Raw genomic sequence first — 57,671 nt, 5'->3', positions numbered from 1 at the left:
AGCATTGAATGACAGTACAACTGTTGAGTGGCCGAATGGTTGAGATTAATTTATTTTAATCTCCTTGTAATCAGCCATTTCCCCTCCTCTCACTATCTAAACTCCGTTAATTCTTGCATATAGGAGATCATAAAAAGCCCCCGGGCACAAAAAAAGCCAGACGCTCTCACGTCTGGCTTTTTTTGTGCCCGGGGGGCTTTTCTACAACCTACAGGCTGCTGTCATAATCAGATGAGCTGGCTGAGCTGCTGCCCATGCCACCCCGATAGCCCGACTGGTTGCCGGAAGACGAACCGTAGTCGCTGCCACTGCTGCTACCTGAGCGGTAGCTGCTGCCACTGCTTGGGGCCGGACGGTAGCCGGAATTAGATTTGTCAGAATCAGAGCTGTAGCTGCCGCTCGAACCGTAGCTGCTGCCGGAACCAGAGCCGTAGCTACCGCCTGAGCCGTAGTTGCTGGAGCCGTAGCTACCCTTAGAGCCATATTTGGCCGACTCGGAGCTAACTGAGCCGCGGTATCCTGATTTATCTTTTTTGCCACTCTTGCCTTTGTACGACTTGTAGCCTTTGTCGCTGCTCTTAGAGCGCAACGCCAGCCAGCTTAAGCCACCAATGAGCAGGGCACCACCCACAATCTGCTGGGTAGTGGTCAGCTTGCCGAACTGGCTGGTAGCTTTGCTGCTCAGGTCTTTTACCGACTGGGGAAGTTGGTTGAGCGTGTCATTCAGGCCCAACTGATCAACCCAGTTTTTTACAGCACCAGTGGCACCGCCTTGCTCGCGGTTTTGGTCCTGATTGTAGCTGTCGTTCTGACGATTAGCATCATTAGAGCTACCACTGGCAGTGCTAGCTGAGCCCGCAGCACCCGATGCTTTGGCCGTTGAGCCTGGAGTTGAAGAAGATTTCTGAGAAGAAGCACCAGCGTTTGCGCCAGTAGAAGAGGAAGCAGATCCGGGGTTGGGTTGATTTGGCTTGTTTTCCATAATAGTGGTGAGGGTGATAGAGCGAATAATTACGTGTGACCGGCGGGTCGCACTAGGGTCTATATCGTATTTACTTGAAGCCGGGTTGCGAATAAGCTATACTTTTTCTAGAAGCAGGGTCGCAGCTTTCACTCGTATCCATCAATACGTTAGCTCACCACCGCGTACTCTAACCAGCCTAAAAAACGGACTTCTATAGCTCGTCATTACTAATTTGGGTGTGAGCTTTAGTACAGGGCGGCTAGCGGCGTTGAGGACTAACTGACTCAGCTATTTGCGATAGATCAGGACCTGGGTGGCCGGCAGCATTAACTCAGACATCGGCCACCTCGAGCCGACTCGTAGGATGGTTACGGGGCAGATAGCGCGTGGGCTCGTAGCAGCTTGAGCTGAACAATTAGGGGATGTCGTGGCTTTTCCTTCGCGAAAGGCATCAGCCTCTTTCGGTTTTCTCTTCTAAAAAAGCCCCCAGCGCACCTTCTATGTCCAAACGGTTCGAAAACAAAGTATGCATCGTTACCGGAGCCACCTCGGGTATTGGTCGGGCGGTGGCTGTGCAACTTGGGCGCGAGGGCGGCTGCGTGGTAGTGCTGGGGCGCACCACCGAGGAGGGGCGCGAAGTGGTAAGCCAAATCAAAGCGGCCGGTGGCGAGGCACTTTTTATTCGGACGGATGTGGGCAAAGACGCTCACCTTCAAGCTGCCGTTCGCAAAACCCTGGCGCGCTGGCACAGAGTAGATGTACTCATTAATAATGCCGCCGAAATGACCTATGTGCCTTTGGTAGATTTGCCCCCCAAGGACTGGGATGACCTCATGAATGTAAATATGCGGGCCCTGTTTCGGCTTTGTCAGCTCTGTCTGCCTCACATGAAGCACGGTAGCATTGTGACAGTCAGCTCCGTGCATGCTCACCAGACAACGGCTAATGTAGTGCCTTATGCTACCAGCAAGGGCGCTATGGAAGCATTTGTACGCGGCCTCAGTCAGGAAATTAAGCATACCCAAGCCCGCATCAATGCCGTAGCGCCTGGCGCAGTAGATACTCCCATGCTCTGGGACAACCCGAATGTGAAAAGTGGCCGCGAGAAGATAACCGGCCAGGTAGGTAGCCCCGAAGAGTTGGCAGCGGCCATCTGCTTTCTGGCTGCCGCTGAGTCCAGCTTCATCAATGGTACGACCTTGGTGGCGGACGGCGGCCGACTTGCTGCGCTATAAAGTTTAGCCGGTCATAACGAAATAAAGGCTGGGGGCTTTTTCATCTGAAAAAGCCCCCCAGCCTTTATGTATATACTGGAGCTTTATCCGCGGGCGCCCTTGTGCATCTGCTCAGGATCGGGAAGAGGCTTGTTGCCGGCGTAGAGGTGGGCATCGAGGCGACCGGCGAGGCGGGCTTCGGCCTCAAAACGGTTATTAAAGTATCCTACCCGCGCCGATTCGACCAAGTACTTCCATAAGAACTTGGCAGGCCCGTGCTCCCGAAATTGGCGGATGTGGCACATCTCGTGGGCCACCCAATACGGGTCCTGCAAAAACTCGTCGCGAGTAGCTCCGCTGAGGTGAATGCTGTTGCCTAAAACCATGGCCACACTCCGCGACTGCAGCACGATGCGAGCAATGCGAGCAAGAGGAGAATTCTCAATAATTCGAGGCGGCTTCATGGGCAAGAATTTGGGCGGCGTAGTATACGCCAAACGCTGAGCTTTGAGCCATGGTTTAGCTATAATTTTACGTTTATAAATTTATACTATTAAAAGTTTTTTCAGCTGATTAGGGGGTAAAACTTGGATACCCAATTTTTTATGGCTTAGCTTTAACCTATAGGGCTGGTTATAATCGGTCGGTTTTGCCCCCTATACAACCGCTTTTTCACCCCTTTTTTCTTGGACAATCAGTCCACCCTTTTCGCTCATACGACCCACCTTTTCGCCGCTTGCGGCTACGCCCGAAAATCGATTTTGCTCCCCTACGACGGACAATGAAACATAGCCTTCTCTATTGCCTCGCCGCTGCCTCGCTGACCCTCTCCTTCTTCTACGAACGCACCCTCCCTACTGATACCAGTGCCGCTCCGGTTCCCGTTTTAGCCGAAGCCTCCCTTTTCCCCTCCTGGACACCGGATATGCCGGTTCCGCCCGCCGACGACCATACCGCTGCTAGTTCACGCGATTCGCTGGCTTATAACTACTACGCCCAGACCCTCGGTCTGAAGCTTGATTTCGACGAGAATAAAGCGCTGCTGCGCACCGTCACCGACTGGCTCGGTACTCCTTATCGCTACGGCAGCAGTACCCGCCGCGGCACCGATTGCTCTGGCTTTGTGAGCCGCGTTTTTCAGGAAGTTTACGGCATTACTCTCCAACGCAGCTCGCGCTCCATGTTTCAGAGCGTAAAGCGCATCAGCAAGGCTGAGATGGAGGAAGGCGACTTGGTATTCTTCCGTCGCGGCCCCGGCCAGCCTATTTATCATGTTGGTATTTATCTGAAAGATGGCAAGTTTGCCCATTCAGCTACCAGCGGCGGCGTCATGATAAGTTCCTTACGCCAAGCGTATTACAATCGCAACTTCTACGCGGCTGGTCGCGTTGAAACCAATTAACTGGCCGCCAACCGCTTTCCCGACATCAAGCCCTGCTCTCCGGAACAGGGCTTTTTTTGTAGCCTACAGGGGAGCCGCCGCGCCAAAACCATTTTAAGCGGTTGCAGTATAGAACAGGCGAGCGCCAGCCCAACGCGGGCTGGAAGCATTGTACTCACAACTTCGTTTTCTTATGAATACTCCAAACCCCAAGGGCGAGAATATTGCCTCTTCTCCCTCTTCAAAACCTTCCTTGGCAAGGCTGAAGAATACATAAAAAAGCCTCTCCGCATCAAGCAGCTCCTGAATGATGCCTATCAAAAAGCCAGCGAGAAAAACGACTTAGGTACGCTGGCCCAAGAGGCTTGGGAAAGTTTACAGGTGCTGTTTCGGTTGGTGCGCACGTCCGTATCGGGCGAGTATACCGGTGTACCTACGCCTACTATCGTAGCGGCGGTAGCGGTGCTCATCTACTTCCTGAGCCCTATCGACCTGATTCCAGATTTTATTCCGGTTATTGGCTTGCTCGATGATGTGGCCCTACTGGCCTGGTTTACCACTAAGTTAAAGGAAGAAATGGACCACTTCGTAGCCTGGGAGCACTCTCGGCCAACTGTGGTTAACACCAGCAGTGCAATGGCTACCACGAATGGTCCGGTAGACAGCCCTTCCGGCGCTGCCGTATCCTTAACCTCCACGGATGGCACCACGTCCGAATCGGGTCCTAAGCCGCAAAATGCCCCCCAGACGTCGCCCGACCACACACTAGATCGGGGCGTGGAGGCGCCGGAGTCGGCAAAGCGTATGGGAACGGTTGACTTGAATCATCCGGCGGCTGGCTCTAGCCCCGCACAGTCTCGCACCGATTCGGGTATCTCTTCGCCCGACAGTAGCAACCCTAACCCTAGCCTGACAGGCCCGAACGATACGATGCCCAAAACAGGTGTGCAGCCCCACGCCGACGACACCTATAACACCGACGGCAGCCGCACCCGCAACGATAGCTCCAACGATACGGGCGGAAACGTGCGCTAAACGTAGTATCCAGACACAAAAAAGCCCCCAGCCTAGGCTGGGGGCTTTTTTGTGTCTGAATGAGCTCTCTACCTATGCTACCTGCCGAACTTCGGGGGTGTGCGAGGCTACGTAGCTTACAAAATCACCCACCGTGCTCAAAGGCACTTCATCGGGGATGGTGATTTTGAAGCTGCGCTCGAGTTCAAGAATAATGTCTACTACATCAACCGTGTCGAACCCAAGCTCGCGGCTCAGGTTGCTGCCGATACGCAGGCGCGTGGGCTTGATGGCTTTACGCTTGCTGATGATGCGCAGCACTTGCTGCTCGATGGTAGAAGGGACAGAGGTAGAAGAGGAAATCATAAAAGGGGAAGTATACAGAAAGAAGACTGTAGACCTGAGAAGTGAGATTTAGTTTACCAGGGCGGCTACTCTAACGTCTCACTTCTCAGTTCTCGTGTCTGAAAGTTTAAGCTTCAGCTAAAACAGGTGGGCGAGTGGCGCGGATTTCTTCCGCGTCGGCGGGGGGCGTTACTGGGGCATCAGGATCGTTTCCGGTGATCTTCGCCCGGAGCCGTTCGTTGATCAAATACATAACAGGGACTACTACAAGGGTGATAATGGTTGCAAAGCTAAGACCGAAAATAATGGTCCAGGCTAGTGGTCCCCAGAACACCACTGACTCGCCTCCAATGAAGAAGTGTGGCTGGAAAGAGTTGAACATCTCATAGAAATCAATATTCAAGCCAATTGCAAGTGGGATAAGTCCTAGAATAGCCGCAGTGGCCGTCAAGATCACCGGATTCAGACGCGTCCGACCTGCCAACACAATGGCTTCCCGTAGCGGCATGCCCTGAGAACGAAGCATATCCGTGAATTCAACGAGCAGAATACCGTTTTTCACTACGATACCCGCCAAGGCAATAATTCCTACGCCGGTCATTACAATACTTACGTTCATGCCCGTAATAGCCAAGCCCAGCATTACCCCGATGATAGAGAAGATTACCTCCGTCAGAATGATGATCGGCTTGCTCACCGAGTTGAACTGCGTTACCAGGATAATGAAGATCAGGGCTAACGCACCTACCGCAGCTATGCCGAGGAAGTCGCTGGTCTCCTGCTGATCTTCCTGCGCACCGCCCATGCTAATAGTATAGCCAGAGGGCGTTGGGAAAGCTTTCAGCGCCGTTTCAATTTCACGAACCACATCGGGACCGGTAAAACCGTTGAGCACGTTCGACGAGATGGTAATAACCCGCTTCACGTCTTTGCGCTTGATACCACCATAGGTAGTACCGTACTCCACACCAGCAACCGAGGAAATCGGCACTTGGCGAATCTGGCCAGTCGCGTCGCGGAAAGTCAATGGCGAGTTCAGGATAGCGTTTACATCTTCGCGGTAAGGCTTAGCGTAGCGCACCTGAATCGGGTAGTCGTCGTCAGCCGTTTTGAACTTACTGGCTTCGTACCCATAGATGGCCGTGCGCACTTCTACCCCAATCTGCGCGGTGCTGATGCCTTCACGGTTAGCCCGCACCCGGTCAATGTTGACGGCAATTTCAGGATTACGGTCTTCCAGATTGGAGCGCAGATCTTCGATGCCACCGATGTTCAGCGAGTCGATATAGCGCTCTACCTTTTTGGAGAGGGCGGCCAACTGCTGGTAATCGTCGCCGGCTACTTCAATGGCAATAGGCTTACCTGTGGGTGGGCCGCTAGCTTCCTGGTCAACCGAAATTTCGGCTCCCGGAATGCCTTTTACCACTTCCCGGATATCATCCATGTAGGTAGAGGTCTTGGGGCCAGTCCGCTCGCTTAGCTCCTTGAAAGCAACACCAATCTTCGCCAAGTGCGACTGCGAAACGCCCGTAGCCGTAGCTTCGCCGGGGTCACCGGCACCAATGGCCACGTTGGAAATGACCGATTCTACGTCGGGGTTATTTTTGCCAATAACGCCATAAATACGCTTCTCTAGCTCCCGTGCTACCGAATCGGTCACCGCTACGCGCGTGCCGACTGGCATTTTCAGATACGTGTAAATGAAGTTTGGATCTCCCTTGGGGAAGAAGTCCACCTTAGGGCCGCGCGCAGCAACGGCGAAGATGGAGCCAAAGAATAGCAGCACCATAGTGACCATCACGAGGGCTGGATGACCAATAGCCCAGCTTACCAATCGCGCATAGCCGTTTTGGAAGCGGGGCAACACTTTAGTCTGGAAACCAGCAATCATGTGCACAAACACGAACTTGTTCAGGAAGCACAGAATGATGACGGTAATCGTCAGGTTGCCTACGAAGGGCGAGCCCGCTACATAGCCAATCATGGCCACGAGTAGCAGCAAGCCCATCGCAATGAGGAAGTTCTTCGTCAGCTTGGGCTTTTCACCGCTGTGATGATCCTCACGCTCCATGAACGACACGGCAAACACCGGGTTCATAACGAAGGCCACAATGAGCGAAGCCATCAGCGTAAGAATGAGGGTAACAGGTAGGTAGAACATGAAGCTACCCACAATACCCGGCCAGAACATCAGCGGCACGAAAGGAGCTACAGTAGTCAATGTACCCGCTAGTACAGGCACGAATACCTCACCAGCCGCGTACTTAGCAGCTTGCTTCGTGGTCAACTCCGGATGCTCATGCAGCAAGCGGTGCGTGTTCTCGATAACCACAATGGCATCATCCACCACAATACCCAACGCGAGCAGGAAGGCGAACAGCACAATCATGTTCAGCGTGAAGTCGAAGGTAGGCAGCAGGATGAAGGCCAGGAACATGGAAAGCGGCACCGACAGGCCCACGAACAAGGCGTTGGTGGTGCCCATGAAAAACATCAGAATCACCGTTACCAGCAGGAAGCCGATAATAATGGTGTTGATCAGGTCGTGCAGGGTTACGCGGGTGTCGTTAGAGGTATCACCCGTGATAGTGATTTCCAACTCCTTGGGCAAGGAACTCTTCGAGTCTTCAATGATCTGCTTGATCTTGTCAGATGCGTTGATCAGGTTTTCACCCTGGCGTTTTACCACGTTCAGCGTAACTGAAGGCTTACCGTCGAGACGGGCGTAGCTTTCGCGGTCTTTAAAAGCATCTTCCACCGTAGCAATATCGCCGAGGCGCACGGCCGAGCCATTCAGGTTCTTAATCTGAATGTCGGCAATGTCGGACGCGCGAGCATACTGGCCAGCCACGCGCACGGCGCGCTTCTGGTTACCAACGTCGATGGAACCACCCGAAACGGTGATGTTTTCGCTGGCAATGGCACGCTCAATGTCGGAGAAGCCTAGGCGCGAAGCCCGCAGCTTATTAAGGTCAACGTCTACGTTTACCTGTTGCTCCAAGGCACCCACAATATCAACCCGTGTGATTTCGGGTAGTGCCTCAATCTTATCCTGAAAGTCATCAGCGAACTTCTTCAACTGAATCACCGACAGGTTACCCGCCAAGTTGACGTTCATAATCGGCAACTCCGACAAGTTCACTTCCTGCACCGTGGGCGGCGTAGGCAAGTCGTTGGGCAGCTCGGAAGAAGCCTTGTCGACGGCGTCCTTGATGAGCTGCTTGGCATACTGCACATCCACATCGGAGCTAAACTCGACGTCTACGATGGCGTAGTCTTGGTTAGAAGTAGAGTTGATCTTCTTCACCCCGTTCACCGACTTGATTTCCTTCTCGAGCTGACGCGTTACCAAGTTCTCGATGTCGGTGGGCGAGGTACCTGGGTAGATCGTGGCCACGATAATGCGCGGAATCACGATATCAGGAAAGTTTTCCTTGCCCAGCCGGATGTAGGTGAAGATACCCGCTACGCAGAGTAGCAGAGTGATAATATAAATGCTGGTCTTATTATCAATAGACCAACTGGTTGGCTTAAATTCTTTCTCGACGTCCTGCATGGTATAATCGTTTGTGCGGATATGGACGAACTACCTCTTCTCAGGGGAAAAGGGGAACGATGGTTATCGTCTTTACAGACTAACAACCTGTCCTTCATTAATATTCTGATAGCCAGCGGAAATAACTTTGTCATCAGCCGCCAATCCTTTCGTTACTTCTACCTCGCCGTTGTAAGTGGCACCGGTCTGGATGACGCGCTTGCGGGCTACGGCCTGATTGCCTTTCTGCTCCACCACGTACACATAGCTATTCTGTTCGTCGCGCTGCACCAGGTCTACGGGTACTACCGTCGCGTTCTGGCGGGTGTAGTTCTCGATACGAACGGTGGCTACCATATTGGGTCGCAACTGTATGTTCGCCTTACTGTTGAGGCGAAGCTCAACCGTGAACGTGCGGCTGGTCGGGTTGATGGAGCTGCTCACCACGCGCACGGTAGCCGGGAACTCTTGGTTGCCCATATCCGGAATCGTGACGATGGCTTTGTCGCCGGCTTTAATACCGCCCGAGTAGCTCTCGGATACGTCGGCCAAAATTTTGCCCCCCGTACCGCTTACCAAGCGCACGATGGGTGTGCCCGGCGCAACCACCTCACCCAGCTTCGGCAAGACCTCATCGGCAGTGCCGGCGAATGGAGCCGTTACGTTGAACAGCTCGCGCTGACGACCGAGTGTGCTCAGGTTGCGTTGCAGAGCGTCGTAGTTGTTTTTGGCTTGCAGAAACTGGATTTCAGTACCAATCTGCTGATCCCACAGACGCTTTTGCTTTTCATATACTACCCGAGCCAGATCCAAGCGAGTGCGCAGTTCGGCAATATTAGACTCGAGCACGCCCGCGTCAATAGTAGCGAGCACCTGCCCCTTGCGGACCCGATCGCCACGCTGCACGCGCAAGCTGGTAAGCGAGCCACCCGAACGGGCCGACACAGTGGCATTCTGATCGAAGTCGACGCGACCTTGTACTTCTAAGTAGCTGCGAAAATCAGCAGGCTTTACGTTTAGTACTGATACAGGCACTGCCGTAGCAGCGGCACCTGTGGCAGCAGCACCAGAAGCACCGGCCGCAGGCACTGCCTTAGCTTCAAGGGCGGCAATCTTAGCCTGATTTTCGGCCTGTTCTTTTTTCAGCGCGGCCAACTCAGCCTGCGGGTCCTTCTGCCCGCAGGCAGCTAGCAGCGTTAGGGCAAGAATGGCGGGAGTGATGCTGTATTTCATGGAGGAGAAGCGGTTCACTAACTGAAAGGATGAAAAAGGTGCGACTGGGGGGCATTTTTCGCGCATTAGTGGAGCAAAAAGCCCCCCAGCCACCGCTATGTTTATTTATTGCTCTGATACAATGTGCCGGCGGCCTTATCGAAATCGACCTTAGCTACTAGCGCATCGTAGAGCGAAGTGTAGTAATTGGTTTGGGCCTGGCGCAAATCGGTTTCAGCCGTAATTACTTCCAGATTGGAGCCTACGCCCTCCTGAAACTTGATTTTGGCTACCCGTGCTACTTCCGTGGCCAGCTCAAGGTTTGCCTTCTGGTTTGCCAACACGTCGAGCGTGTTTTGCAGGCTGGTTTCGCTCTGACGACGCTCCAAGTCAATGCCTTGCTGCAGCGTAGTGAAGCCCTTTTGCACTTGCTCCAAAGCCAGTTTGCCCTGCTGAATAGAGGCGCGCTTGCGGAAACCATCGAACACTGGAATCTGCAACGCCAGGCCGTAGTTGCCGAAGCCAAACCAGTTCTGATTCAGAACTTGCCGCCCACTAGGCGTGGTAGCTCTGGAGTTAGGTCCGCGGAAATCCAGCAGCCCACCCAAGCGTGGATCGGAACCGATAAAACCGTAGTTGGCGGTCAGGTTGAGCGAAGGCAGGTAGCCCGCCCGACGGTTGCGCACATCAAGCGCCGCTAGGTCACGCTGGGATTCCAGCACCTGATACTCGATGCGGCGGCTATAGTCGAACTCGTTGCCGGCACTTTGTAGGCGGTTACGCTCAGCTTCCACCACGGCCGCGTCGAGGCGGTCAGTAAGGTTCACCACTTGGCGCTGGTCGAGGCCCATTTGAAACTTAAGCAAGGCTACGCTCAGATCAATCAGGCGAGTAGCGTTTTGCTGCTCAATGCGCAGATTATTGAGTTGAACCTGCAAGCGCTGCACGTCTAGCTTTTCAACAAAGCCTTCCTTAAACGTCTGCTCCGTTTGGTAGAGCAAGGTATCGAGGCGCTGCACGTTACGGGCGAGCAGTTGGAGCCGCTCACCAGCCACCAAGGTGCTGTAGTAGGCTTTTGATACCTGCTCCACCACCTCAACTTCCGTCTGCTGGGTTTGACGCACCGACAGCTTCTCGTATACTTTGGCTGCTTTCAGCCCCAGAAAAACAGAGGCGTTGAAGAGCGGCTGCGTGAGCTGCGCCGAGGCGTTGCCCTGGTAGCGCAAGCCAAACGCAAGCGGTTGAGGACCAGCAGATTCTACTTGTGTATAAGCGGGCTCCAACACCACACTCTGACCGCTTTGCACGTTGCGCAGCTGATCAGGTGTGAGGGTGGTCCCATTGAGAGTACCAGCCCCGCCAGCAAAGGCGCTAAAATCAACGAGTTGGCGCTGAAGCTTGAAATTGTCCGTCACGCCGCCCCCAATGTTGATTTGAGGTAAGCCGCTGGCCGTTACTTCATTCACCCGAGCCGAGGCAATCTGCTCATTGAGACGCTGAGATTGGAGTGTCGACTTGTTTTGCAAGGCGTAGTCAATGGCCTGCTGTAAGCTCAGCGCCATGGGCGCGCTAGCAGCCGGCGACTGGCCCGTGGAGGGCGTTTGGGCGAGTAATTGGTGCAGCCCCAGAAAGCTCAGCACCAAAGCGAGCATTAGAAGGCGAAGCGAGTTTTTCATAATAAGCGGGAAGCAGTAAGCGAATCGTTGTTCTTATTCCTGTTCCGTCACCTGACGGTATTTATTAATTAGCTTGTGACCTCGGAGGGTGGCCGCCCCAATCATAAAGTGCTCGAGGCAAATGCTTTGTACCCGGCTTGGGTCAAACTGGCGGGGTGGGTAGAGGTCGGCGTTGAAGGCTAGTTCAATTTGGGCCAACCGAAGGCGGGAAATCACTTCTATATCGAGGTCGGCGCGGTAAAGGCCCTCAGTGATACCACGGCGAAGGTTATCGGTAATCATTTCGAGGATAAACTGGTTTTTGTGGTCGACCCACACTTGCCAGGCTTGCGGATGATATTTCTGGAGGTCGTAGAAGATGCTAGGGTGAATGTTGGTCATGAGGTGCTTGCTCCATTCCATCATCTGAAACAACTCTTCCAGCGCATTGCCTGCTGTAGCTGCCATGCCGGCGCAGTCAGCTTCCTCGTGCGCTAGAAAGTGAACCATCACAGCATGCACGATCTGATCTTTATTCTCAAACCATTTATAAAGTGTCTTTTTTGACATGGCCAAGTTTGTAGCAATGTCGTCCATCGATACACTCTTGATACCGTTGCGCATGAATAGCGCTTTAGCTGATAGTAAGATGCGGTCTTTGATTTCCATAATTCCGGTACAAAGATACACAGGAAACTTTTATTGAATCCAAAGTTTCCATTAATTTTTTGAAATCTTTTGCCCGGCTATTCATTAGCTAGGAAGACGCTGGGGGGCAATTCTTACTTTACACTTTGCCAACTTTATTTTTCGGGGCCGCAAATTTGCCCCCCACACGTTGCTTTGGGGCTTCCTCTCTACTTTACCGTACCTTAGGCTCGTCATTCCTTCCTCCGCCCCAATTTCTGCTTCCATGAAAATTCGTACCGGCTTCGGCTACGACGTACACCAACTTCGGGAGGGCCTCCCCTTCTGGCTCGGTGGCATTCAGGTGCCGCACACCCACGGCGCCTTAGGCCACTCAGATGCCGACGTGCTCATCCACGTCATCTGTGATGCGCTGCTGGGCGCAGCTAACCTACGCGACATTGGCTTTCACTTCCCCGACACCGATCCGCAGTACAAAGGCATCGACAGCAAGCGTTTACTAGCTGAGGTAGTGCGCCTGCTCCGTGAGCGCGGCTACACCATCAGCAACGTCGACTCCACCATTTGCCTGGAAAAGCCGAAGGTCAATCCGCATATCCCGGAAATGCAGCGCGTGCTGGCCGAGGTGATGGGCCTTGAGGCTGATGACATCTCAATAAAAGCCACTACCACCGAAAAACTCGGCTTTGTGGGCCGCCAAGAGGGTGTGGCTGCTTATGCTTCCGTGCTTATTAGTAAAGCAGAAGGCTAGACTTTTCGGTAAAAGCAATTTTTTCGCGCTTCCTGCGTCATTCCCCTTCCTGATTCATTCACTTTTTCCACCCCATGCAGAAAAACACGTTCTACGCCCTGCTGTTGGCGGCCTGCTGCGCTACCTCCGCCGTAGCCCAGGATGCGCCCACCAAGCGTAAAGTCAAAGTAAAGCGCAAGCAGAAAACGGAGGCGCCAACCAAAGAAGGCGCTGAGCCCAACGTAAGTGCCGCCACGGCTGCCACCACCGATTGGGCTGCTACCTACGGTCCCACCATCACACAGGCCGATTTGCGCCAGCACCTCACCATTCTGGCCTCCGACGCTTATGAAGGCCGCGAAACCGGGGAGAAAGGTCAGAAAATGGCCGCTGAGTACATCAGCAAGCAGTTCAAAGACTTAGGCCTGACTGGTCCAGTGCAAGGCTCCGACAATCCATATCTTCAGCACTTTACCATGGTGCGCTCCACCTGGGCCGATGGCGCTACGCTGAAAGTAGGCGGCCAGACTTACAAGTGGCTGACCGATTTCTACGCGGCTGGTGCTTCGCCTTTCCAGCAGGAAACGGCTATTCGACCGGTATTTGCTGGCTATGGCATTGAGCAGGATGGTTACTCTGACTACGCTAGCCTAGGCGATGTGAAGGGCAAAGATCTGATCATTCTCTTGGGCGAGCCCATGAACGCCCAGAAGCAGCCGGTGCTCGGTAAAGATGGTTCTCCGAGCAAATGGGGCACCGACTACCGCGCCAAATCGGCTATGGCCACGCAAAAGGGTGCCCGCAGTGTCTTCTTTGTTGATACCGACCCGAACGGCAACTTCTCGAAACTGGCCGCGCGCATGGCGCCGTACATCAGCCGGCCCAGCATTACATTTAAAGAAGCCCCTGCTTCAGCAAATCCGCGGGCAGCTACTTTCTTTGTTTCGCCGGCCGTGGGGGGCAAAATGCTAGGCACGACTGCCGCTGCGCTTACCCAATATCAAACGTCAGTAGGCAAAGCTGGCAAGCCCGTAGCCGCTACGTTCAAGCCAGCCAAGGTGAGCATCAACGCTGCCAAGAAGCTGGAAGACTTCACGACGGAAAATGTGTTGGGCTACCTGGAAGGAACCGATAAGAAGGACGAGTTGCTGGTAGTATCAGCGCACTACGACCACATTGGCATCGTTGATGGCGAGGTAAACAACGGCGCCGACGACGACGGCTCGGGCACGGTTTCGGTTATCGAGATGGCGCAGGCCTTTACCCAAGCCAAGAAAGACGGCCACGGCCCGCGCCGCAGCATCCTGTTCCTGACCGTAACGGGCGAGGAAAAAGGTTTGCTAGGCTCGGAGTACTACACCGATCATCCAGTATTTCCGCTGGAGAAAACCATTGCTGACCTGAACATCGACATGGTCGGCCGCACCGATAAGGAGCACGAAGGCAAAGGCGACTACGTGTACGTTATTGGCTCGGACAAACTTTCGTCGGAGCTGCACGCCATTAACGAGGCGGCCAATAAGAAGTACACGAACATCGACATGGACTACCGCTTCAACGATCCGGAAGATCCTAATCGCTTCTACTACCGCTCCGACCACTATAACTTCGCCAAGCACAAGATTCCGGTGGCCTTCTACTTCAACGGCGTCCACGACGACTACCACGCCGCTGGCGACGAAGTAGAGAAAATCGAGTTTCCGAAGATGGAAAAGCGCGCTCAGTTAGTGTTTTACACTGCCTGGGAGTTAGCGAACCGCGACAATCGGATTGTTGTTGATTCGAGCAAACCATAAGTTTTTAGTTGGTGAAAAAGCCCCCCGGAGTTTCTCTGGGGGCTTTTTTTGTGCTCGTTCAGCGTACTTGCTGCGCTTAACTGAGCATATGCAAGAAACCATTTACTGCTTGAATAGCGGGCGTATGGCGTAACTTTAAGGTAGAATTCAGAGTTACCAGTCGCTTCTCCTGTTGGCCTCGGCCGACTGCCTTACCCTTTTGCCGCCATGACTAAAGTCATTCAATTTCTCGCCGATTCAGAGTCCAAAGCCTTTGATTTAGAGCACCGGCGCAAGATTCGCTTCAACATTGGCAAGTACAACGCGGCCGTGCAAACTGGCCTTACTTGGTACTACGACCACGAGCTGGCGCGGGAGCGGGCGTCGTACTTGAAGGCGAAGGTCATTAATAACCTCGACCAGTATTTGCTGGAGTTTGAGCGCAACTTCACCGAGCGGGGCGGCAAGGTTATCTGGGCCCAGAATGCGGAAGAAGCCTTGTATGAGATTGGCAAAATCATGGCTCGCCGCCACGCCCGTACGGTGGTGAAAGCCAAGAGTATGACCACCGAAGAGATTCACCTGAACAAGTTTCTGGAGAAAAACGGCATCGAGTCGGTGGAAACGGACCTGGGCGAATACATTGTGCAGCTCAACGGCGAGCGGCCTTACCACATCGTGACGCCGGCCATGCACCTGAGCAAGGCCGACATTGCTGCCATCTTCGTCAAGCACCTTGGCATTGAGCACACCGATGACGCCCAGAAACTGGTTCTCACCGCCCGCCATTTGCTGCGCGATAAGTACACCTCGGCCGAAGTAGGCATCACGGGGGGCAATTTTCTGATTGCTGATACTGGCGCCGTGGCGGTAACTGAGAATGAGGGTAACGCCCGCTTGTCGGCCACGTTTCCGCGCACGCACATTGCCATTGTGGGCATTGAGAAGGTGATTCCGACCATGCAGGACCTGAACCTGTTTTGGCCCCTGCTCAGCACCAGCGGCACCGGCCAGCAAGTAACGGTGTACAACACTATCTACACTGGACCGCGCCAGCCGCTGGAAAAAGACGGCCCCGATGAGATGTTCGTGGTCTTACTGGATAACGGTCGCACCAACCTGCTGGCCCAGCCCGACAAGCGCGAAGCGCTGCACTGCATTCGGTGCGGCGCCTGCCTGAACGTGTGCCCAGTGTACAAAAACATCGGCGGGCACACCTACGAGGCTACGTATTCCGGCCCCATTGGCTCCGTGATTACGCCTCACTTATCGGGCATGGCGGAGAATAAGCACCTGAGTTATGCTTCCAGCTTGTGTGGAGCCTGCTCATCGGTGTGTCCGGTGAAGATTAACATTCACAATATTCTGCTCAAAAATCGGCAGCAGAGCGTAGCCGAAGGCCACACGGACAAAGAAGAGCGTATTGCTATTCAGTTGTGGATGCGCACCATGAAGAGTCGGCGCCTGCTGAACTTACTGCCTGCCAAAGCTAAAAACTGGGTGCTGATGCGTATGCTGAGCCAAGTGGGCTGGAACAAGCGTCGCGACGCGCTGGAGGTGGCCCCGAAGTCATTCAACAAAATGTGGAAGGAGCGGAAATAGGCTTTCTTCGCGCTGACTGGCAATCTTTTATCGTTAAAACCAACCCTCGGAGCTGAACTAGAGTAGAGAAGCGGCATACCCGTGCGCTATTCTTAGTTCTTATGCTCGATTTGTTATTGCGAGTTCTGGCTTTTGCGGCCGGAGCTGCCCTGGTTATTTATACCGTAATGGGAGCCATTCGCTCCTTCGTATTGCCGCGCAACGACTTGGTAATCACCAACAAGTGGACTTACCTAATTATTCGGCGCCTGTTTAGCAGCCTTACTTCGCTGTTTAACACCTTCGCCCAGCGCGACCGCATAATGGCTATGTACGCTCCTACCAGCCTGATTATGTTGGAGATAAGCTGGCTTCTGATGGTGGCCGTGGGCTACACAGGTATTTATTGGGGAATTGGCGAAGGCTCGTTAATTGAGTGCTTTAAAATCAGTAATAGTGCCTTGCTTACCTTGGGTTCTGATGATGCTAAATCCATAGCGGGCAGCATTTTAACCTACTCCGAAGCAACCTTTGGGCTGCTGTTGCTTACCCTACTCATCTCCTATTTACCGACTATCTACCAAGCCTATTCGCGGCGCGAGCTAGTGGTAGCTCGCCTGGAGCGCCGGGCTGGCACACCAATGTCGGCCCCCGTCCTGCTGATATGGCTTAATCGTACGGGCTCCCTGCTCGACGACGGACCACAATGGGAAGCCTGGGAAGAATGGTTTGTAGAGTTGGAGGAGAACCACACGTCACTCCCCGTATTAGTTTATTTCCGCTCGCCTCAATCGGGCCGCTCGTGGATAACGGCGATGGGCACGCTCCTCGACGCGGCCGCCCTCATCATGAGCACCGTCGATCAGCGCCGCGACCCGAAGATCGAGCTATGCTTTAAAGCCGGCTGCGTTGCGCTCAACCGGGTATCGCGCTACTTTCAGGAACGTATTCGCTCGACACCGGAAAAGTATGGCGGGGAAAATGATCCTATGAAAGACCCGCAACGTGACGAGTTTATGCGGACTTATGACCTTCTGGCCGACACCAGCATTCCACTGGTTGCGGATAAAGAAGCAGCTTGGGAAAAGTATCATCTGCTGCGTAGGCATTACTCGCACGCAGTGGAGTATCTGGCTAAGCTTACGATGGCACCGGACCTGAAACCGATTACGCCCCAGGCCGATGACACCAAAGAAGCTGACAAGTGAATTACGCGACGTAAAAAAGCCCCCAGAAACTTCTGGGGGGCTTTTTTATTCATAAAACTTAACTCAATAATTGTTTTCCTCGTCGGGCAAAATGTTGATGTCTTGCACCAATACCCGCTGCTCTATTTCGCGGCCACGGGGCGTGTTGGCAAGGCCACCCAGGGCGGTTTCCTTATAGCGGGTTTCCATGCTCTGCCCTACTTCCCCCAGCGCCATCACGCACTGATCGACGGGAATAACCGGATTGACGCCGGCAATGGCAATCTGGGCGGAGGAGAAAGCAATAGCTGCCGCTGAGGCATTGCGCACTACGCACGGCACTTCCACTAGGCCCGCCACCGGGTCGCAGATAAGGCCCAGCATACACTGAATGGTAATGGCTACGGCCGCGAAGGTTTGCTCCACGTCGCCTCCCAGGCAGTAGACGATAGCGCCGGCGCCCATAGCGGCCGCACTGCCGGTTTCGGCTTGGCAGCCGCCCACAGCTCCGGCCAATGAAGCATTCTGCTCGATAATGAGCGCAATGCCGGCCGCCACCAGTAAGCCTTCATGAATTTTATGATCGTCGAGTTTATGCAAATCCTGAAGCGTGACCAGCACGCCAGGCAGAATACCAGAGGCTCCAGCTGTGGGCGCGGCTACTACCCGGCCCATGCAGGAATTTACTTCCTTTGCTCCCAACGCTCTAGTAATAAGCTGCTTAAACTCGGGCGACAGCACCGTAACTGGCGAGGCCGCAATCTTCTTGGCACCGTTGTTTACCATACCAGAGCGGGAAGTCATATCCTCGGTGAGGCCGGTATGTACGGCTTCGCGCATCACGTCATAGGCCCGCTGCACGCCCGTCCAGATTTCCTCGTCGGTGCGGCCTTTCTGCTCGATCTCGTAGGCTAATACGGGCTGATACAACGCCTCACCGGTACGGGTGCAATGCGCTTCCCAGCTAGCAAAATCATTGAATAATAAGGACATGGTGGGTGGGAGCAAAAGTGGGTGGAAACTCTTTATTTCAACGCGAAACAGAAGAGAGGGGTGCAAAAATCGCGATAATTTCGGCAGTAGCCGTGCCGCCTGCTGCACAAAAAAGCAGCTACCTGATCAAGATAGCTGCTTTTACACTTGGGCTGAATAAGGAAGAGTGCCTCTGTTACTTTGTCTATGCTTTTTGCGGCTCTTGCACTAGTTGAACAGAAGCCGAATTGATGCACAAACGCAAGCCACTGGGGGGCGGACCGTCGGGGAACACGTGACCCTGGTGGGCGTCGCATACGTTGCACAGCACTTCCACGCGGGTCATGCCATAGCTGGTGTCCTTCTTGTACTTGATGGCGTTTTCTTGCACTGGCTGGGTAAAGCTCGGCCAGCCCGTACCCGATTCAAACTTAGTGCGCGAGTCGTAGAGCGGGGTACCGCAGCATACGCAAGCATATAAGCCAGCTTCATGGGCTTCGCAGTATTCGCCACTAAAAGCGCGCTCCGTGCCATGCTCGCGCGTGACGTGGTATTGCTCGGGGGTAAGTTGGGCCTTCCACTCGGCATCGGTTTTTACCACGCGGCGCTCGGGGGGCATATTTCCATTATTGGCAAGGCGAATGACGTCGTTCCAGGTTTGCATAGTCTTGCGGTTGGGTCAGGTTAGAGTAAGAGTAACGATAGCAAAACGCAACAACTGATCAAGAAGTTTGCAGGCCCGTACCATTCAAGCCAAACTACTTATCAAGCTTTGGGGGCTAATTCTTGATAGTCCAGGTTTGACTATTTTCCCCTTTGCCTTTAGCTACTAAGGTGAAGTCTCCCTTGTTCAGAGATAATGACTTATTGTCCTGTGGCCCCTGCAACTCCACAATATCAACCGGGATGGCTTGGGCCAGGTTTTCGGAGGTAGCATAGGCCAGTATCAAACAAGGGTAGCCCACACGAATGGGTTCGACAATGGGCACGGGCTTATAGGCCACGTTGAAGACCCATTTTGGCCGACCAGCCCGGTATTTGGTGCGTGGATGATAAACATTTACATCAACCGACATTGTATGGTTGGCTTGGGCAAACGGCTTTTCGTCCTGAGCATTCAGGAATACAGAACTGTTGGTTGCCTTCGCCAGGCGATACACGGCTTCTTCTCCTCCAATGGTACCCGCTTCCGTAAGGGCCGTCTGGTCGATGGTGAAAGGATTAATGCCAGTTAGTGCCCGGAGGCGAGCGGCCATTGCCGGCTGCCCAACCATTCCATCTGGTCCTTCATTTACATGACTGAAGCCGCAGTGAACGACAATTTTCGCTTCAGGATCGGCTTGCAGAATACGTTGAATATTGCGTGCCTGCGCGGTTTCTCGAGATTTAATCTGTGCATCCATTGGGCCGCTATGGTCAGCACCGTAATCATAGAGTACCATTGTATAGCCGCTCTGAGCGGCAGTACGCAATAACCGTCCAAACTGTGGCTCTTTAGTATAATAGCCAGTTTCGGTTATCGGATAGCCACGCTCATTCAGCAACGAATCACGCTCACTGAGTCCCTCAACCGCCAAATACCGAAACCCTAGCTTAGCTAAGCCGGGAAGCAGCGAAGCAGTGAACGCTCGATGTAGAGGATTGTGATGAGCCTCATTAATGATAATAATTCGTTCGGTACGAGCCCGCGCCAGTATGTAGCTCAGCGCATCCACTGGCTGTAGGGCGACGAAGGCCAGGCTATCAGAAGCGGACAAACGACGCGGCGGGCCGGCTACATCATCCCAAGCCAGCAAGGCCGCCTGGTATTCGCCAATAGAAGCGTATTCCCAAGCGGCAAATTGATTAGCACCTGGTTTTCCACTCTTTATCTCTTCCTTAATGGTAGAAGAAAACTTATAACTGATGCTATCAGGCGGCAGTGTACGCAGCTTACCCTCAGTCTTTAAGGTAAAAAAGGCTATTACGCTTGCTACAAGCAACAAAAAGCATAGGACGAGTAAATATTTTTTCATGTAGTTAAACTACTCTATACACGTAAGTGACCAAGCTTATAACATTCATTTTCTACTGTAAGATTAGCGTATGATTTATGGATCAACAAACAGGAAATCAGACCGCAGCGCAACGCACTGCTGATTTTCACGCTACACCCTCTCATGAAGATTCTTACCGCCGCCCAAACCCGCGCCGCCGATCAGGCTACCATTCAAGCTGAAGGCATCAGCTCTGAAGCTCTCATGGAGCGCGCTGCTACCATGTTTACCGATTGGCTCACCGCGCGGCAGTCGCCCCAGGAAGCGGGTGAAATACTCATCCTCTGTGGCCCCGGCAACAACGGCGGCGACGGGTTGGTGGTAGCCCGCCGGTTATACGGCCGCGACTATAAGGTAAGGGTTGCCGTGCTGCCTTCTGAAAAGCAGTCGGCCGATTTTCAGAAGAACTTCCAAAAATTGCCCCCCGAGGTAATAGTTACTGAGCTATCAGCTACAGATTTGCCCCCCATCCCGGCGGGCACCATCGTAATTGACGCGCTGTTTGGTACTGGTCTGACGCGGCCTCTGGAAGGGTTGGCAGCCACCGTCGTGCAGCACCTGAACGCCGCCCAGGCGCGCGTAGTCGCCGTGGATATTCCGTCCGGGCTGTTCTCCGATGCGCCCCAACCCGCTGATAGCGCCATCGTGCGGGCCCGGCACACGGTCAGCTTTGAGCTGCCGAAACTGGCGTTCATGTTGCCTCACAATGCGGCCTATGTTGGCCAATGGCATGTGCTACCTATCGATTTGGACCAGACGTTCATTGAGGAAACCCAAACCAAGCTTCACTTTCTTGACGCCAACCTAGTAGCCGGACGGCTTCAAAAGCGGGCACGCTTTGCGCATAAAGGCACGTATGGCCACGCCTTGTTGCTAGCGGGCAGCAAGGGCAAGATAGGTGCCGCCGTACTAGCCGCTCAGGCTTGCCTGCGGAGCGGCGTGGGTCTGCTTACCGTGCGCGTGCCGTCTGTAGGCTACAATGTGGTGCAAACGGCGGTGCCGGAGGCCATGTGCCTCACCGACCCTTCTACCGATTTCCTGTCTGAGCTGCCCGATCTTGCGCCTTACTCTAGTATCGGAATCGGGCCCGGCCTGGGCAAAGAAAAAGCCCCCCAGCAGGTGCTGGCGCAACTTCTGCGCGAAGCGAAAGTACCGCTCGTGCTGGACGCCGATGCCTTGAATATACTGGCCGAAAACCGGGAGTTGTTGGCCACTCTCCCCGCTGATTCGCTGCTCACGCCTCACCCCAAGGAATTTGAACGCCTCGCCGGACCGGCCCGCGACGACTATCATCGGCTCGATTTGCTACGCGAATTTTGTCAACAGCACAACTGCTACACCGTTCTGAAGGGCGCGAACACGTGCCTGGGCACGCCCGATGGCACTCTTTATTTCAACAGCACCGGCAACCCTGGCATGGCTACGGGCGGTTCCGGCGACGTGCTTACGGGCATTCTTACGGCATTGCGGGCCCAGCCGCTCTCCCCCCTCGACGCCGCCTTGGTCGGTATTTATGCGCATGGCCACGCCGGCGATTTAGCAGCTCAAGCAACTGGTGAAGCAGGCTTAATAGCGGGCGATATCACACGTTTCATCGGACCAGCTTTGGCGGAACTAACGACCCAAGAGCCGTTTTGAGGGTGTTAGTTGATTTGGCGCTAAAAGCAGTTCAGGATACCCAGTATACTGCGAGAAACTGCACCAACATGACCCCATCGGCCAACACTGCGAAGTAGTAATCGGGGCGCATTTCATCTGCGTACCACACGATTACTGCGGCCAAGGCAATTGGGATGGTAAGTACTAGCAAATAAAGCGGCGTTACGCCCTGAGGGATGAGGACGCCCGCGACGGCTAACGATAGTAAGGCTAATAATTTGGTGGCTTTTACTCCAAAAAGACCCGGAAACGTGTGGGTGCCGCTCAACAGGTCTTTGGTATAGTCGCGGATATCAAATACGAAAGCCAACGCCAGAATAAAGAAAAAGCGACGTGCGAAAAGCACGAGTACTACGGGCGCGGTCAGGGTTTTGTGCAGGTAAAGAGCCGGAATCCAGACGGTAACGGCCGCCCAGACATAAGCAATCAGGAACACTTTGAGCAGCGGCAAATCGCGCAGGGCCCGCCAGCGGCCACGAATACGCACAACGGGCAATGAATACAATAATGATATAGCGGCCAGATGAGCCAGAAAACCAATCATCGGTTTCCAACCATCCAGCCAAAAAAGCCCCCCAGCAACCGCTAATGCGGCTAAGGCCAACATAAACAGCTCACGGCGGTGCTGAATCATCCAGAGCTTGCGGCTCGACAGCACAAGTTGCTGGCGGTGCTTATAGGGCAGCACACTATCGATATTGTACAGGAATAGCGTGGCGGCAAAAATCATTATTCCCAGCCTAGCCGGAATATGCACGCGCCAGAACAGAAATGTAGCCCAGGTAAGCCCCGCCGCCGCCGCCGATACGAGCATGCTGCTATACAGCACAGCATCGGTCCACCGCTTCAGGCCCGCAAAGGCAGAAACAGGAGCCGGCGATTTTTCGATACTATCGTGCATGGCAGCGGGTAGGCAAGCGGGGGGCAAAAAAGGCAACGCGCAGCTCCAAAGATACAGTTCCGCTATTTGCCCGTTTCGGCGTAGCTCGCATCCACCGGCTTCGATTCGGGCGAGCCTTTCTGACGCAGAAAGATGGATAAGACTACAATGGAAACAATGGACAGGAACTCGCTCTGCCAGTTTTGTAGCGATTCAAACCAAAACCGGGAGGTTTGCATATACCCCCACACGCTTACCTGAGCTTCGCCTTCATGTACCTGCTCAATGTTATAGACTTCTGCTCCGCCCAAAGCATGCAGGTATAAGGCGCCCAGAAATAGCAGGAAAAAGGTTAAGCTAAGTGAGTTTTGATACAGCTTCAATACCCAGCCACCGCGCTTTACAGCACTTGGCGCATCCTTCTTATTGGGGTCAGGATCTTGGTCAACTTCTTCTTCCTCGTATAGCTTTTTGGATTCGGAGGAGCCTCGCTGCCGCAGCCAGACGGTGAGCAGCACATATAAGCCCATTTGCAGAAACTCGCTTTCCCAGTTCTCAAACGTGGCTTCTATAAAGTGGCCCGATTGAAAATATTGCCCCAACGAAAGTGGCGCGAGCTGCATCTGCTTCAGTTCATCGTTGTAATCGTACCACCCCGTAAAGAGCTGACCCACAAGCGTAAGCACGACCAAAGTAGTTACGACAAGCGAAAGGCTGTTCTCATAGAGCCAGCGCCATACGGGTGATGCAGGTGGGTGGGTAGGCATACACCGCCTTACGACAGAGCCCCAAAAAAGATAAGCGGTCTGCCAGTGAACCACCAGCAGACCGCTTTAAAGCACAGAAATATCCTTTTTACAACTCAACGCCCGCCGGGCGAGGCTTCACGGGCGGCGTGGCGCCACCTAGCGGAAATGTATCGTTGTAGAGCTTAATGCTGTCGGCGATGATGCGGTAAGCATCTTCGCGGCCCATGAAGCGCTCTACCGACACTTGCTTGTTTTCCAAAGCTTTATAGTCCTCAAAGAAGCGTCGCATCTCGCGTAAGGTATGGGGGGGCAAATCGGCGATGTCGTTGAAGTGGTTCACCGAAATATCGTTGGCCGCCACAGCAATAATCTTGTCGTCCTCCTCATTCTGGTCAATCATCTGCATTACGCCAATGACTTTCGCCTCAATGATACACATAGGCACCACATCAACGGAGCAGATAACCAAGATATCGAGGGGGTCTTTATCGTCGCAGTAGGTTTGGGGAATAAAGCCGTAAGCGGCAGGATAATGCACTGCTGAGAATAGCACGCGGTCCAGTTTGAGCAGGCCGCTGGCCTTATCCAACTCGTATTTGCCTTTCGAACCCTTCGGGATTTCGATGATGCCATTTACAACGTTTGGAGCGTTATCACCGCGCTCTACATCGTGCCAGGGGTTAAAGTGAGTCATTATTGTGAAAGAGAAAGTAAAATCTTGAAATCAGAAGTAAAACTCAGCCACCGCTACGTGCGCGAGTTTGAAATAGGCAAAAGATTATCAGGCCGCAGGTGCGTACGGATTAGCTGGCGTGAAGATGCCGTGAGATGATAAAAAGCTGCGTGTACCTAATTAATCCAGCCTCTAATTAAAGCTAACGCAACACCTCTACCAACGGCTTCCCCGTGCAGCCATCCGGTTCCTGAATGTGGAGCCAGCTGGCAATTGTGGGTGCAATATCGGTAATAGCAGCCGGAGCGCGCGATTCGCCGTGGCGCACGTGCCAGCCCCAGAACACTAACGGCACATGAGTATCGTAGTTGCCCGATGAGCCGTGGGTGGTGCCCCGATTTACCGGATAAGCATACGATTCCAGCCAACCGGGCTCCAGCACGACCAGCACGTCGCCGCTGCGCTTGGGGAAAAAACCGTTTTCCAAGAACATCAGCATGCCGCTTTCCCAGTGTGACTTCTGCAAATCGTCGGAGGTAATGGCACGCGTCACGCCCGCAAACCTCAACACAATATCAGCTACCTCGTCCTGAAACTGCCGTAGGTTTTGTTTGCGCTCAGCAATAAGCGGACGGTTGAGATATACCTGTTGATTGTCATAAGCCAACACCCAGTTACCGGCCCCATGGCGGCGCACCAGTTCGCGCTGCACCGAGTCACGCATGATGCGCGGCCCCACTGAGCCCGCCGGGATGCGGTGGCTGCGCAGAAAGTCGGGCGAGTGTGCCGCACCATGGTCAGCCGACAGGAAAATCAGGGCGTTGCCCTTGCCAACTGTTTTATCCAGATAATCGAGCAACCGTTTTATTTCCAAGTCCAGCCGCAGATAGGTGTCTTCCGCCTCGATGGAATTAGGCCCAAACTGGTGCCCCACGTAATCAGTCGAGGAAAAGCTCAGAGCCAGAAAATCGGTTATGCCCCGCTGGCCCAGTTTCTCTGCCCGAATTGCTTCCATGGCAAAATCAAGGGACAAGGTGTTGCCAAATGGCGTGGAGCGAATCAGGTCAAGGTTACGAGCCGACGCTACGGGGGGCTTTTCGCCAGCGGTTTGCAGGGTGGTCTTCGTCTGCGTGGTCGGAGCAGCACTTAGCGTCGGCAAGTCATGCGGAAATACCGGCTTGGCTTCTCCTCTGAACGGTCCTTCCCAAGGCACATCATCGGCGGTGCTCTCCGTGTATTGCCCGATGGGCAGCAACGTATTCCAAGGCTTATCGAGGTATTGAGCCGGCAGATTTCGTTCGTTAAACTTAGTCACCCACTCAGGCAAGCTGGTTTGGTAAAAGGTACTGGTAATAAAGGCGCCATTCACCCCATCATACCAATACGCACCGGTAGCAGAATGACCAGCTGGCAGAATGGAGCCCCGATCTTTCATGGAGACCCCAATTACTTTTGCCTGAAAATTGGTGGCTAGCCGCAGCTCGTCGGTGATGGTGCTGGTAAGCATGTGGCGCGGCGACTGTTGCCCCGCCTCCGCTGTTCCGCCCACCGACTGCACCGTCTTGTCCTCGGTTACATACGTGGCGCGCCCAGCCTCACGTACAAACCAATTGTTGCCCACAATACCGTGAACGGAGGGCGTAGTGCCTGTATAAATGCTGGCGTGGCCGGGTCCAGTGTAGGTAGGCACATAGTTGTAATGCGTGTTCTCGTAGCTGAATCCTTCGCCAAGCAGCCGTCTAAAGCCTCCTGTTCCATATTTATCCCAATAGCGATAGAGGTAATCGTAGCGCATTTGGTCGACCACAATGCCAACTACCAGCTTCGGGCGGTCAAGGGATTTTCCCTTTTTCTGGGCAAAAGTCGGCGCGGCCAAGACGGCGGCTAGCAACAGGAATAGGCTCTTTTTCAAAACAGTAGCGTGTGTAACCGCCTGGCTTCTTGCGGTTGGCGACAAAAGCCAGCGTTTGCGGCCGCAAAGATAGCCGCCCGCGTCCGTAATCTTTGACCTCACAGCCGAAATAGCCCGCTTGCCGTAAACTGGCAGATTACTGTTTTATTAAATCAATGCCTTCCTGTATGGCTACCGCTTCCGACTATGCCCTCATCTTTGATATGGATGGGGTTTTAATTGATAATACTGCTTACCAAGCTCGCGCCTTTCAGCTCCTATTTCGCGAACATGACTTGACAACCAATGCACGCCGGCTGCTGGAGCGCCTAAATGGTATGCCAGCCACCAACATTTTGAAAACTGTTTTTCGGCATACGGTACCCGAAAAAGACCTCAAGAAGTACGCTGACCAACGTGAGTTTCTGTACCGGGTACTCTATTGGAATAAGCGCCGCGAAGCGGCCGGCCTCACCAACTTTCTGACAGCAGCGCGGTTAGCAGGCTTCAAAATAGGTCTTGGAACAGCTTCACCACCCGAAACGATTGAATACATCATCGACCATTTAAACCTCCGCCACTTGTTCGATACCATTACGGGCAAGGCCGATGTAGAGCGGGGCAAGCCCCATGCCGACACGTTCACCGTTGCCGCCAAGCAGCTTAAGGTAGCGCCGGAGCGGTGTATTGTATTTGAAGATGCCGTACTGGGTGAGCAATCAGCCTACAAGGCGGGCATGCGCTGCGTTTGCCTTAGCACGAGCGTGAAAGCGAGCAAATTTCAAAACCCCATGAAAGTCATAAAGGACTTCACCGAAATTACCCCCAGGATGTGCTGGATCTTGTAGAGCAATTCCCTAATGCACCGAAGCCTGATAAGCAATTGGCACAACGTCAGTATGCAAAGCTTTAGATCACGTCTTCCATAAAAAAGCCCCCAGAATGTTTCTGGGGGCTTTTTTATGGAAGTAAATTTTTCTAGCGACTCGCTGCTAGTGCTTCAGCACCACCCACAATTTCAAGAATCTCAGTGGTAATTGCCGCTTGGCGCGTACGGTTGTACGTGAGCTTCAGGGACTTCAACAACTCACCAGCATTTTCAGTGGCCTTATCCATGGCCGTCATGCGGGCACCGTGCTCTGAGGCGTTGCTTTCCAGCACAGCCTTATATAGCTGCACCTTCAACGACTGCGGAATAAGGGTTTGCACGATTTCCTCTTTCGAGGGCTCAAAAATGTAGTCAACATTCGCAGTAGGCGTTGCCGTAACGGGTGCCTCAACGGCTACGAGCGGCAACAACTGCTCCGCGCGTACTATTTGCGTCGCTACGTTTTTGAACTCGTTGTATACCATGGTCACCTCATCGAACTGACCGGAACGGAAACCTTCCATTGCTTCCTCAGCCGCCACGCGCACTGTATCGAATGATAAAGAGCCAAAAACGTGGTTGTAATTGCCTAGCATCGGTAGGCGGCGACGCACGAAATATTCGTGAGCACGCTTACCAATAGCCAATACAGTTACATTGCCAGCTGCCGCTTGAGCGTTATAACGGCTTGTTAGCAGTTGGTTTACTCCTTTGAAAATGTTGCTATTGAAGGCACCAGCCAAGCCACGATCAGAAGTGATAGCTATGACAAGCACACGACGCACTTCGCGCTGCGCGCTGTATTCACTTTCTACTCCGCTTTCGGCTGAGCTAGTCAGATTGCTCAGAATGCTGTTTAGCCGCTGGGCATAGGGGCGCATGCGCAGGATGTTATCCTGTGCGCGGCGCAGCTTCGCCGCCGCCACCATTTTCATGGCTTTGGTGATTTGCTGCGTGCTCTGCACCGATATGATGCGGCTGCGAACTTCTTTTAAACTAGCCATTCTAGATTATCAACTTGTTGAACACCTGATAACTGAATGATTAGCTCCAGGAGCAGCCTCATTCAGTTATCAGGTATCTAACTATTTATTTTGCGTAAGACGCCGACAAGTCCTTCGCTACCTGACGGATAGCGTTCGTGATACTGTCGTCGAGCTTACCTGCTTTCAGCGCTTGTAGCGCCTCCGGATGACGGGTTTGCATAACTTGGCGGAACTCAATCTCGAAGGCGCGCACCTTCTCAACGGGCACATTGTCCAGCAAGCCATTGGTAGCAGCATAGATAATAGCTACCTGATCTTCCACCTTGACAGGCGAGAACTGAGGTTGCTTCAGAATCTCCAAGTTGCGACGGCCACGCTCAATAGTGAGCTTAGTAGAAGCATCGAGGTCGGAACCGAACTTGGCGAAAGCCTCTAGTTCACGGAACTGGGCTTGGTCCAGCTTCAGCGTACCGGCAACTTTCTTCATCGACTTGATCTGAGCGTTACCTCCTACGCGCGACACCGAGATACCTACGTTAATAGCAGGACGCACACCGGAGTTGAACAAGTTGGTTTCCAAGAAGATCTGGCCGTCTGTAATTGAGATTACGTTGGTCGGGATATAGGCTGATACGTCACCAGCTTGGGTCTCGATCAGGGGAAGAGCTGTCAGTGAACCACCGCCTTTTACTAAGTGCTTAATGCTCTCAGGCAAGTCGTTCATGTCGCGGGCGATAGTGTCGGAAGCATTAATCTTCGCGGCACGCTCCAGCAAACGGCTATGCAGATAGAACACGTCACCAGGATATGCCTCGCGGCCTGGAGGACGACGTAGCAACAATGACACCTCACGGTAAGCCACTGCTTGCTTCGATAAGTCATCATACACAACCAGTGCTGGGCGACCAGTATCGCGGAAGAACTCACCGATAGCAGCACCTGTGAAGGGAGCAAAGAACTGCATCGGAGCTGGATCAGAAGCCGAAGCCGCAACAACCACTGTGTAGTCCATAGCGCCACCGCGCTGCAGAGCGTTTACTACTTGGGCCACCGTAGAAGCCTTCTGACCTACGGCTACATAAATACAGAATACAGGCTCACCACGCTCGAAGAACTCACGCTGATTCAGAATAGCGTCAAGAGCAACGGTAGACTTCCCCGTCTGACGGTCACCGATGATTAATTCACGCTGGCCACGGCCAATCGGAATCATGGCGTCGATAGCCTTGATACCTGTTTGCAGTGGCTCGTTCACTGGCTGACGGTAGATAACACCGGGAGCTTTGCGCTCTAAGGGCATTTCATACAGTTCACCAGCAATTGGACCACGACCGTCGATGGGCTGACCGAGTGTGTTTACCACGCGGCCAATAATGCCTTCACCTACTTTGATGGAGGCGATTTTATTTGTGCGGCGTACCGTAGCTCCCTCGCGAATATCGCTGTAGTCGCCGAGCATTACGGCACCTACGTTGTCTTCTTCAAGGTTAAGAACTAGGGCTTGCAGGCCGTTTTCAAATTCTAGCAATTCCCCCGACTGGGCATTGCCCAGTCCGTAGATGCGGGCTACACCGTCGCCCACCTGCAGCACCGTGCCGACTTCTTCAAGTTCGGCTGCGGTCTTGAAATTGGACAACTGCTCCCGCAGGATGGCGGATACTTCATCCGGACGTACTTCTGCCATGATGCTGAGTTATAGTTGGGGTTGGTAGGGGTTCTGAGAGAACTCGCCGCGCAGCTTGCGCAAGCGGTTGCGCACCGAGTCATCAATTTGCTGATCACCCACGCGCAGCACGAAACCGCCAATGAGTGATTCGTCAACTTTCTCGGTAAGCGTAATGCTCTGGAGGCCGGTCTGACGGCGTACCAGTTGGGTTACTTCCTCGCGCAATGCGGGAGTCAGGGGCTGAGCCGTTGTGACTTGGGCCACCTGAATACCGCGGAGGGTTTCGTATTGACTCTGAAACTCAGTAGCTACCCATTCCAAGGCACTTTCGCGGTTGTGCTGCGTGATGATGGTGAAAAACTTCTCCGTCACCTCCGACACTTTGCCACCGAAAATGGCGCGCAGAATAGCTAACTTCTTGTCGTGCTTCACAATAGGGTTACGCAGCAAGAGACGCAAGTCACGGTTCTGCTCCAAAGTTTTGGCAAACAGATCCATATCTTCCTTTACCTGCGGCAGATTGCCCCGCTCCTGGGCCAAGTCTAGCATAGACTTAGCATAGCGGGAAGCAGCTCGTTGTTCAGACATTTTTTGTAAGAGTTTGAAACTGGCATTTTAGAGCCTGAAGCAAGATTACCATTTGGTACAATCCCTTCTAACTCTTCGTTACCCGCTTCTTTAGTTAAGCTTTACGTCTTTCAGGTACGAGTCTACGAGTTGCTGCTGGGAGCTACTGTCGGCTAGTTCGCGACGCAAAATGCGCTCAGCAATATCAATAGAAAGCTGAGCAGCCGTGTTTTTCACTTCAGCCAGTGCAGCATTTTTCTCGTTCTGAATGGCTTCGCGGGCCTGCACGATCATGCGGCCGCCTTCTTCATTCGCCTTCGTCTTGGCTTGCTCGATCAACTGGTTAGCCATTTGAGTGGCTTCCTGCATGATCTTGTCACGCTCTTGGCGAGCTTCAGTCAGCAGCTTTTCGTTGCCGGCTTTCAACTGTTGCATCTCTAGCTTGGCTTGGTCAGCCATACGTAGGGCGCTTTCAATAGAATCTTCCCGCTCTTTAAGGGAGGCAAGAATGGGACGCCAAGCAAACTTGGCCAGCAAAAGCAGCACCAAGCCAAAAATCACCAACTGCCAGAAGATCAGGCCTAATTCGGGGGTTACTAAGGGAGGCATAAAGCGGTAGTTAGTATGGGGTAATCAGTATGTAATTGGTAGTTAGTGCTGCTCAATAGATACTGGCAGCACCTCAGATGCAGTAGGTGGATTCTATATTCAGTGCCAACTACCAGCTACTAAATACTCACTACTAAAAAGCCAAGTCAGCCCGCCGCGCCGTGCGCCGAAGCGACGCGCAGCGGGCTGCTTAGGCGGGTGCCCCTATCTCTAGAGGTTGAAGGAAATCAGCAAGCAGACTACAACTGCGAACAGACCCAGACCTTCGATCAGAGCCGCTACAATCAGCATAGCAGTTTGGATGCGACCTGCAGCTTCGGGCTGACGGCCAATGGCTTCCATGGCGCTACCACCGATGCGGCCGATACCCAGACCAACACCAAGAGCAACCAGACCGGCACCGATACCGGCACCCATTACGGCTAGACCAACCGAATTGGAAACGTCACTGACAGCCTGCAAAAACAGAGAAAGAAGCATAAAACAGAAATTAGAGGGAAGTGAAAAACGAAAAAATCAGGGTGAGAAATATATACTGAATGACTTAGTGACCGTGCGCTGGAGTAGCGGAATTGTCGCCACCAATCTGCAGATCAGCATCGTGGTGATGCTCCTCTACGGCACCGCCGATATACATGGCAGTTAGTAGCGTGAAGATGTAGGCTTGCAGAATAGCGACTAGCAGTTCCAGCATATTGATAAACAAGCCAAAAGCCAAGGTAACGGGGCTAATCAATACGCTTTGAAAGATGAAAATCAAGCTAATAAAGCTCAGAATCACGATGTGGCCGGCTGTGATGTTGGCAAACAGACGAACCATAAGCGAAAATGGTTTTACCACCACACCGATAAGCTCTACTGGAATCATGATGGGCAGCAAAGCCTTTGGTACACCAGGGGTAGCAAAAATATGAGCCCAGTAATTCTTGTTTGAGCTAAATAAGGTGATAAGCAGCGTCAGTACTGCCAAGGTCAAGGTGACGGCGATGTTGCCGGTGAGGTTAGCAGCACCTGGTAGCAGACCTAGTAAGTTGCTGAACCAGATAAAGAAGAACACTGTGAGTAAATACGGCATGTAACGCTCGTACTTAGGCCCGATGGCTTTTTTGCCTACTTCATCACGAATAAAGATGATGATTGGCTCGAAAAAGGACTGAACGCCCTTAGGAGCACCACCTTTATTCGTCTTGTAACGGCCAGCTACCGTAAAGAAAATGCCTAGTAACAGCGCTGCGCTCAACATCAGCGAGGCAACATTCTTAGTAATGGAGAAGTCGTAAACTTTACCGCCATCTTCGGCGATAAGGTGCTCATGCTCCAGCTTCAGGCCATTATATGTTTTGCCTTCAGCAAGCTGAGACGAAGAGAATACGCTTAAACCTTTGCCAGGCTGAAAAGCTATAATTGGCAGCGGAATAGTGAAGTGAATGCCGTGGTCTTTCTCGTCGCCAAGGGTAGCAAAATGCCATTCGTGGGCATCGCCAATGTGGTGCAGAATCATCTCGCCGGGGCTGAAGGCTTCCGAGTCGGTGGCTTCTTCAACAGTGGGCGCGTGCTCTTGGGCAAAAACAGGAAGCGAAAGAATGCAAAAGAGAGCTATCAGTAAACGCTTCATTCAGAGTAATTTAGGTGGGAGCAGGATATTGGACTAACCCTGTTTTGAAAACGGGCGCAAGTTACTCAGGACGCTCCAGATTTCAAACCCGGCGAAGAGAAAATACAGGATAAAAAAGCCCCCCAGAAATGTCCAGAGCCCTGGGCGCTCTTGAGCACCGCCCTTATAAAGGAATACAAGCACCAACCCCACCGACAGTAGTAAGCGCACTACCATCGAACCAAAGTAGGCACCCATAAAATTGTCGGGGTTGGCCCGTATGAGCCGGGAAGTGACCCAATAGGTTATAAGCGTCAGGAGGGCGAAGAACCCAAATACGTAAATGGTGAGCGGATGAATGACCGCCGTCCCAAACTGAGTGGATAAAGCATAGAAAATACCCCCCAGCAGCACACAGAAAATTAAAAACTGACGTAGAAAAATCATTATATGTTGGGTTATGCTTTATCGGTGATGCTTGGCAGTGAGGTACTATCCAATAGAAATAAGAATACTATGAGTCGCGGGTAAGGGAGCGAATAACTTGGTACATCGCTATAAATACACCAAGCAACATCAGCACAATGGTATACCACGGCCGCTCATTCTGAAAACGCTCGTCGAGCGCAGTGCCAGCCCAAGCACTTAAGCCAATAATTGCCAACATCTGAAATCCTAACCCTGAATACTTAGCAAAAGCACGCAAGCGGTCCGGATTGGAGTTGTTGGGCTTATCAGGCGGGGGAACAGCGGCAGGCATCGTAAATAGTAGGATGGGGGGCAAAAGTATAACTTTTCAACACACAAATGCCGGTTCCAATTCCTTAGTATTATGGAGTTATGAAAAGGAGGCAGGGAAAAAGCCGTAATTTTACCCGAAGCTATACGTTGAGAAGAAAATGCCTCCCAGCCTTGTCGAACGAATCGGCCGCTGGGACGCGTTAAACAGCCAACCCACCGCTCTGATTTGCTTTCTATTTTGACTACTTCTCCGCTCTTACGGTTGTTTTCAATCCCGATGGCTTTGCTGCTGTTGGTAATGAGTATGGGTGCTTGTTCCTCGGAGCGCAAATCAGTGGTGGGCCGCACCTATCAGAATATTGTGGCACGGGATAACGGCTATTTTCTTGCTCGCGAGAAAATGCGCGCCACGGAGGCGACGCTGTACGCCGCTCGAATCAACGATTACAACCGTTTCCTACCCCTCTTCCCTACTCTCGACGACGCGACCGTAACCAAAATAACGGCCGACCTCGACGATATTATAAAAAAAGCATCTCTGCCCCTCCAATACCAACCGGGCAGTGCTTGGACGGATGACAGCTACCTCGTTATTGGGAAAGCACGCTATTATAAGAAGGAGTACGCAGAAGCAGCCAAGACATTCCGTTATATCAACGGCAGCAGCGAAGACGCCACGGTGAAGCAGGAAGCCTTAATCTGGCTTATGCGTACATATCTGGCGCTCAAAGAGTACGATAATGCCGCCGCGGTATCGGATGTGCTGGATAAGGAAGAAGGCCGTGAGAGTACTGCCCGCGAGTTATTTCTGACCCGCGCAGAGTATCATTTGCTAACCGGTAATCCGAAGCTGGCCACTGAGAATCTGAACAAGGCTATCCCATATATCAAACCCAAAAACGAGCGCTCACGCACCCGCTACATTTTAGCACAACTATATCAGGCTCAGGGGCAGGATAAGGAGGCGTATGCTGAGCTAAACCAGATTCTGAAGCGCAATCCGCCTTATGAGCTGGATTTTTATTCCAAGCTGCTGCTAGGTCAGGTCTCCGATTTGAATACCGATAGAGCGCGGCTAGACAAGTATTTTGTGAAGCTGCTCAAGGATCCCAATAATAAGGAGTACCGCGACAAGGTACTGTATGAGATGGCGCGGCTCGACTACCGCCAGCAGCGCTACCCCGAGGCCTTGGCCCTCGTACAGCAGTCGTTGCGCGTGCCTACGCCTAACCGAGTACAGAAATCGTACACCTATTTGCTGGCGGGTCGTATTTATTATGAGAACCTACAACGGTATCAGCTAGCGGCAGCCTATTACGATAGCGCAGTACAAAATTTGCCCCCCACGGCACCCGAGTATGCAGCTACGGCTGAGCGAGCTCAGATTCTGCAGGAGTTTGCTAAGCAAATTACCATCATTGAAACACAGGACAGCTTGCAAGCCTTAGCGCGGCTAGATACTGCCGCGCTACGCACGCGCCTTAGTGAATATGCTAAAGTAGAAATTGCTTCTCGGCAACAGCAAGCCGAACGCCTAGCCGCCGCCGATAAAGCTCAAGAAGTACGTCAGCAGCAGGCGCAAGCCTATACCGGCGTCAGCGAAACCCGGGCGGGGAACCCTGACATTGATCCGGCGGCATTCGCTACTATCAACACGGGCGCCCAATGGTACTTCGACAATCCGACGGCGCTTAGCACGGCCCGGTCTGAGTTTCAGCGGCGTTGGGGTAATCGACAGCTCCAAGACAATTGGCGGGTCAGCAGCCAGGTTAGCGGGGCCCTTGCTACCAATCCGAGCGGGGCCGGACCAGCTACCAACCCCGGTGCTGCCGGAAGTGGAGTCAACTCTCCCAATGGCGCTGCTCCCACTGGGGCCAATGATGCTGCGGCATTTGAGCGTGGCTTAGTAGCCCAATACCGACAGAATATTCCGCTTACCGCGCCGCAACTACAAGCGTCACAGAAGCAAATGGAAGAGGCCTTATTCGCGCTGGGAGGCATTTATAACCAGCAGCTACGAGAGCCCGCTCGCGCCGCCGAAACCTATGATAAGCTCATAGCAGGCTACCCCAATAGCACCCATCTGCCCGAAGTATATTACAGCCTCTATTTGATCTATAAAGATCAGAATGACCCAAAGGCCGAAGTATATAGCCAGCGGCTGCGCGAGGTATTTCCTAATTCATCCTACGCCCGCCTCGTTGGCGATCCAGAATATTTGCGGCGCACCTCGCAGGCGAATGCACAAGTAGGCATCTTGGTAGATTCGGCATTTGTGCTTTATAAAAAGCAAGACTTTAAAAAGTCTGCTGACCTGCTCGACCAGGTAAAGCGCCGATACCCGGATAACGCCTTGAACGATCGGGTAGCTTTCCTCAATACCCTGCTTACTATCCGTACCCAACCGCCACTATCGGCCCAGGCAGCGGTAGAGAAGTTTTACAAGGACTATCCGAGCAGTACATTGGCTCCACAAGCGGCCATTTTGCTGAAGTCGTATCAGGATTATAAGGCTGGCAGCATTAATGGCGCATTAGCCTCCACAGAAAAGCCCCCCATATCTGCTTTTCGACCTGGTGAGATAGATACTCGGCGGCGCGTAGCAACAACACCTGAAAATCGTCCGGTAGTCCCCGTCAATCGAGTGCCAGCCCCACCGGTTTCCGCTCCTAGCCCAGCTTCAACCGTCAATCCAACTCCTGCTAAACAACCCGCTACGGCGGTAACCAAACCAGCCGAAAAGGGTAGTACAGCCAAACCTGCTGCTTCTGCAACAGTTCCGGCCAAAGAAGTAACTGCTCAGCCGAATGCATCGACTCCAGCAGTATCGCCGGGGGCAAATCTACGCCTCCCTCTGCTGAGCCGGCGGCCACTCCTTATCTGAATAACCCGGCCACAGGGCATGCAGTAGTGCTCATCTTCCCTAAGGGAGCAGCACCCGTTGCTACCCTACCGGCCGCTCTTGCCACCTATAATAACCGTTTCTATCGAGCCAATAACTTGCAAGTACAGCCCTCTGCGCTCGGCGATTCAGTGGAATTGGTAGTGGTACAAACATTGCCGGTCCAAAAAGCGGCGCAGAGCTACGCCCTCAAACTGCGCGGGCCGCAGTCGCCGCTAAGCCGATTACGGGGTGCGGGTTACCAAATCCTGGTTATCGGTATTGATAATCTCCCTCTGCTACTTCAAACTAAGGATTTAGCTGAGTATCAACGCTTCTACGAAAGAGAAATCAAGAATTGATAATTGCCAGTGCCAGATGAGTCAGCGCACCTTGGACTCTATACCACTCAATACCCTTCCTGATTTCGCGTTCCTAGCTTATAATCTCCCTAAAGAATGGCTATTCCTGCCACCAAAACCAAAGTCCAGCCACGTAAGCCCCAACGGTCAGGGCGCTTCACGGGCCTTACGCGCACACTATGGATGCTTTTTGGCTTCGGGCTAATTGGCTTCGTCGTGTATGTGATGGCCGTGAGTGTCAATTTTATGAACCTGTTTGGGCGAATGCCTAATCTCAAAACGCTGGAAAACCCCAAGAGTGAGCTCGCCTCCGAGATCTACTCGGCCGATGGCGTACTGATGGGCAAGTATTTCCGCGAAAACCGCACGCCAGTTGGCTACGATGAGCTGCCTCAAAACTTGATTGATGGCCTGATTGCTACCGAAGACGTTCGTTTTGAGAGCCACTCAGGCATCGATTTGAAAGGCCTGTTTGCTGTTCCTTATTATTATGTCGCGGGGCGCATTCGGCGGGGATCGAGCACACTTACGCAGCAGGTAGCAAAGGTGCTGTTCCGCACTCGCGCCGACCTTAATGATGGCACTCTTAGCCACGTACCCGGCCTGCGTATGCTTATCATCAAGACCAAAGAATGGATAATGGCCATTCGGCTGGAGCGCAACTATACCAAGCGCGAAATCATGACGATGTACTTGAATATCAACGAGTACGGATCGAACGCCTTTGGTATTAATGTCGCTGCTAAGACCTTTTTTAATAAGCAGCCCAAAAACCTCACGCTGGAGGAATCAGCTCTTTTGGTGGGCGTACTTAATGCACCTTCGTATTTCAGCCCGGTGGAGCATCCTGAGCGAGCCAAAAGCCGCCGTAACTGGGTGCTGAGTCAGATGCTGAAATATGGCTACATCGATCAGGCTTCGCACACGGCAGCGACTGCTAAACCTATTGCACTGACTTATAATGTTGAAAATGCCAATAAGGGTATTGCGCCTTATTTCCGTCGGGAAGTCAGCAAAGCACTGTTGCAATGGAGCCGTGAAACTGACCACGACCTCTACGCCGACGGCCTAAAGATTTATACCACCATCGATTCGCGGATGCAGAAGTATGCCGAATCAGCCGTGGCGGAGCATATGAAGCAGCAACAGAAGCTGTTTGCCCAGCATTGGAAAGGTCAGCAGCCATGGCGTGATGAAACGGGCCGCTTGATTCCGAACTTCCTACAAACAGCAATCAAGCGGACGGAGCGTTATAAGTCTCTCAATACCCGCTTTGAAGGCAATAAGGACTCGATCAACTACTATCTGAATAAGAAGTATAAGATGATGGTGTTCAGCTGGCAGGGCGAGAAGGAAATGACGATGTCGCCGTTAGATTCATTGGCGTACTATAAGCGCTACCTGCAGGCCGGCTTTATGGCCATGAACCCGCTGAATGGTCAGATTAAAGCGTGGGTAGGTGGTACTAACTTTAAGTACTTCAAATACGACCACGTAAAGCAAGGCACACGGCAACCGGGTTCCACGTTCAAGCCTTTTGTATACACAGCAGCCATCGACCAAGGCTATTCACCTTGCTATCAGGTTCAGGACTTGGCCATCACCTTCCCCGCAGAAGCTGGTCGGCCGGCCTACACACCGCGCAACTTTGAGGGGGGCTATTCTGGTCGCACCTTCACAATCCGGCAGGCAATGGCCCGCTCGATGAACTCGATTACGGCCTTCCTAGTGCAGAAACTAGGTCCTGAAACCATTGTTGCTTACGCCAAGCGCTTAGGTATTACCTCCCCTATCGAAGCTGTACCGGCTGTCGGTTTCGGCTCTAGCGATGTGAGTATTTATGAGTTGTGTGGTGCTTACGGCACCTTTGTAAATAAAGGAGTTTGGACTTCACCCATGATGGTGACGCGTATTGAAGACAAGAATGGTAACGTATTGCGCGAATTTGTCCCCAGACCCGTGAGGCCTTAAGTGAGGAAACCGCTTACCTAATGACGCACATGCTGCAAGCCTCGACCACCGAGCGCGGCGGCACCTCTACCATTCTTAAAACGGGCTTTAAGTTTCCGTATGAGATGGGGGGCAAAACTGGTACTACTTCGAACTACTCTGACGCCTGGTTTATGGGTATCACGCCCGACTTGGTATGTGGCATGTGGGTGGGCGGCGAAGACCGGAGCATCCACTTCCGTAACGGTTCCAATGGCCAAGGGGCTCGGGCGGCGCTACCTATCTACGGCTTATTTATGCGTAAAGTATACGGCGATAAGAGCCTTGATGTAAGCAAAGGACCTTTCCCAAAGCCAGCGCAACCGCTGAGCATTGAGATTGACTGTAGCCGTTATTATGGTGGCCAGCGCGATACCATTCCAGTAGATCAGAAGCTAAATCAGACCGATCTTGATATCCTTAACGGACAAGAGATTTAAGTAAGCGTAGTATATAGCGAACTGGCTTTTTAGAAAAACAAAATCGTGGCTGGTGTGCCGTACCAGCCACGATTTTGTTTTTCTACTGTCTTTGTGAGTTTTGGAAATTCCTCTGTACACCTTCGCGTTCTTTATTTGCGTACTTCTATCAGGACATTTATTCTGCGCCTAATTCCCACTATATGGCCGCCAAAGCCCATTTACAAGAGCAAATCCGTCAGCTTCCTCATCGTCCGGGTGTATACAAATACTTTGATGATGAAGGTATTATCTACGTTGGTAAAGCGGTTGACCTGCGCAAGCGCGTAAGCAGCTACTTTACCAAGCAAGATCACAACAAGAAGACTCAACAGCTAGTCAAGAATATCAAGCGCATCGAGTTCACAATAGTAGACAGTGAATCCGACGCCTTTTTGCTTGAAAACAACCTCATTAAGCAGCATCAGCCTAAGTATAACATCCTGCTGAAAGACGGCAAGACGTATCCCTATTTATGCTTAACGAATGAGCGGTTTCCGCGCCTGATTCCTACGCGAAAGAAGATCAACGATGGCTCGCGCTATTATGGCCCATACGCCAACTTAACGGCTATGAACGTGATACTGGAGTTGATTCGGGCCTTGTACCCATTGCGTACCTGCACGTATAATCTCACCCCGGAAAACGTTGCTGCCGGTAAGTTTAAAGTTTGTCTGGAGTATCACCTAGGCAACTGCAAAGGCCCTTGTGAAGGATTGCAGGATGAGGAAACATACAATCAATACATTCAGCAGATACGTAGCATGTTGAGCGGTAATCTCACCGTTCCCAAGGCTTATTTCCGGGAGCGCATGATGGCCGCCGCCCAGGAGCAACAATATGAGTTAGCCCATACTCTTAAGAAAAAGCTGGACCGCCTCGACGAATTCCAAGCAAAATCGACGGTAGTAAATGCTTCACTGTCGAATATCGATGTTTTCTCGATTGCGTCGAATGAGAAGAGTTCTTTCATCAATTATCTGAAAGTCATGAATGGCTCTATCATTCTGACGCAGTCGCTGGAAGTGCAGAAGAAGCTGGACGAGACTGACGAGGAAATTTTGCCCCCCTTAATCATGCAGATGCGGGAGGAGTTCGAGAGTGAATCAAAGGAGATTCTCACGAACGTTGCCCTACCTCCTTTGCCGCTTCCTGGGGTTGTTGTATCCACCCCGCAAATTGGTGATAAGCGCAAGCTTTTAGAGTTGAGCATCAAGAATGTGCTCTATCTACGCAAGGAAAAGGAGAGCATGAATGACCGCTCCAAGGACCTGAATGAGGTTCGCATCATGGAGACCATAAAGAAGGATCTGCGCCTAACAGAGCTACCAAAGCACATCGAATGCTTCGACAACTCTAATTTTCAGGGAGACAACCCTGTGGCGGCCATGGTTTGCTTTCGTAATGCCAAGCCTAGCAAGAAAGACTATCGGCATTACCACATCAAAACAGTCATCGGTCCCAACGACTTCGACTCTATGTACGAAGTCGTAACACGTCGCTATCGCCGGCTCGTGGATGAAGGAGCTTCGCTACCCCAATTAGTTATTGTGGATGGAGGCAAAGGGCAGCTTAGTATGGCTGTCAAAGCCCTGAAAGACCTCAATCTTTGGGGTCAAATCCCAGTGATAGGCATTGCCAAGCGCTTGGAGGAGATCTATGTTCCCAATGACCCATTACCGCTTTACATAGATAAGAAAAGTGAGTCGTTGCGCCTGTTTCAGCGTATGCGCGACGAGGTGCACCGGTTCGGTATCACCTTTCACCGTAACCGACGGGATGCGGCAACGCTCAAAACAGAACTGACGGATGTCAAAGGTCTTGGACCAGCTACAGCCGAAAAGTTGCTGAGTAAGTTTAAATCCGTTAAGAAGATTCGTGAGTTGAGCGAGGCTGAGTTAGTAGCAGAAATAGGCAAAGCGAAAGCGCGTGTTTTACTGACATATTTTGAGCAACAAGAGCAGGCAGCTGAATAAATCAATTGGTCATTACTTGAACTCAGCTAACAACAAAAAAGCCCCCCAGCGACGTTGCTGGGGGGCTTTTTTGTTGTTAGCTGAAGCTTAAAAGCTCCACAAGTTGTATTCGTACTCAATCAGGTCAGCAGCAGCTTGTTGCGAGGCTAGAATACCTTGCTGTTGGCTACCATAGATCTCATCCAGACGAGCATCGCTTGGGTTAGAAACCTGTACGATATACGAGTTAAACAACCATAGCTCAAATGCGTCGGCCAAGTTCTTGTGCTGAGCGTCATTCTGAGGGTTGAACCAGATAGCCTTATCAGGATTGTTACGGAACATCTTCACCAGATCACTGTACTTGAACGTACCGATCTCTTTTTCAATGCCCGAGGTATTCGAGCTAAGAGTGGATGGCACCAACAACGTGATGGTTTTGATGTCATGATACATCCGCGACCGTTTCTTGTCGAAGATCATATCCTCCTTTAACTCCATTTGATACAGATCCTTGTAGCGATATTCGTAACTAGCTGGTGCACCGGCTACGGCGGGAGCGCTGGTTCCAGCGGCTGGTTTAGCCGCAGGAGCGCCCCAACCGTCGTCATTTGCGCCAGCATCTGCCTCAGTGAAGCCAGCAGCCTTTTCTTCGTCGCTAAGTTCATTAGCCGACTCAGCAAACGACATATTAGCTAAAACCTCAGCAGGCGTGAAAGTGCTTGTCAAAGAATCGTTGCGATAAGCCTGAATTTCACCGCGCTTTACTGCCTCAAGGATAACCTTACTGATTTCCTTGCCCTCGGAGAACATCGGCTTATTCTGCTTTTCACGCAAATCAACAGCCCGAGTTATCGTCTTACTGAACATAATGTCCGAGTTTGGGATAGGTCGGTGCGAGCCATTACTACTCGCAGTAGTGGATTGCTCCTGAGCCGAAGCTGTCAATGACAGTGTAAGGCCGGCGGCCAGAGCAGCGAATGAAAGGAATTTATTCATACCGTGATAAGCAATTAAAAGCGACGGTTAGTTCAGGAAAGAGCAACTAGACGAGCGGGATGTTGAACTGCTTCGACACCTTCACTTCTTCCTGCTGATTTTGGAAATTCAAACGGCGAACTTCCTTTACTTCGATGTACAGACGGTCGCCTTCACGAGCCGAATTTACTACATCATTCAAGTTAGCATCTGGGCCATTGATAGTACGAGCTGGCATGGCTGGACGCTTACCACGAACCAATGTAATCTCGTACTGTGTCACACGATAGCGAGCATCTTCAGGCAAGAAAGTCTGGAAACCAGCATCTGGAATTGCCTTTAGGCTCATGTTGCGCACTGCGGTAATAGGTGTGCCTTGCTTCTCATTAGCCTCACGACCGCCTACGATGCACTTAATTTCAGGCTTTGGAATGGGTCGTACTTCGAAGGTTTGTGAGCCAATAGCATTACCGTTGCTGCTTACGCTCAAGGTTACTTGCTTAGCATTTGGCACTAAGGTGATGTCACCAGTCTTAGAACCAGGAATCGCTTGTGCACCGGAAGCAGAGAAGCTTGGCTTGTATTGAGCACCCAAAGCAGGCACTTGTACATTTAGCTTGTTACCGCATTTGAAGTACAAGGCTTGTACTGAAGCAGATTGAATCTGCATGACAGGCTTCGTTACGGTGTAGGAAACAGGCACTTTGAAAGTAGTATCACGACCATTCTGCTTGAAACGAACCGTGCCAATCCATTGCTTCTTAGCGTTACCGGCAGCATCAAATCCACCAGGAGTAGCTGTGAACTCTACCTTGCCTTTTCCATCAGGACCCACTGGAATGGGTGTGCCATTCATAGTCATGGTGGGTCGCAACGTGCTGGCAGAAGCCGTAAGGAACAACTCTGCTTTGTACTTAGTACCGGCAGCCACTGTGTTAGACTCTGCACTAGCGAACGCCCCAACTTTATCAAAAACAATAGTTTGGGCACCAACTTTTGCTCCTAGAGCGCTCAAGGCATCAGCTTCAAGCTTCAACACTTCCGTTTCTTTCTGAGAAAGTACAGCCAAAGCAGCTACTAATGGAGTATTCTCGAAGTTCAGCTCAGCGAAGTTCTTATTCTTCTGCTCTGGATCGATCACCATTGGATCCTCTTTAGCATCGAGGGCTAGTGGTGCAGCATTCGGAACATACTGCTTGATGTAAGCTGAGTACTTATTCAACTCATCCTTCATAGGATAAGCTGCGCCGTTACGGTTGCCACCCAACATGGTGATAGCTACCTTATCTTCGGCACTCATGTTCTTATACTCGTTCTTACCCTTGGTGTTCTCTGTAGATGTTACGAGCTTGTCACGAACATCACGCAGATATGCCACCATTTTGGCCGTCTGCTGGCGTACTTCCTCGCTTTGCTTCAGCACAGCTAGGTCACGCGCTTGGTTCTGATTTTTCTGTACGGTTGCAGCAATGCCTTTTACCGTATTGGCATTAGCAGTGGAAGTCTTATCGTTGACGCCCAGCAAGCTATCATCCAGAAATTTAAACTTCAGCAAAATTGCTGAGTTGACTTGTAGGGCCAGAAGAGCAGTCAGTACCAAGTACATCATGCCTATCATCTTCTGCCGTGGAGTCTCTTTTGCTCCCGCCATTGTATTTTGCTAATCTATAACTGTGTGGACAGAACCCTTCTTGGCTATCGTAGTATAAATACTAGCTGGTAGCACGCATCGCATTTAGCATGTTGCCATAAACGCGGTTGAGGGAATGAAGATTGGTAGTAAGGCTAGTAACCTCTTGCTTAAACTGCTCGGTTTCCTTACCAGCCTCGGTTAGGTTCTCCATAGCCTGGCTCAATGTGCCATAGAACTTGTTCATAGATTTGAGGTGCGTGTTAGCATCCTGCAATTCCATTTCATAAACTGCATTCAGAGCGCCTAAGTTTTTGGTTACGTTCTGCACTTGTAGGTGATACTCCTTAGCATCAGAAGTAGCATCTGACATAGCAGCCATAGCCTCGGCTGTGTTTGCATAAGAAGCAGTGATACGCTCAAGCGACTGGGTGGCAGTACGCACTTTCGTGGTGTACTCTTCTGTAACGTTAGTAGCTTCACCTAGTGAAGACAATTGCTGCGTAGTGTTGCTCAAACGATTCAAGCCTTCGCCTAAGGAAGATATAGCAGCAGGAGTTACGTTAGCATCCTTCAGCATATCGTCTAATTTACGAGTCAGCCCCGTGCTGTTATTATTAGTAGAGAAGCTAGGATCACCAGTGGAAGGATCATAACCTTCAGCCAATTGAGGATATACGAGACCCCAATCGGGCTCCTTGGATGTAGGTTGGAAAGCACTAAGGAAGAATATCAGGGCTTCTGTACCGAGACCTACCATCAACATTATATCAGCACCTTTCCAGTGCAGAATTTTAAACAAAGCTCCAATGATTACGACCGCTGCCCCGATGCCATAAATCTTGGGCATGATCACATCAAAGAAGAAATTACCGCCTTTTGCTGCCATTTTAAGTAAGAATTGAAAAAAGTTGGTTGGAAAGGATGAAGAATGTATGAAAATGTAAAATGAGATAGCGCTTAGGAAGCTCTAGTTCAACTGGCGGTTAGTTCCCATACCAATTTGAATCATAGCAGTGCGGAATCCGATGTAAGAACGAGCCGAGTCCTGGTACTCAAAATTGCGTGTTCCTGTCTCAAGGAAATAAGCAATGTCTTTCCAAGAACCGCCACGTACTACTTTGCGGGGCTCGTTATCATCAGGGTTAGTGGGGTTCATATCCCAAACCACTGGTACAGAAGCCTCCATGTATGCGTCGTCGCACCATTCAGCTACGTTGCCCGACATATCATACAAACCGAAGTCATTAGGAAAGAAGCTGCCTACAGCTGAGGTGTAAGCATATCCATCGCTGGCATAGTCACCACGACCTGGCTTGAAGTTGGCTAGCATGCAACCCTTAGAGTTACGCAGATAAGGTCCACCCCAAGGATATGTAGCTAAATCGCGACCACCACGAGCAGCATACTCCCATTCAGCTTCTGAAGGCAAACGAAAGTTAGGCGTTGGGGCTGAGCCAGCTTCCTCGTTGGCCGCATTCTTATGCTTAGTGCGCCAGTTGCAGAAATATTTAGCTGCAAACCAATCGACACCGACTACTGGGTAATCATCGAAAGCGGGGTGAGTATAGTAATACTCCATAAGTGGATCCCCCATATGATACGTGAAGTCACGTACCCATACTGTAGTATCTGGGTAGAGTTCCGTCATCACGTATTCCTCACCCAGTACATCAATTGAATCCTGCCGAATGGCATTCATGAACTGCCGGTACTCGTTGTTGGTGATTTCGGTCTCATCCATGTAAAAGCCGGCTATTGTCACCTGCTTATTCATGTTGACCATAGAAGCTGATATATCCTGATCAGTCTGGCCCATATGGAATGTGCCTCCTGGGCAAGGAACCATACCGAAGGGCACTTCCTGCGGATTAAAATCTGGACGGTCCTCCGCTCCAACCAGGTCACCCTGCGGTCCTTTGCCAAAACCACAGCCTCCCATTAACAACGCTGAAAAAGCGACAAGAGGCAATTTGAGAAACTTATTCATGTGAAGTTTAAAAAGACTATTGGGCGGCGATACCAAAAGATTACAATTTTACAATTGGCAAACTTAGCAACTGATGTGACTATTAGCAAGGTTCGTGCCCGAGCTGAAGGCAACATTTAAATAGTAGATAAAGCTCCTATTCATATCATAAAAATAGAGCCAGAATAGGCATCCATTTTATAAAGTTGCTTTAACTCGCTGAATACAAATAAAATTTATAAGTTATTAGAAACTATATCGGGGCGTACGGATAGCAGGGCGGGTAGCAGGTCCCATTTTAGGTAAGCGATATGAAAGCATTATTTCGTGTGAACTAAATGCCCTTGCATCTTGATTAAATGCAACTAAATCAAACGCATAACCAACGCGGAATGAGTTGCTTTCTGCAAAACTCATGCCTAGTTGACCAGTGAAGGACTCTCCATAACGATACCCTACGCCCGCCCAGTATTTTTCCTGCAAAGTTGCCCGTGCGCCTACTTCAAAAGAGTTATTGTCGAAAGTAAACTTATCATCATCACCAAACTCCCCTGGCAGAACTAATTTACCAATGACAGTGGGTGTTACAACAACGGAAGAACTAACTTCAATATTGTAACCTGCTGTTAAGTAAGCATGATTCTCTCCGATATACGATGCTGTTCGCTGGCTGCTCTCTGTCTGAAACTGGTAGCGGGATCTCAACAGGTTATTAACACTTAGACCCACATAAAATTTAGGAGCCTCATACCATACTCCTGCACCTGCATCAATTTTACTGTCAGAGCTTTCAAAAGGCACGCTCGGATCGTCTGCGTCGTTTGCCCGATATGTACCCTTGCCTAAGTTATTGAAGATTCCTTGAGCACCGATACCTAACAAGCCTTCTCCAAGCTTAAAATGTTTTGAATAAGATAACGCCGCAGTCGTCACACTGGCTTCTCCTATAGTATTGCGATAAATATTTAATCCTACACCACCACCCAAAATACGAACAGGAGTAGAAGCAGATAATAAGAAAGTACGATCATTACCGCCTGGATCAAACGTTCCGCCGTAATTAAAGTACTGCTCCCGTACTATAGTTAAAACTTCTCCTTGACCTTTGATACCTGCATAAGCAGGGTTCAGAAACATGCCATTAAACCCGTAATGACTGAATTGAGGCTGCTGTTGGGCAACGACAGTGCCAGTGGCTGCTAAAAGCAGAACCATAGCACCTAGTATAGATCTCTTCATATAGGCACCCAATTTTAGCGCAGATTTTAGGTAGGACATAATACCCTACGTAACTGATTCCAAATCTATGGAAAAAAGTCTGCGCATCAAACGAGCTAACCATTGGGTTTAGCGCCTGAAAATGCCTCTGCTATACTATTTTAAGCGTTTTGTTTGTCTGTTTTATTCTTCTCTTTTCCGGCGTCAGGCCCATAATGATAACGGATATATTGCTCAATGGCACCTGTCATAGAAGGGGCATTGGGATGCGGAGCCTCAATATCCAACTCTAAGCCAGCATCAATTACGGCCTTGGCTGTAGTAGGACCAAAGGCGGCAATGCGAGTGCCATTTTGCTCAAAGTCAGGGAAATTGACGAATAGGGAGCTGATTCCGGAGGGACTGAAGAAAGCAATGCAATCGTATTTTACATCCGTCAGATCCGAAAGATCACTGGCCACGGTGCGGTAAATCACCGCCTCTGTAAACTTAAAGTTGTTGGCCCTCATAAACTCTGGTAAATCGTCCTTGCGGATATCAGAGCACGGGTACAAGAACTTTTCGCTTTTATGCTTTTTGATTACATCAAACAGATCAGCTGCGGTACGCTGCCCTACAAAAAGCTTACGCTTACGCAGAACAATGTACTTCTGCAGGTAATTGGCAGTTTGCTCAGATATACAGAAATACTTCATCTCAGCAGGCATTTCCAGCTTTGCTTCCTGGCAAATACGGAAGAAATGATCTACTGCGTTGCGGCTTGTAAAGATGACAGCAGTATGCTCTGCAATGTTGATTTTATCCTTGCGAAAATCCTTGTAGGAGACTGGCTCTACTTGGATAAATTCTCGGAAATCGACCTTGATGCCATACTTATCAGCAATTGCGAAGTAGGGTGATACATCGCCTGTTGGTTTTGGCTGGGTGACAAGAATGCTGGAGATACGCTTGGCGTGTCGGCCCGTCCCCGGTTTGTCTTTGCTCTCGGCCATAGAGGGTGGGTGAATGGGTAGTTTTGGAGCGATAAGAAAGTGTGCATAACGCGGCTCTGGAGCCTGCGTTTGATAATATCAGTAAGTAAAAACGATCAACTTAAGCAATATGGTAAGAGGTATTACTTCTGTGGCGCAAAGGTACGAAAACAAATGCAAATTAAGGAGGGATGTCCGACTATGCAGCGTGCGCGTGACCCGCAGCATTGTCCCGACCAACATCAAGGAAACCACCCCATTGGATATCCACAGCACTGTTTCAGGTAAGGTTTGATTAAGGGCTAGATAAAAGAGCATCACGATGGGTAGAAATAAGCCCATAAATAGAATGGTGCGCACAAACTCACGGTACTGCACCATTACGAATGGGGTAACGTCGAAGATATAGCCCATCAGCTCTAGAAACAGGTATTTGCCCAGTACGAATGCAGCTACCAGAGCAGCATAGAGTAAAACGCGAACTACAATAGCGGACTCGGGCACATCGAACAGGCGCCGCAGAATTACAATGCTCTGAATATTGGTATGAATAGCAACCAGCAGCAAAGCGAAGGACAGAGAGAACACAAATACCAGTAGTAGATTCAGCCAAGTAATGGTGGGCTTGGTCAGAAACGCTTCATCGCTATTTGATTTACCAAGCAACCTGTCGAACTGATAGATGCGGGCGAAGCCGGGCTGATATGCAGCTTTGATGCCTCCATACAGCAGCCCAATCAGCAATAAAAAGCACAGAAATACATTTTGTCCTTGGTGGCCTCGCACCCGAAGCTGGGCCTGATACGGTGTGGGCTCTACCTTTCCTTTTGCGATTATCGTCAGAACAGGGGTATTGGTAAAGGAGGAGACGTCAGGAGAAACTACAGGATGCCAGACACATAGCAGATGCATGCCCGCAGGTGTACCGGGGGGCAAAAGTTTCTCTAAGTCAATTGAGTAAGAGGCGGGTGTGGCTGCCGTAAAAACCAGCCTGTTATCTAAAAAAAGGCTTAAGTCTTTGCGCGCAGTGAAGGTAATTGGCAACTTCTGGCCGGGCCGAATACTTACCCATTGATAGTAAGCATTAGCTGGTGCGTGATAATCCGGGAGGTAAAGAATGAGCTGATTACGGGGGGCGTCGAAGATGAGCCAATCGGCGGAAAGGCCGGTGCGTGGAGCGGGAGGCAACGGCTTGTATTCAGCTGCGGTAGCGCTCAGGGATAATACCAGTAGTACCAGCTGCAGACCCCCCCCCAGCCCCTACTTCTGACGCTATATGTACTTCTGACTGTCACTGATTTAGGAAGCTACTCGCTGTTGCGCAGTGCGGCTACGATACACGCCCAGAAAGACACTCAACAGCACTGAAAAGGCCACTAACACAACAATAAGGATGGTATTACCCAGCTCAGCGAAGTTGATCACAAATAAGATAACAACCAGATTTAATAAACCCAGTAACATTACTGTGCTGATTTGCTGGAAACCCATTGCCAAGATGCGGTGATGCACATGGTTTTTATCAGGCGAAAATGGCGAGCGTCCGGCCATCATTCGGATCAGGAAAACCCGTAGAGTATCAAAGAGGGGAACGAACAAGATTCCGACGGCTACAGATGGGGCAGAAGCACCAAATGGCTGGCCCAATTGGGCACCCATCTCAATAAACTGGATAGTGAGAATGGAAACGATGAAGCCGCATACGAGTGAGCCAGTATCGCCCATAAAAATGGTGGCTCGGTGGAAATTATAGCGCAGGAAGCCTAAAATGCCCCCCAACACGCACACCGACACATACACGTAATTACCAAATTCGGAGCCACCATACCGGTAGAAAAAATACCCAAGCGTTGTGACGATGATACTAACGATGGTGCCTGCTAAGCCATCTAAGCCATCTATCAGATTAATGGCGTTGGTGATGCCCACTATGACTAGGAAAGTAAAGGCATAGCTGATTCCAATCGGCAACTCATGAATTCCTAGAATCCCCTGAAAGCTTGTAATGCGCACATCGGCCATTACCATGACGATGCCGGTAGCAAGAAGCTGGCCCACAAACTTTTTAGTGACCGAAATGCTCACTAAGTCATCTTTCAAACCCACAAAGAACAGGACGATACAACCGGCCAGAAGCTGTTGAACACCGTTGTTGAGGTCGGCAAAGATGGTGAGAGCCGACATAAACCCCGCAAATACAGCTACGCCCCCCAAGCGGGGAGTAAGCGACTCATGCACGGTCCGCACGTTAGGCGTATCGAGCATGTTTTTGAGATGGGCAATGTAAATGATGGAAGGTACCGCGAACAGTGCCACTAAAAAGGACCACAAAAACGACAACCCCAGCGTAATTCCAATGGCATTCATCACGTATTGGCTCAAAGATGAAGCAAACAACAGGATACGCTCCTGCTCGTCTGCGCGTAAACTTTTACCCGTGCAGCACGCCTTCGCGGCCGAGCAGAGCAATAGGAATCAGGTTGGCAGACACAATAGAGTCGGGCACGAAGATGAACTTCTTATCGAAGATCTGCGGGCCACGATAGTAGCTTACCCAATACTGATTATTGAGATGAAACAAATCAGGGTCAATAGGTTCGACGGGTACGGTGCTCCGGGGCTCTACTTCCGCAAATACATGCCGCAAGGTTGAAGTCCGCACCTTTTCGCCGTCCTCTAGCGTGCCATAGCCATTGGAACTAATGATAACATTGCTCAATGGATAGTCATTATGGTTGAGCAGATACACTTGCCAACCAGGCTTTCCCTCTTCCGTAGCCGCGGCCTCATCAGGTACGATAGCTATGGAGACGCCTTCCACCGGATCAAAAATAATATCTTCTTTCATTCAATAATCAAACAGACAGCTCAGCCTCTAGCAAAGCTGCCAGGTGAGGAAGCAAACGATTTTCTACTTCGATAATCGGCACTGCGTAGCCCAGCTCCTGCTGTAGAGAGGTAACAGCTTTATCGGTGATGCCGCAGGGCACGATATGGCCGAAATACGTGAGGTCGGTATTTACGTTAAGCGCAAAGCCGTGCATAGTCACCCAACGGCTGCACTTCACCCCCATCGCGCAGATTTTGCGCGGCTGGGGGGCATTTTCCTCAAAGTCCAGCCACACGCCCGTTAGGCCGGCGATGCGGCCGGCAGTTAACCCGTATTCAGCTAGCGTACGAATAATGGCTTCTTCCAATACGCGTAGGTAGCGGTGGATATCGGTGAAGAAATTGTCGAGGTCAAGAATAGGATACCCCACCAGTTGGCCGGGGCCATGATAAGTAATGTCACCTCCCCGATTGATACGGTGAAACGTTGCTCCATGTAAGGCCAGTTCCGCTTCACTTAACAACAGATTTTCTTCTTTACCACTTTTGCCCAGCGTGTACACATGGGGGTGTTGGCAGAGCAGTAGGTAGTTGGGAGTCGGCTTGGGGGGCAAATTTGCTTCCGCGGCCTGCCGATTTTGCGTTTTTATAGCTACCGTATTAGCCAGCAATTCCTCCTGATACGCCCACGCAGCCTCATACTCAATCAACCCGAGCCGCTCCACAATGACGTGGCGATTTTGCCCCCCAGCAGGTGCCACAGGCAAAAGCGCAACCGTCGTTATTAAAGCAGGATTTGTATTCATCGATAAACGCTGAAATAAAGGCACAAAGGTACTATATTCAGCGCCAAACCCAACCCACAACCATCTTGCCATGCCTGGCTCCGGCCATCTGCTTGGTCACGCCGGCGAAGCGGCCGCGGCCGATTTTTTTATAAAGCAGGGCTATACCGTCGCCCACCAAAACTACCGTTACCGGCGCGCCGAGGTAGACCTTATTGTGCAGCGAAGCACCGGATTACTGGTTTTTGTGGAAGTAAAAACGCGCTCCTCCAGCCAATACGGCTACCCCGAAGAATTCGTAACAGAGCGCAAGCGCCAGCTTTTTCGCTTAGCTGCTGATCAGTATCAGGAAGAGGTAGACTGGCGCGGCGACATTCGCTTTGATATTCTGGCCCTCACCCAGCTTACCGATGGCTTTCGCATCGAACACTTCGAGGATGCCTTTTACTAACCGATACTCTTCTAGTAAAGTATGGCTGTAAAATGAGCAGATTACTTCTGCTTTGACCCCGGCCGATCAGTAACAGCGTCGCGCTTGTCGAGCTTATCTTTCTCGTACACCAGCACCCCGTTGCGATTATACTCCTTATAAAGGACTGGTTCCTTTACCTCTGGGTCGTAGCCGTTTTCTCCGTAGAGATATTCGTAGTGCCGACGGTTACGAAAACCCCAGTACTTAGCCCACTCTCCTACTTTTTTGCCGTTCTCAAACTGCCCATCCCAGTCCTTCTGCCCATTCTCCAGAAAGCGAGCGTATTCGCCTTCCAGCTTCCCGTTGTAGTAAGGTATTATCTCTTTGATCTTTGTGCGCTCCGCATCGTAATACGTGATTTCGGCGTCGCGCGGAAAGCCTTTCTCGTAGTGAATCTTCGTTAGCAGAATTCCTTCCCGATTGAACCGCTCCCAGCGCAAGTGCTTTGCTCCTACGGCGAAGTAGCCTGTTTCTACAATTTTGCCCCCCTGCATTTTTTTGTAAGGCCCATGCAGCACTTTATTGTCGCCGGGGTCTACGCCCGCTCTGTCCTGCACAATCCGGCCTTTGCGCGCATCGAAATAATAGCGCGTAGGCACATACGGATCAGTGGGTTTGGGGGTGCGCATATAATAGAACTGCTCCGTAATCTGGTTGTGTCCTTTTGCTCCTGACTTCACGTAGGCCTTCTTAATTGGCTCCCCGAGGAAGATATTCTTCTTCTTTTTTGGCTTGCGCTCCGCGGCTTTTTCTTTCGCCCGGGCGGCTCGGGCCTCTTCTTTACTGAGCGTTACCTTCTTAGCAATCTTCCCACCCGTTGTGTCGCTAGTCTGAACCAACGAATCAGACAGCGTTGTGAGTGCTGGATCATCGGCCTTACTATTAAAGGAAACCGTTTTGCGTGAGCAAGCAGCGGCAGCTAATCCCAGCAAAACCAGCAGAACAAGTGAAAAGCGAAAGAAGCGCATCGATGAAATAAGCAATATTCAAAGCCTCGAACGTAAAGATAACCTGATTTGGTGCCCGGCTTATATTTGCCCTCCAGAGCTGCTAGAAAGAGTCGAATTCCGAATATAAAGCCTCAATAAAAACAAAACCCGCTGACTTGTTAGGCAACGGGTTTTGTACTACTTAAAACTACGTGTACTATTTAGTACTACTCGGCAGCCAGTAAATCGGTGCTGCGCTTCACAAAGGCCGTTAGGGCTTCCCCTTTCAACATGTTCTGTGACAGCAAAGCCAGATCGAATGCCTGACGGGCCAACTTGCGGCCCGCTTCTTCATCGGCTTGCAGCACCCGTTGCGTAATAGCGTGGTTCGCATTCACGCTTACGGTGTAGCTGTCCGGCAGTGAGCCAAACATTGCCATTCCACCGCCACCACCCGTGCGCTGCATATCCTTCATGCGGCGCATAAACTCAGGCATTGTAATAAGTACGGGCGCTTCCTGCGGCGATAAAGCATCTACCTGCACATGCATTTGCTCGTTGCTGATGGCCTTCGAGAACAGCTCCTGCAAGCGCGTTTTATCGTCGTCGCTGAGTACGCTTTCGGTCGTTTCATCCTTCTCGATCAGCTTACCGATGGTATCGGCGTCGACACGCTTGAACGTGGTCTTTTCGAGCTTCTGCTCTAGCTGGCCAATAAAGTGCGGATCGAGCACGGCTTCCAGTTTCAGCACATCGTAGCCCCGATCTTGCGCGGCCACTACGTAGCCATGCTGTGCTTCGGCGTCGGTGCTATACAGGATAACCAACTGATCGTTTTTATCCTTTTGATTGGCTTGCACAAACTCCTGGTACTCGCTGAGGGTAAAGAATTTGCCCCCCACGTTCTGTACCAAGGCAAAATCCTTCGCCTTCTCATAAAACTTCTCGTCCGACAGCATACCGTACTTCACAAACAGACCGATATCCGACCACTTTTGCTCGTAGCCAGCCCGATCTTTCCGGAACAGCTCACCCAGCTTATCGGCTACCTTTTTGGTGATGTAGGTATTGATTTTCCGTACGGCCGCGTCGGCCTGCAAGAAACTACGCGACACGTTCAGCGGAATGTCCGGCGAGTCGATTACGCCATGCAGTAGCATCAGGAACTCGGGCACTACGTCTTTTACCTCATCGGTAATAAATACCTGCCGCGAGTAAAGCTGAATCTTGTTGCGCTGGAATTGCAGTTCATCCTTCACCTTCGGGAAGTACAGAATGCCCGTCAGGTTGAAGGGATAATCTACATTGAGGTGAATCCAGAATAGCGGTGCCTCCGAGAACGGATATAGTTCCTGATAGAATTTGGTGTAGTCCTCATCCGTCAGTTCGGCCGGCTGCTTGGTCCAGATCGGTTGCGTTTGGTTGATAACCGTGCCTTCGAACTCAATTTCGATGGGCAGAAACTTGCAGTATTTGGTCAGGATGTTCCGTAGGCGAGCCTCTTCCAAAAACTCGTCGGAATCGGCGGCTACGTGCAGCACTACGTCAGTGCCGCGCTCTGCTTTCTCGATAGTTTCGAGCGTAAACTCCGTGCTACCGTCGCAAGTCCAATGCGCGCCTTCGGTGCCTTCTTTATATGACTGCGAGAAAATCTCCACCTGATCGGCTACCATGAAAGCCGAGTAGAAGCCCAAGCCAAACTGACCGATAATCTGGTCTTTGGCGGCGGCATCCTTCTCCTTATACTTCTCTACAAACTCCGTAGCGCCGGAGAAAGCAATCTGGTTGATATACTTCTTGATTTCCTCGCCCGTCATGCCGAGGCCACGGTCCGAAATGGTGATTTTGCGCGCTTCCTTATCCAAGGTTACCCGCACTTTCAGCTCGCCCAGTTCGCCCTTAAACTCGCCTAGCTGCGCCAAGCTTTTCAGCTTTTGGGTGGCGTCCACGGCGTTGGAAACCAACTCCCGCAAAAAGATCTCGTGGTCGGAGTAGAGAAACTTCTTGATGATGGGGAAGATGTTCTCGGTGTGAATCGAGATACTACCTGTCTCTTGCATAGCGCCTTAAAAAATGAGTCTTGAAATAAAAAGTGGACAGAATTGCAGGACCATAAGAGCCCGCTTCCTGAATGCAGCGGATTTCAAAACCTGTTCCACGCTACTCGCAGCTGCCAGTTTGACACCTCTTTATACCTAGGCTTCAGCTTATCAACCGAAAGCTGAAGTATAAAGCAAGTATGTGTACATCTGATATAAAGGAAAGGCAACACGAGTCTTTAGCAACAAAATTTTGTGCTTGTAGACCCTTCTAGCTATCACAACCGATTGCACCCTCCTATCGCAAACGCTTGCATAGTTTATCTAAAATCAGCCTGTTACTGAATCGATTACGGCACCGTAGTACGATTCTAACTTGGCAGCTGCTGTTGCCTGAGTGCACATTTACTACTGCCTAATAACTAACCATTTACAACAAATTCCACATATGATGACACTTCGACGCTTAAGCTTTCTCCTTACAGCTTTAGTCACCACTCTGACCGTCTATGCTCAGAACGCCCCGGTGACGCTACAAGCCGAGGCCGGTATACTTCGGGCGACAAGCACCCCTCCGGCTATTACCTTTTTAACCGAAGCAAGTACCGGAACTGGCTTTATCCGGGTAGTTGGAGATCTTGTTCGAGACGCGAACAATGGCGCCTCAAGTCCTAATGCCGACAGCCGGGTGCTTACTTACACGGTTACGTTTCCGGGGCCTGGTGTATATGATCTGTACGCCAGAGCACGCGTAGGTTCAGGTAATTTCGACGATGACAGTTACTACGTACCGAACACATTTGGTACTCGGTCGGCCTCCGATCCTAGCCAATGGCGAATTGCCAACGGTCTGGCTGGTGGCGGATACACAACTACTACGGATGTTGTTTCGGCCGGCGGCCCTGGTGGAGCCAGTAACACGTGGAGATGGTTTCGGATATCAGCCTTTGATGGTGGAAGTACATTCACGGTACCAGCGGGTAACTTAACCCAGACGTTTGAAATTGGTAGCCGCGAGAATGGGTTGGACATCGATAAGTTCGTATTCGGGGCTTCAGGCGTATTTTTCACTGTAAGCAACCTCGACAATGGTCAACAAGGCTCTACTACGCCACCCCCACCGCCATTTGTTCCGCCTGGCCCTCCGGTTGCTACTGGCAAGCCCAAATTTGTAGGCGGTGCTTTGAGCAACTCTCAGGGAGTTAATTTCGATAAATATTGGAACCAGGTGGTGTCGGAGAACGACGGCAAATGGGGCAGCGTAGAAGCCACTCGGGACGTGATGAACTGGACTGGTCTCGATTTGGCCTATAATCAAGCCAAACGCCAGAATGTACCATTTCGGATGCACGTGCTAGTGTGGGGCAACCAACAGCCTGCTTGGATCGAAAATTTGCCCCCCGCCGAGCAGTTGGAGGAAATAAAGGAGTGGTTTGCGGCCGTGGCGCAACGCTACCCCGATATTGCCTTCCTAGAAGTGGTGAATGAGCCCACGAACGACCCTCCCTTTAAGCGGAATGCGACGGACCAAGGCAGCGGCAATTACATTGAAGCCCTCGGTGGTAATGGCACTACCGGCTGGGATTGGGTAATCAATTCGTTTAAGCTGGCTCGTATATATTTCCCAAATACGCCGCTGATGCTCAACGACTACAGTGTTGAAAATGTAACGTCCAACACCCAGCGCTATCTGAACATCATCAACTTACTGAAGCGCGAAAACCTGATTGACGTAATTGGTATTCAGGGCCACGCCTTCTCCACTCGCCCTACGCCGGCCGCCACGCTCACAAACAACCTGAACTTGTTGGCAACCTCTGGCCTGCCATTGTACATCACAGAATTTGATGTCGATGGTTTGCAGGATGATGTACAACTAGCCGAGTATCAGCGGGTGTTTCCATTATTCTACGAACACCCCGCTGTGAAAGGCATTACGCTGTGGGGCTACCGGCCCGGGCACTGGCGCACGGCCCAAGGTGCTTATATAGCATTCGAAAATGGCGCAGAACGACCCGCCTTGAAATGGTTGCGAGAGTATGTGCAAAGCACTAACCTATCAATAATCACGACGGCGACGAGCTTGGCTGCTACTACTTTCTGCGGCGGCAGCACGCTCCAGGTACCTTTCAGCATGAATGGCGTAGTAGCTGCTAATCAAACCTATACGGCGGAGCTTTCGGATGCTACCGGCAGCTTTGCGACTTTTACGGCCCTAGGTTCTATCAATGCATCAGCCGCAGGTAACTACACTGTTGCTGCCACTATTCCAGCTAATACGCCGGAGGGCACGCGCTACCGTATTCGGGTGACAAGCAGCAACCCCAGCGTGCTGGGCAATGCCAACAACACCAACCTAACGATCAATCCGGTGTTTACGGCCCCTGAAGTTGTCGTGATGCCAGTCAATGCTGTGTATACTGGTGGTGTACCCACCAATATTTATCTGGGCTACGGTCCGCAGAGCGTTATACTCGCGGCCAGTGGCGGGGCCAGCTATGCTTGGCAAGGACCAGCTGGACTGAGCAGCACCTCCATTGCTGATCCGGTATTCACGGCTACGGAAGCGGGCACCTTCACCTTCACTGCCACCATCACCAATGAAGCTGGCTGCACCACTACCAAGCAAGTAACCCTGATCGTAGTGGATGTGCGGTGCAGCAACAACAATAACTCTCCCAAGGTGCTGGTTTGTGTCAATGGCAAGGTAGTGTGCGTTGCTAAAAGTGCTGTTCCCGCTCTGCTCACGTATACCAAAGGGATAGTTAGACTAGGCGACTGCACCACGGGCACCAACGCCGACTTGGCAGTGCTGAAAGAGAAGCTCATTCGCTTATTTGAAGCTTACCCCAATCCATTTAATGGGCGCACTACCGTGCGTTTTCGCTCTACTGAGTCAGGGCAAGCCCAGCTGCAAGTCTACAATCCGTATGGGCAGCTTGTAGCCACTCCCTTCAACGGCCGGGCTGAAGCTGGCAGAGAGTATGAGATTACCTTGGATGGCGGTTCTTTACCCGAAGGCATTTATACCGGCCGCCTGATCACCAATGGTAAGGTGGAAACGATACGGTTGA

51 protein-coding genes (1 of these 51 running past the window's edge) are annotated in these 57,671 nt (G+C 51.5%); 16 read left to right on the top strand and 35 right to left on the bottom strand.

The features are described 5' to 3' along the window. Positions 1-208 precede the first annotated feature (208 nt). Entirely contained in the window at positions 209-982 is a 774-nt protein-coding gene (locus tag G7064_RS13650) for a hypothetical protein (RefSeq protein ID WP_166074015.1), read from the bottom strand. Between the two features lie 482 nt (positions 983-1,464). Here G7064_RS13650 and G7064_RS13645 point away from each other — a divergent pair, with 482 nt between their 5' ends. Then, entirely contained in the window at positions 1,465-2,199 is a 735-nt protein-coding gene (locus G7064_RS13645) for an SDR family NAD(P)-dependent oxidoreductase (protein WP_166074014.1), read from the top strand. A gap of 83 nt (positions 2,200-2,282) precedes the next feature. On the opposite strand, the gene G7064_RS13640 is transcribed toward G7064_RS13645, so the two are convergent. Then, positions 2,283-2,642 carry a hypothetical protein gene (locus tag G7064_RS13640; RefSeq protein ID WP_166074013.1) on the bottom strand — a complete coding sequence of 120 codons (360 nt, stop codon included), beginning with the start codon at positions 2,640-2,642 and terminating at the stop codon, positions 2,283-2,285. A gap of 317 nt (positions 2,643-2,959) precedes the next feature. Between G7064_RS13640 and G7064_RS13635 the strand changes: the two genes are divergently transcribed. Then, a complete protein-coding gene (locus tag G7064_RS13635) occupies positions 2,960-3,580 on the top strand; it encodes a C40 family peptidase (protein ID WP_166074012.1) in 621 nt (206 codons plus the stop codon). A gap of 93 nt (positions 3,581-3,673) precedes the next feature. Here the strand turns inward: G7064_RS13635 and G7064_RS13630 are convergent, their stop codons facing one another. Continuing rightward, positions 3,674-3,880: a hypothetical protein gene (locus tag G7064_RS13630; protein ID WP_166074011.1), complete on the bottom strand. Its 207-nt coding sequence runs from the start codon at positions 3,878-3,880 to the stop codon at positions 3,674-3,676. Between the two features lie 60 nt (positions 3,881-3,940). Between G7064_RS13630 and G7064_RS23260 the strand changes: the two genes are divergently transcribed. After that, complete coding sequence (locus G7064_RS23260) at positions 3,941-4,594, top strand: DUF1232 domain-containing protein (protein WP_410505496.1); 654 nt, start codon at positions 3,941-3,943, stop codon at positions 4,592-4,594. A 72-nt stretch (positions 4,595-4,666) separates the two neighbouring features. Here G7064_RS23260 and G7064_RS13620 read toward each other — a convergent pair whose 3' ends face one another. The 5 genes from G7064_RS13620 to G7064_RS13600 all read right to left on the bottom strand — a co-directional run bounded on the left by G7064_RS13620 (position 4,667) and on the right by G7064_RS13600 (position 11,989). After that, positions 4,667-4,939: an acyl carrier protein gene (locus tag G7064_RS13620; protein WP_133274261.1), complete on the bottom strand. Its 273-nt coding sequence runs from the start codon at positions 4,937-4,939 to the stop codon at positions 4,667-4,669. 106 nt (positions 4,940-5,045) lie between these two features. After that, positions 5,046-8,474, bottom strand: coding sequence for an efflux RND transporter permease subunit (locus G7064_RS13615; protein WP_166074010.1), 3,429 nt, complete (start codon positions 8,472-8,474; stop codon positions 5,046-5,048). Positions 8,475-8,546: 72 nt separating this feature from the next. Further along, positions 8,547-9,704, bottom strand: coding sequence for an efflux RND transporter periplasmic adaptor subunit (locus G7064_RS13610; RefSeq protein ID WP_240935497.1), 1,158 nt, complete (start codon positions 9,702-9,704; stop codon positions 8,547-8,549). An 83-nt stretch (positions 9,705-9,787) separates the two neighbouring features. Next, the gene (locus tag G7064_RS13605; RefSeq protein ID WP_166074009.1) at positions 9,788-11,341 is read right to left on the bottom strand and encodes a TolC family protein; all 1,554 of its coding nucleotides are present in this window, start codon (positions 11,339-11,341) and stop codon (positions 9,788-9,790) included. Between the two features lie 33 nt (positions 11,342-11,374). Continuing rightward, on the bottom strand, positions 11,375-11,989 hold the full coding sequence (locus G7064_RS13600) for a TetR/AcrR family transcriptional regulator (protein ID WP_166074008.1): 615 nt from the start codon (positions 11,987-11,989) through the stop codon (positions 11,375-11,377). Positions 11,990-12,233: 244 nt separating this feature from the next. Here G7064_RS13600 and ispF point away from each other — a divergent pair, with 244 nt between their 5' ends. From ispF to G7064_RS13580, 4 genes are all read left to right on the top strand, one after another. Next, positions 12,234-12,719 (top strand): 2-C-methyl-D-erythritol 2,4-cyclodiphosphate synthase, encoded by a 486-nt coding sequence (ispF, locus tag G7064_RS13595; RefSeq protein ID WP_166074007.1) that lies wholly within the window; start codon positions 12,234-12,236, stop codon positions 12,717-12,719. A 74-nt stretch (positions 12,720-12,793) separates the two neighbouring features. Further along, complete coding sequence (locus G7064_RS13590; RefSeq protein ID WP_166074006.1) at positions 12,794-14,494, top strand: M28 family peptidase; 1,701 nt, start codon at positions 12,794-12,796, stop codon at positions 14,492-14,494. 207 nt (positions 14,495-14,701) lie between these two features. After that, positions 14,702-16,075, top strand: coding sequence for a LutB/LldF family L-lactate oxidation iron-sulfur protein (locus G7064_RS13585; RefSeq protein ID WP_133274268.1), 1,374 nt, complete (start codon positions 14,702-14,704; stop codon positions 16,073-16,075). A 101-nt stretch (positions 16,076-16,176) separates the two neighbouring features. Then, positions 16,177-17,262, top strand: coding sequence for a hypothetical protein (locus G7064_RS13580; RefSeq protein WP_166074005.1), 1,086 nt, complete (start codon positions 16,177-16,179; stop codon positions 17,260-17,262). A gap of 63 nt (positions 17,263-17,325) precedes the next feature. On the opposite strand, the gene sdaAA is transcribed toward G7064_RS13580, so the two are convergent. The 3 genes from sdaAA to G7064_RS13565 form a co-directional block, all read right to left on the bottom strand. Beyond that, the gene (gene sdaAA / locus G7064_RS13575) at positions 17,326-18,234 is read right to left on the bottom strand and encodes an L-serine ammonia-lyase, iron-sulfur-dependent, subunit alpha (protein ID WP_166074004.1); all 909 of its coding nucleotides are present in this window, start codon (positions 18,232-18,234) and stop codon (positions 17,326-17,328) included. Between the two features lie 184 nt (positions 18,235-18,418). Beyond that, entirely contained in the window at positions 18,419-18,877 is a 459-nt protein-coding gene (gene msrB, locus G7064_RS13570) for a peptide-methionine (R)-S-oxide reductase MsrB (protein WP_166074003.1), read from the bottom strand. Between the two features lie 115 nt (positions 18,878-18,992). Then, entirely contained in the window at positions 18,993-20,228 is a 1,236-nt protein-coding gene (locus tag G7064_RS13565) for an erythromycin esterase family protein (protein ID WP_166074002.1), read from the bottom strand. Positions 20,229-20,372: 144 nt separating this feature from the next. On the opposite strand from G7064_RS13565, the gene G7064_RS13560 reads away from it, so the two are divergent. After that, complete coding sequence (locus tag G7064_RS13560) at positions 20,373-21,887, top strand: NAD(P)H-hydrate dehydratase (protein ID WP_166074001.1); 1,515 nt, start codon at positions 20,373-20,375, stop codon at positions 21,885-21,887. 31 nt (positions 21,888-21,918) lie between these two features. Here the strand turns inward: G7064_RS13560 and G7064_RS13555 are convergent, their stop codons facing one another. The 4 genes from G7064_RS13555 to pafA all read right to left on the bottom strand — a co-directional run bounded on the left by G7064_RS13555 (position 21,919) and on the right by pafA (position 26,122). Beyond that, positions 21,919-22,809: a hypothetical protein gene (locus tag G7064_RS13555; RefSeq protein ID WP_166074000.1), complete on the bottom strand. Its 891-nt coding sequence runs from the start codon at positions 22,807-22,809 to the stop codon at positions 21,919-21,921. A gap of 62 nt (positions 22,810-22,871) precedes the next feature. Next, positions 22,872-23,474 (bottom strand): DUF6766 family protein, encoded by a 603-nt coding sequence (locus G7064_RS13550; RefSeq protein ID WP_240935496.1) that lies wholly within the window; start codon positions 23,472-23,474, stop codon positions 22,872-22,874. 169 nt (positions 23,475-23,643) lie between these two features. Then, positions 23,644-24,231, bottom strand: a complete 588-nt coding sequence (locus G7064_RS13545; protein ID WP_133274276.1) for an inorganic diphosphatase — start codon at positions 24,229-24,231, stop codon at positions 23,644-23,646. 181 nt (positions 24,232-24,412) lie between these two features. Then, the gene (gene pafA / locus G7064_RS13540) at positions 24,413-26,122 is read right to left on the bottom strand and encodes an alkaline phosphatase PafA (protein ID WP_166073998.1); all 1,710 of its coding nucleotides are present in this window, start codon (positions 26,120-26,122) and stop codon (positions 24,413-24,415) included. A 167-nt stretch (positions 26,123-26,289) separates the two neighbouring features. Between pafA and G7064_RS13535 the strand changes: the two genes are divergently transcribed. Further along, positions 26,290-26,949 carry an HAD family hydrolase gene (locus tag G7064_RS13535; protein WP_166073997.1) on the top strand — a complete coding sequence of 220 codons (660 nt, stop codon included), beginning with the start codon at positions 26,290-26,292 and terminating at the stop codon, positions 26,947-26,949. A 130-nt stretch (positions 26,950-27,079) separates the two neighbouring features. On the opposite strand, the gene atpG is transcribed toward G7064_RS13535, so the two are convergent. The 8 genes from atpG to G7064_RS13495 all read right to left on the bottom strand — a co-directional run bounded on the left by atpG (position 27,080) and on the right by G7064_RS13495 (position 33,151). Continuing rightward, a complete protein-coding gene (gene atpG / locus G7064_RS13530) occupies positions 27,080-27,973 on the bottom strand; it encodes an ATP synthase F1 subunit gamma (RefSeq protein WP_166073996.1) in 894 nt (297 codons plus the stop codon). An 85-nt stretch (positions 27,974-28,058) separates the two neighbouring features. After that, positions 28,059-29,639, bottom strand: coding sequence for a F0F1 ATP synthase subunit alpha (gene atpA / locus G7064_RS13525; protein ID WP_133274279.1), 1,581 nt, complete (start codon positions 29,637-29,639; stop codon positions 28,059-28,061). Positions 29,640-29,648: 9 nt separating this feature from the next. After that, positions 29,649-30,209, bottom strand: coding sequence for an ATP synthase F1 subunit delta (gene atpH, locus G7064_RS13520; RefSeq protein ID WP_133274280.1), 561 nt, complete (start codon positions 30,207-30,209; stop codon positions 29,649-29,651). A 90-nt stretch (positions 30,210-30,299) separates the two neighbouring features. Next, positions 30,300-30,797 (bottom strand): F0F1 ATP synthase subunit B, encoded by a 498-nt coding sequence (locus tag G7064_RS13515; RefSeq protein WP_133274281.1) that lies wholly within the window; start codon positions 30,795-30,797, stop codon positions 30,300-30,302. Between the two features lie 210 nt (positions 30,798-31,007). After that, complete coding sequence (atpE, locus tag G7064_RS13510) at positions 31,008-31,277, bottom strand: ATP synthase F0 subunit C (protein WP_084443863.1); 270 nt, start codon at positions 31,275-31,277, stop codon at positions 31,008-31,010. 64 nt (positions 31,278-31,341) lie between these two features. Next, a complete protein-coding gene (gene atpB, locus G7064_RS13505; protein WP_166073995.1) occupies positions 31,342-32,412 on the bottom strand; it encodes a F0F1 ATP synthase subunit A in 1,071 nt (356 codons plus the stop codon). A gap of 33 nt (positions 32,413-32,445) precedes the next feature. Beyond that, a complete protein-coding gene (locus G7064_RS13500; RefSeq protein ID WP_166073994.1) occupies positions 32,446-32,838 on the bottom strand; it encodes a hypothetical protein in 393 nt (130 codons plus the stop codon). A 67-nt stretch (positions 32,839-32,905) separates the two neighbouring features. Beyond that, positions 32,906-33,151, bottom strand: a complete 246-nt coding sequence (locus tag G7064_RS13495; protein WP_133274284.1) for an AtpZ/AtpI family protein — start codon at positions 33,149-33,151, stop codon at positions 32,906-32,908. A 219-nt stretch (positions 33,152-33,370) separates the two neighbouring features. Here G7064_RS13495 and G7064_RS13490 point away from each other — a divergent pair, with 219 nt between their 5' ends. From G7064_RS13490 to uvrC, 5 genes are all read left to right on the top strand, one after another. Continuing rightward, positions 33,371-36,016 carry a tetratricopeptide repeat protein gene (locus G7064_RS13490; protein WP_166073993.1) on the top strand — a complete coding sequence of 882 codons (2,646 nt, stop codon included), beginning with the start codon at positions 33,371-33,373 and terminating at the stop codon, positions 36,014-36,016. Positions 36,017-36,042: 26 nt separating this feature from the next. Further along, positions 36,043-36,375, top strand: a complete 333-nt coding sequence (locus G7064_RS13485) for a hypothetical protein (RefSeq protein WP_166073992.1) — start codon at positions 36,043-36,045, stop codon at positions 36,373-36,375. Between the two features lie 96 nt (positions 36,376-36,471). Next, complete coding sequence (locus tag G7064_RS13480; RefSeq protein ID WP_317172764.1) at positions 36,472-38,346, top strand: transglycosylase domain-containing protein; 1,875 nt, start codon at positions 36,472-36,474, stop codon at positions 38,344-38,346. Between the two features lie 29 nt (positions 38,347-38,375). Further along, entirely contained in the window at positions 38,376-38,804 is a 429-nt protein-coding gene (locus G7064_RS23070; RefSeq protein ID WP_317172763.1) for a hypothetical protein, read from the top strand. Between the two features lie 182 nt (positions 38,805-38,986). Next, positions 38,987-40,798 carry an excinuclease ABC subunit UvrC gene (uvrC, locus tag G7064_RS13475; RefSeq protein WP_166073991.1) on the top strand — a complete coding sequence of 604 codons (1,812 nt, stop codon included), beginning with the start codon at positions 38,987-38,989 and terminating at the stop codon, positions 40,796-40,798. 87 nt (positions 40,799-40,885) lie between these two features. On the opposite strand, the gene gldN is transcribed toward uvrC, so the two are convergent. From gldN to lipB, 10 genes are all read right to left on the bottom strand, one after another. After that, positions 40,886-41,776 (bottom strand): gliding motility protein GldN, encoded by an 891-nt coding sequence (gene gldN, locus G7064_RS13470; protein WP_133274287.1) that lies wholly within the window; start codon positions 41,774-41,776, stop codon positions 40,886-40,888. 46 nt (positions 41,777-41,822) lie between these two features. Then, the gene (gldM, locus tag G7064_RS13465) at positions 41,823-43,361 is read right to left on the bottom strand and encodes a gliding motility protein GldM (protein ID WP_240935879.1); all 1,539 of its coding nucleotides are present in this window, start codon (positions 43,359-43,361) and stop codon (positions 41,823-41,825) included. 106 nt (positions 43,362-43,467) lie between these two features. Continuing rightward, entirely contained in the window at positions 43,468-44,274 is an 807-nt protein-coding gene (gene gldL / locus G7064_RS13460) for a gliding motility protein GldL (RefSeq protein ID WP_133274289.1), read from the bottom strand. An 81-nt stretch (positions 44,275-44,355) separates the two neighbouring features. After that, a complete protein-coding gene (locus tag G7064_RS13455) occupies positions 44,356-45,375 on the bottom strand; it encodes an SUMF1/EgtB/PvdO family nonheme iron enzyme (RefSeq protein WP_133274290.1) in 1,020 nt (339 codons plus the stop codon). A 225-nt stretch (positions 45,376-45,600) separates the two neighbouring features. Further along, positions 45,601-46,632 (bottom strand): PorP/SprF family type IX secretion system membrane protein, encoded by a 1,032-nt coding sequence (locus G7064_RS13450; protein ID WP_240935495.1) that lies wholly within the window; start codon positions 46,630-46,632, stop codon positions 45,601-45,603. Positions 46,633-46,733: 101 nt separating this feature from the next. Further along, on the bottom strand, positions 46,734-47,564 hold the full coding sequence (locus tag G7064_RS13445) for a uroporphyrinogen-III synthase (RefSeq protein ID WP_166073989.1): 831 nt from the start codon (positions 47,562-47,564) through the stop codon (positions 46,734-46,736). A gap of 78 nt (positions 47,565-47,642) precedes the next feature. Next, positions 47,643-48,731 carry a DUF4271 domain-containing protein gene (locus tag G7064_RS13440; protein ID WP_166073988.1) on the bottom strand — a complete coding sequence of 363 codons (1,089 nt, stop codon included), beginning with the start codon at positions 48,729-48,731 and terminating at the stop codon, positions 47,643-47,645. 111 nt (positions 48,732-48,842) lie between these two features. Then, positions 48,843-49,925 (bottom strand): MraY family glycosyltransferase, encoded by a 1,083-nt coding sequence (locus tag G7064_RS13435; RefSeq protein ID WP_240935494.1) that lies wholly within the window; start codon positions 49,923-49,925, stop codon positions 48,843-48,845. 49 nt (positions 49,926-49,974) lie between these two features. Beyond that, positions 49,975-50,391, bottom strand: a complete 417-nt coding sequence (locus G7064_RS13430) for a hypothetical protein (RefSeq protein WP_166073987.1) — start codon at positions 50,389-50,391, stop codon at positions 49,975-49,977. A 7-nt stretch (positions 50,392-50,398) separates the two neighbouring features. Beyond that, entirely contained in the window at positions 50,399-51,178 is a 780-nt protein-coding gene (gene lipB, locus G7064_RS13425; protein WP_166073986.1) for a lipoyl(octanoyl) transferase LipB, read from the bottom strand. A 70-nt stretch (positions 51,179-51,248) separates the two neighbouring features. Between lipB and G7064_RS13420 the strand changes: the two genes are divergently transcribed. Then, positions 51,249-51,608, top strand: a complete 360-nt coding sequence (locus tag G7064_RS13420; RefSeq protein WP_166073985.1) for a YraN family protein — start codon at positions 51,249-51,251, stop codon at positions 51,606-51,608. Positions 51,609-51,649: 41 nt separating this feature from the next. Here the strand turns inward: G7064_RS13420 and G7064_RS13415 are convergent, their stop codons facing one another. Together G7064_RS13415 and htpG are read right to left on the bottom strand one after the other, a co-directional pair. Then, positions 51,650-52,597 carry a toxin-antitoxin system YwqK family antitoxin gene (locus G7064_RS13415; protein WP_166073984.1) on the bottom strand — a complete coding sequence of 316 codons (948 nt, stop codon included), beginning with the start codon at positions 52,595-52,597 and terminating at the stop codon, positions 51,650-51,652. A gap of 188 nt (positions 52,598-52,785) precedes the next feature. After that, on the bottom strand, positions 52,786-54,618 hold the full coding sequence (htpG, locus tag G7064_RS13410; protein WP_166073983.1) for a molecular chaperone HtpG: 1,833 nt from the start codon (positions 54,616-54,618) through the stop codon (positions 52,786-52,788). Between the two features lie 427 nt (positions 54,619-55,045). Here htpG and G7064_RS13405 point away from each other — a divergent pair, with 427 nt between their 5' ends. Then, on the top strand, positions 55,046-57,671 hold the 5' portion of the coding sequence (locus G7064_RS13405; protein ID WP_166073982.1) for an endo-1,4-beta-xylanase. It continues 14 nt past the right edge of the window; only the first 2,626 of its 2,640 coding nucleotides appear in the window; the start codon lies at positions 55,046-55,048; its stop codon lies beyond the right edge, outside the window.

The sequence above is a fragment of the Hymenobacter sp. HDW8 genome, from assembly GCF_011305775.1.
Classification (GTDB): domain Bacteria; phylum Bacteroidota; class Bacteroidia; order Cytophagales; family Hymenobacteraceae; genus Hymenobacter; species Hymenobacter radiodurans.
Note: the sequence above shows the minus strand (reverse complement) of the source record. Positions and strands in the feature narration are given on the sequence as shown.

What these genes read in the sequence shown, in the direction of transcription:
- G7064_RS13650 (WP_166074015.1), bottom strand. Translation starts at nt 982, where the DNA reads ATGGAAAACAAGCCAAATCAACCCAACCCCGGATCTGCTTCCTCTTCT.
- G7064_RS13645 (WP_166074014.1), top strand. Translation starts at nt 1,465, where the DNA reads ATGTCCAAACGGTTCGAAAACAAAGTATGCATCGTTACCGGAGCCACC.
- G7064_RS13640 (WP_166074013.1), bottom strand. Translation starts at nt 2,642, where the DNA reads ATGAAGCCGCCTCGAATTATTGAGAATTCTCCTCTTGCTCGCATTGCT.
- G7064_RS13635 (WP_166074012.1), top strand. Translation starts at nt 2,960, where the DNA reads ATGAAACATAGCCTTCTCTATTGCCTCGCCGCTGCCTCGCTGACCCTC.
- G7064_RS13620 (WP_133274261.1), bottom strand. Translation starts at nt 4,939, where the DNA reads ATGATTTCCTCTTCTACCTCTGTCCCTTCTACCATCGAGCAGCAAGTG.
- G7064_RS13615 (WP_166074010.1), bottom strand. Translation starts at nt 8,474, where the DNA reads ATGCAGGACGTCGAGAAAGAATTTAAGCCAACCAGTTGGTCTATTGAT.
- G7064_RS13605 (WP_166074009.1), bottom strand. Translation starts at nt 11,341, where the DNA reads ATGAAAAACTCGCTTCGCCTTCTAATGCTCGCTTTGGTGCTGAGCTTT.
- G7064_RS13600 (WP_166074008.1), bottom strand. Translation starts at nt 11,989, where the DNA reads ATGGAAATCAAAGACCGCATCTTACTATCAGCTAAAGCGCTATTCATG.
- ispF (WP_166074007.1), top strand. Translation starts at nt 12,234, where the DNA reads ATGAAAATTCGTACCGGCTTCGGCTACGACGTACACCAACTTCGGGAG.
- G7064_RS13590 (WP_166074006.1), top strand. Translation starts at nt 12,794, where the DNA reads ATGCAGAAAAACACGTTCTACGCCCTGCTGTTGGCGGCCTGCTGCGCT.
- G7064_RS13585 (WP_133274268.1), top strand. Translation starts at nt 14,702, where the DNA reads ATGACTAAAGTCATTCAATTTCTCGCCGATTCAGAGTCCAAAGCCTTT.
- G7064_RS13580 (WP_166074005.1), top strand. Translation starts at nt 16,177, where the DNA reads ATGCTCGATTTGTTATTGCGAGTTCTGGCTTTTGCGGCCGGAGCTGCC.
- sdaAA (WP_166074004.1), bottom strand. Translation starts at nt 18,234, where the DNA reads ATGTCCTTATTATTCAATGATTTTGCTAGCTGGGAAGCGCATTGCACC.
- msrB (WP_166074003.1), bottom strand. Translation starts at nt 18,877, where the DNA reads ATGCAAACCTGGAACGACGTCATTCGCCTTGCCAATAATGGAAATATG.
- G7064_RS13565 (WP_166074002.1), bottom strand. Translation starts at nt 20,228, where the DNA reads ATGAAAAAATATTTACTCGTCCTATGCTTTTTGTTGCTTGTAGCAAGC.
- G7064_RS13560 (WP_166074001.1), top strand. Translation starts at nt 20,373, where the DNA reads ATGAAGATTCTTACCGCCGCCCAAACCCGCGCCGCCGATCAGGCTACC.
- G7064_RS13555 (WP_166074000.1), bottom strand. Translation starts at nt 22,809, where the DNA reads ATGCACGATAGTATCGAAAAATCGCCGGCTCCTGTTTCTGCCTTTGCG.
- G7064_RS13545 (WP_133274276.1), bottom strand. Translation starts at nt 24,231, where the DNA reads ATGACTCACTTTAACCCCTGGCACGATGTAGAGCGCGGTGATAACGCT.
- G7064_RS13535 (WP_166073997.1), top strand. Translation starts at nt 26,290, where the DNA reads ATGGCTACCGCTTCCGACTATGCCCTCATCTTTGATATGGATGGGGTT.
- atpG (WP_166073996.1), bottom strand. Translation starts at nt 27,973, where the DNA reads ATGGCTAGTTTAAAAGAAGTTCGCAGCCGCATCATATCGGTGCAGAGC.
- atpA (WP_133274279.1), bottom strand. Translation starts at nt 29,639, where the DNA reads ATGGCAGAAGTACGTCCGGATGAAGTATCCGCCATCCTGCGGGAGCAG.
- atpH (WP_133274280.1), bottom strand. Translation starts at nt 30,209, where the DNA reads ATGTCTGAACAACGAGCTGCTTCCCGCTATGCTAAGTCTATGCTAGAC.
- G7064_RS13515 (WP_133274281.1), bottom strand. Translation starts at nt 30,797, where the DNA reads ATGCCTCCCTTAGTAACCCCCGAATTAGGCCTGATCTTCTGGCAGTTG.
- atpE (WP_084443863.1), bottom strand. Translation starts at nt 31,277, where the DNA reads ATGCTTCTTTCTCTGTTTTTGCAGGCTGTCAGTGACGTTTCCAATTCG.
- atpB (WP_166073995.1), bottom strand. Translation starts at nt 32,412, where the DNA reads ATGAAGCGTTTACTGATAGCTCTCTTTTGCATTCTTTCGCTTCCTGTT.
- G7064_RS13500 (WP_166073994.1), bottom strand. Translation starts at nt 32,838, where the DNA reads ATGATTTTTCTACGTCAGTTTTTAATTTTCTGTGTGCTGCTGGGGGGT.
- G7064_RS13495 (WP_133274284.1), bottom strand. Translation starts at nt 33,151, where the DNA reads ATGCCTGCCGCTGTTCCCCCGCCTGATAAGCCCAACAACTCCAATCCG.
- G7064_RS13480 (WP_317172764.1), top strand. Translation starts at nt 36,472, where the DNA reads ATGGCTATTCCTGCCACCAAAACCAAAGTCCAGCCACGTAAGCCCCAA.
- G7064_RS23070 (WP_317172763.1), top strand. Translation starts at nt 38,376, where the DNA reads ATGCTGCAAGCCTCGACCACCGAGCGCGGCGGCACCTCTACCATTCTT.
- uvrC (WP_166073991.1), top strand. Translation starts at nt 38,987, where the DNA reads ATGGCCGCCAAAGCCCATTTACAAGAGCAAATCCGTCAGCTTCCTCAT.
- gldN (WP_133274287.1), bottom strand. Translation starts at nt 41,776, where the DNA reads ATGAATAAATTCCTTTCATTCGCTGCTCTGGCCGCCGGCCTTACACTG.
- gldM (WP_240935879.1), bottom strand. Translation starts at nt 43,361, where the DNA reads ATGTACTTGGTACTGACTGCTCTTCTGGCCCTACAAGTCAACTCAGCA.
- gldL (WP_133274289.1), bottom strand. Translation starts at nt 44,274, where the DNA reads ATGGCAGCAAAAGGCGGTAATTTCTTCTTTGATGTGATCATGCCCAAG.
- G7064_RS13455 (WP_133274290.1), bottom strand. Translation starts at nt 45,375, where the DNA reads ATGAATAAGTTTCTCAAATTGCCTCTTGTCGCTTTTTCAGCGTTGTTA.
- G7064_RS13450 (WP_240935495.1), bottom strand. Translation starts at nt 46,632, where the DNA reads ATGTCCTACCTAAAATCTGCGCTAAAATTGGGTGCCTATATGAAGAGA.
- G7064_RS13445 (WP_166073989.1), bottom strand. Translation starts at nt 47,564, where the DNA reads ATGGCCGAGAGCAAAGACAAACCGGGGACGGGCCGACACGCCAAGCGT.
- G7064_RS13430 (WP_166073987.1), bottom strand. Translation starts at nt 50,391, where the DNA reads ATGAAAGAAGATATTATTTTTGATCCGGTGGAAGGCGTCTCCATAGCT.
- lipB (WP_166073986.1), bottom strand. Translation starts at nt 51,178, where the DNA reads ATGAATACAAATCCTGCTTTAATAACGACGGTTGCGCTTTTGCCTGTG.
- G7064_RS13420 (WP_166073985.1), top strand. Translation starts at nt 51,249, where the DNA reads ATGCCTGGCTCCGGCCATCTGCTTGGTCACGCCGGCGAAGCGGCCGCG.
- G7064_RS13415 (WP_166073984.1), bottom strand. Translation starts at nt 52,597, where the DNA reads ATGCGCTTCTTTCGCTTTTCACTTGTTCTGCTGGTTTTGCTGGGATTA.
- htpG (WP_166073983.1), bottom strand. Translation starts at nt 54,618, where the DNA reads ATGCAAGAGACAGGTAGTATCTCGATTCACACCGAGAACATCTTCCCC.